49 protein-coding genes and 1 pseudogene (2 of these 50 running past the window's edge) are annotated in these 57,671 nt (G+C 59.7%); 16 read left to right on the top strand and 34 right to left on the bottom strand.

All coding sequences use genetic code 11. From position 1 onward, the window contains the following. From pip to hutC, 14 genes are all read right to left on the bottom strand, one after another. A protein-coding gene (gene pip / locus AC07ZE_RS02380; protein WP_207260757.1) for a prolyl aminopeptidase crosses the window boundary here: on the bottom strand, positions 1–327 show its beginning. Its footprint begins 645 nt before the window's first position; 327 of the gene's 972 nt are visible here — the first part of the coding sequence; it begins with the start codon at positions 325–327; its stop codon lies beyond the left edge, outside the window. Between the two features lie 104 nt (positions 328–431). Then, the gene (locus tag AC07ZE_RS02375) at positions 432–1,349 is read right to left on the bottom strand and encodes an alpha/beta hydrolase (protein WP_207260754.1); all 918 of its coding nucleotides are present in this window, start codon (positions 1,347–1,349) and stop codon (positions 432–434) included. 146 nt (positions 1,350–1,495) lie between these two features. Further along, a complete protein-coding gene (locus AC07ZE_RS02370) occupies positions 1,496–2,443 on the bottom strand; it encodes a choline ABC transporter substrate-binding protein (protein ID WP_207267749.1) in 948 nt (315 codons plus the stop codon). Between the two features lie 267 nt (positions 2,444–2,710). Next, positions 2,711–3,514 carry an N-formylglutamate deformylase gene (hutG, locus tag AC07ZE_RS02365; protein WP_207260751.1) on the bottom strand — a complete coding sequence of 268 codons (804 nt, stop codon included), beginning with the start codon at positions 3,512–3,514 and terminating at the stop codon, positions 2,711–2,713. Positions 3,515–3,524: 10 nt separating this feature from the next. Next, on the bottom strand, positions 3,525–4,730 hold the full coding sequence (gene hutI / locus AC07ZE_RS02360; RefSeq protein ID WP_207260737.1) for an imidazolonepropionase: 1,206 nt from the start codon (positions 4,728–4,730) through the stop codon (positions 3,525–3,527). Between the two features lie 101 nt (positions 4,731–4,831). Beyond that, complete coding sequence (hutH, locus tag AC07ZE_RS02355; RefSeq protein ID WP_207260735.1) at positions 4,832–6,370, bottom strand: histidine ammonia-lyase; 1,539 nt, start codon at positions 6,368–6,370, stop codon at positions 4,832–4,834. Positions 6,371–6,484: 114 nt separating this feature from the next. After that, the gene (locus tag AC07ZE_RS02350; protein WP_207260733.1) at positions 6,485–8,008 is read right to left on the bottom strand and encodes an HAL/PAL/TAL family ammonia-lyase; all 1,524 of its coding nucleotides are present in this window, start codon (positions 8,006–8,008) and stop codon (positions 6,485–6,487) included. A gap of 140 nt (positions 8,009–8,148) precedes the next feature. Beyond that, positions 8,149–8,979 carry a quaternary amine ABC transporter ATP-binding protein gene (locus tag AC07ZE_RS02345; RefSeq protein ID WP_207260730.1) on the bottom strand — a complete coding sequence of 277 codons (831 nt, stop codon included), beginning with the start codon at positions 8,977–8,979 and terminating at the stop codon, positions 8,149–8,151. After that, positions 8,976–9,827 (bottom strand): ABC transporter permease, encoded by an 852-nt coding sequence (locus AC07ZE_RS02340; RefSeq protein WP_008058061.1) that lies wholly within the window; start codon positions 9,825–9,827, stop codon positions 8,976–8,978. The genes AC07ZE_RS02345 and AC07ZE_RS02340 overlap by 4 nt, the downstream gene beginning before the upstream one ends. 70 nt (positions 9,828–9,897) lie before the next feature. Further along, positions 9,898–10,866: an ABC transporter substrate-binding protein gene (locus AC07ZE_RS02335; RefSeq protein WP_207260727.1), complete on the bottom strand. Its 969-nt coding sequence runs from the start codon at positions 10,864–10,866 to the stop codon at positions 9,898–9,900. 68 nt (positions 10,867–10,934) lie between these two features. Further along, the gene (locus tag AC07ZE_RS02330) at positions 10,935–12,407 is read right to left on the bottom strand and encodes a purine-cytosine permease family protein (RefSeq protein WP_207260712.1); all 1,473 of its coding nucleotides are present in this window, start codon (positions 12,405–12,407) and stop codon (positions 10,935–10,937) included. A 169-nt stretch (positions 12,408–12,576) separates the two neighbouring features. Continuing rightward, positions 12,577–14,259 carry a urocanate hydratase gene (gene hutU / locus AC07ZE_RS02325; protein ID WP_207267748.1) on the bottom strand — a complete coding sequence of 561 codons (1,683 nt, stop codon included), beginning with the start codon at positions 14,257–14,259 and terminating at the stop codon, positions 12,577–12,579. Positions 14,260–14,663: 404 nt separating this feature from the next. Beyond that, entirely contained in the window at positions 14,664–15,233 is a 570-nt protein-coding gene (locus tag AC07ZE_RS02320) for a HutD/Ves family protein (RefSeq protein WP_207260710.1), read from the bottom strand. 10 nt (positions 15,234–15,243) lie between these two features. Then, positions 15,244–15,954, bottom strand: a complete 711-nt coding sequence (hutC, locus tag AC07ZE_RS02315) for a histidine utilization transcriptional repressor HutC (protein WP_170948611.1) — start codon at positions 15,952–15,954, stop codon at positions 15,244–15,246. A 146-nt stretch (positions 15,955–16,100) separates the two neighbouring features. Between hutC and AC07ZE_RS02310 the strand changes: the two genes are divergently transcribed. Beyond that, positions 16,101–17,465, top strand: coding sequence for a formimidoylglutamate deiminase (locus tag AC07ZE_RS02310; protein WP_207260707.1), 1,365 nt, complete (start codon positions 16,101–16,103; stop codon positions 17,463–17,465). Positions 17,466–17,587: 122 nt separating this feature from the next. On the opposite strand, the gene AC07ZE_RS02305 is transcribed toward AC07ZE_RS02310, so the two are convergent. Then, positions 17,588–18,157 (bottom strand): lipocalin family protein, encoded by a 570-nt coding sequence (locus tag AC07ZE_RS02305; RefSeq protein WP_207260704.1) that lies wholly within the window; start codon positions 18,155–18,157, stop codon positions 17,588–17,590. Between the two features lie 31 nt (positions 18,158–18,188). Next, the gene (locus tag AC07ZE_RS02300) at positions 18,189–18,443 is read right to left on the bottom strand and encodes a hypothetical protein (protein ID WP_207260701.1); all 255 of its coding nucleotides are present in this window, start codon (positions 18,441–18,443) and stop codon (positions 18,189–18,191) included. Positions 18,444–18,725: 282 nt separating this feature from the next. Between AC07ZE_RS02300 and AC07ZE_RS02295 the strand changes: the two are divergent. Then, positions 18,726–19,760: pseudogene (locus AC07ZE_RS02295) on the top strand (HAMP domain-containing protein); the annotation flags it as partial. Positions 19,761–19,853: 93 nt separating this feature from the next. Next, complete coding sequence (locus AC07ZE_RS02290; protein ID WP_404940879.1) at positions 19,854–20,618, top strand: methyl-accepting chemotaxis protein; 765 nt, start codon at positions 19,854–19,856, stop codon at positions 20,616–20,618. A 117-nt stretch (positions 20,619–20,735) separates the two neighbouring features. Here the strand turns inward: AC07ZE_RS02290 and AC07ZE_RS02285 are convergent, their stop codons facing one another. The 5 genes from AC07ZE_RS02285 to AC07ZE_RS02265 all read right to left on the bottom strand — a co-directional run bounded on the left by AC07ZE_RS02285 (position 20,736) and on the right by AC07ZE_RS02265 (position 29,942). Then, complete coding sequence (locus AC07ZE_RS02285) at positions 20,736–21,338, bottom strand: DUF924 family protein (RefSeq protein ID WP_207260696.1); 603 nt, start codon at positions 21,336–21,338, stop codon at positions 20,736–20,738. 3 nt (positions 21,339–21,341) lie between these two features. Further along, on the bottom strand, positions 21,342–22,352 hold the full coding sequence (locus AC07ZE_RS02280; RefSeq protein ID WP_207260692.1) for a class 1 fructose-bisphosphatase: 1,011 nt from the start codon (positions 22,350–22,352) through the stop codon (positions 21,342–21,344). 273 nt (positions 22,353–22,625) lie between these two features. Beyond that, entirely contained in the window at positions 22,626–23,996 is a 1,371-nt protein-coding gene (locus AC07ZE_RS02275) for a DUF3999 domain-containing protein (RefSeq protein ID WP_207260677.1), read from the bottom strand. Continuing rightward, entirely contained in the window at positions 23,993–27,202 is a 3,210-nt protein-coding gene (locus AC07ZE_RS02270; RefSeq protein WP_207260674.1) for a DUF2339 domain-containing protein, read from the bottom strand. Before AC07ZE_RS02270 ends, AC07ZE_RS02275 begins: the two co-directional genes overlap by 4 nt. 289 nt (positions 27,203–27,491) lie before the next feature. Next, complete coding sequence (locus AC07ZE_RS02265; RefSeq protein WP_207260671.1) at positions 27,492–29,942, bottom strand: glycogen/starch/alpha-glucan phosphorylase; 2,451 nt, start codon at positions 29,940–29,942, stop codon at positions 27,492–27,494. Positions 29,943–30,198: 256 nt separating this feature from the next. On the opposite strand from AC07ZE_RS02265, the gene AC07ZE_RS02260 reads away from it, so the two are divergent. After that, positions 30,199–30,636 carry a YkgJ family cysteine cluster protein gene (locus AC07ZE_RS02260; protein ID WP_207260668.1) on the top strand — a complete coding sequence of 146 codons (438 nt, stop codon included), beginning with the start codon at positions 30,199–30,201 and terminating at the stop codon, positions 30,634–30,636. Between the two features lie 144 nt (positions 30,637–30,780). Here AC07ZE_RS02260 and typA read toward each other — a convergent pair whose 3' ends face one another. Both typA and thiI read right to left on the bottom strand, forming a co-directional pair. After that, a complete protein-coding gene (gene typA, locus AC07ZE_RS02255; RefSeq protein WP_096513849.1) occupies positions 30,781–32,601 on the bottom strand; it encodes a translational GTPase TypA in 1,821 nt (606 codons plus the stop codon). Between the two features lie 139 nt (positions 32,602–32,740). Beyond that, positions 32,741–34,195, bottom strand: coding sequence for a tRNA uracil 4-sulfurtransferase ThiI (gene thiI / locus AC07ZE_RS02250; protein WP_095192291.1), 1,455 nt, complete (start codon positions 34,193–34,195; stop codon positions 32,741–32,743). A gap of 328 nt (positions 34,196–34,523) precedes the next feature. On the opposite strand from thiI, the gene glnA reads away from it, so the two are divergent. The 4 genes from glnA to ntrC all read left to right on the top strand — a co-directional run bounded on the left by glnA (position 34,524) and on the right by ntrC (position 39,606). Beyond that, positions 34,524–35,930 (top strand): type I glutamate--ammonia ligase, encoded by a 1,407-nt coding sequence (gene glnA / locus AC07ZE_RS02245; protein WP_095192293.1) that lies wholly within the window; start codon positions 34,524–34,526, stop codon positions 35,928–35,930. A 283-nt stretch (positions 35,931–36,213) separates the two neighbouring features. After that, complete coding sequence (locus AC07ZE_RS02240) at positions 36,214–36,723, top strand: DUF4124 domain-containing protein (RefSeq protein WP_207260665.1); 510 nt, start codon at positions 36,214–36,216, stop codon at positions 36,721–36,723. Between the two features lie 364 nt (positions 36,724–37,087). Beyond that, positions 37,088–38,173: a nitrogen regulation protein NR(II) gene (gene glnL, locus AC07ZE_RS02235; RefSeq protein WP_207260662.1), complete on the top strand. Its 1,086-nt coding sequence runs from the start codon at positions 37,088–37,090 to the stop codon at positions 38,171–38,173. Next, positions 38,170–39,606, top strand: coding sequence for a nitrogen regulation protein NR(I) (gene ntrC / locus AC07ZE_RS02230; RefSeq protein ID WP_056852210.1), 1,437 nt, complete (start codon positions 38,170–38,172; stop codon positions 39,604–39,606). The genes glnL and ntrC overlap by 4 nt, the downstream gene beginning before the upstream one ends. A 550-nt stretch (positions 39,607–40,156) precedes the next feature. On the opposite strand, the gene AC07ZE_RS02225 is transcribed toward ntrC, so the two are convergent. Further along, positions 40,157–40,597 (bottom strand): hypothetical protein, encoded by a 441-nt coding sequence (locus AC07ZE_RS02225; protein ID WP_137804064.1) that lies wholly within the window; start codon positions 40,595–40,597, stop codon positions 40,157–40,159. Here AC07ZE_RS02225 and trmL point away from each other — a divergent pair. Continuing rightward, entirely contained in the window at positions 40,596–41,051 is a 456-nt protein-coding gene (trmL, locus tag AC07ZE_RS02220) for a tRNA (uridine(34)/cytosine(34)/5-carboxymethylaminomethyluridine(34)-2'-O)-methyltransferase TrmL (protein ID WP_207260659.1), read from the top strand. The two genes, AC07ZE_RS02225 and trmL, sit on opposite strands and share 2 nt — an antisense overlap. A gap of 131 nt (positions 41,052–41,182) precedes the next feature. Here the strand turns inward: trmL and secB are convergent, their stop codons facing one another. Genes secB through AC07ZE_RS02205 form a run of 3 tightly spaced genes read right to left on the bottom strand, consistent with a single transcriptional unit; the run spans position 41,183 to position 42,381 of the window. Continuing rightward, positions 41,183–41,668: a protein-export chaperone SecB gene (gene secB, locus AC07ZE_RS02215; RefSeq protein WP_207260644.1), complete on the bottom strand. Its 486-nt coding sequence runs from the start codon at positions 41,666–41,668 to the stop codon at positions 41,183–41,185. Positions 41,669–41,711: 43 nt separating this feature from the next. Continuing rightward, on the bottom strand, positions 41,712–41,966 hold the full coding sequence (gene grxC / locus AC07ZE_RS02210) for a glutaredoxin 3 (protein ID WP_137804061.1): 255 nt from the start codon (positions 41,964–41,966) through the stop codon (positions 41,712–41,714). Between the two features lies 1 nt (position 41,967). Beyond that, positions 41,968–42,381: a rhodanese-like domain-containing protein gene (locus tag AC07ZE_RS02205; RefSeq protein ID WP_095192299.1), complete on the bottom strand. Its 414-nt coding sequence runs from the start codon at positions 42,379–42,381 to the stop codon at positions 41,968–41,970. A gap of 153 nt (positions 42,382–42,534) precedes the next feature. Between AC07ZE_RS02205 and gpmI the strand changes: the two genes are divergently transcribed. From gpmI to AC07ZE_RS02180, 5 genes are all read left to right on the top strand, one after another. Continuing rightward, positions 42,535–44,064, top strand: a complete 1,530-nt coding sequence (gene gpmI, locus AC07ZE_RS02200; protein ID WP_095192300.1) for a 2,3-bisphosphoglycerate-independent phosphoglycerate mutase — start codon at positions 42,535–42,537, stop codon at positions 44,062–44,064. A gap of 229 nt (positions 44,065–44,293) precedes the next feature. Further along, the gene (locus AC07ZE_RS02195) at positions 44,294–45,586 is read left to right on the top strand and encodes a murein hydrolase activator EnvC family protein (protein WP_207260642.1); all 1,293 of its coding nucleotides are present in this window, start codon (positions 44,294–44,296) and stop codon (positions 45,584–45,586) included. A 31-nt stretch (positions 45,587–45,617) separates the two neighbouring features. Next, positions 45,618–46,937, top strand: coding sequence for a S41 family peptidase (locus AC07ZE_RS02190; RefSeq protein ID WP_207260639.1), 1,320 nt, complete (start codon positions 45,618–45,620; stop codon positions 46,935–46,937). 2 nt (positions 46,938–46,939) lie between these two features. After that, complete coding sequence (locus AC07ZE_RS02185; protein ID WP_207260636.1) at positions 46,940–47,716, top strand: divergent polysaccharide deacetylase family protein; 777 nt, start codon at positions 46,940–46,942, stop codon at positions 47,714–47,716. A gap of 113 nt (positions 47,717–47,829) precedes the next feature. Next, positions 47,830–49,170, top strand: coding sequence for a Vps62-related protein (locus AC07ZE_RS02180; RefSeq protein WP_207260634.1), 1,341 nt, complete (start codon positions 47,830–47,832; stop codon positions 49,168–49,170). Here AC07ZE_RS02180 and AC07ZE_RS02175 read toward each other — a convergent pair. From AC07ZE_RS02175 to AC07ZE_RS02145, 7 genes are all read right to left on the bottom strand, one after another. Next, a complete protein-coding gene (locus AC07ZE_RS02175) occupies positions 49,151–49,906 on the bottom strand; it encodes a substrate-binding periplasmic protein (protein ID WP_095192305.1) in 756 nt (251 codons plus the stop codon). The two genes, AC07ZE_RS02180 and AC07ZE_RS02175, sit on opposite strands and share 20 nt — an antisense overlap. A gap of 169 nt (positions 49,907–50,075) precedes the next feature. Beyond that, positions 50,076–50,846 (bottom strand): imidazole glycerol phosphate synthase subunit HisF, encoded by a 771-nt coding sequence (hisF, locus tag AC07ZE_RS02170; RefSeq protein WP_007897430.1) that lies wholly within the window; start codon positions 50,844–50,846, stop codon positions 50,076–50,078. A 9-nt stretch (positions 50,847–50,855) separates the two neighbouring features. Next, on the bottom strand, positions 50,856–51,593 hold the full coding sequence (hisA, locus tag AC07ZE_RS02165) for a 1-(5-phosphoribosyl)-5-[(5-phosphoribosylamino)methylideneamino]imidazole-4-carboxamide isomerase (protein WP_207260631.1): 738 nt from the start codon (positions 51,591–51,593) through the stop codon (positions 50,856–50,858). Between the two features lie 42 nt (positions 51,594–51,635). After that, positions 51,636–51,896 (bottom strand): DUF2164 domain-containing protein, encoded by a 261-nt coding sequence (locus AC07ZE_RS02160; protein ID WP_207260628.1) that lies wholly within the window; start codon positions 51,894–51,896, stop codon positions 51,636–51,638. Next, positions 51,897–52,535, bottom strand: coding sequence for an imidazole glycerol phosphate synthase subunit HisH (hisH, locus tag AC07ZE_RS02155; protein WP_207260625.1), 639 nt, complete (start codon positions 52,533–52,535; stop codon positions 51,897–51,899). It abuts the gene before it with no gap. Continuing rightward, the gene (gene hisB / locus AC07ZE_RS02150; protein ID WP_024778052.1) at positions 52,535–53,128 is read right to left on the bottom strand and encodes an imidazoleglycerol-phosphate dehydratase HisB; all 594 of its coding nucleotides are present in this window, start codon (positions 53,126–53,128) and stop codon (positions 52,535–52,537) included. The genes hisH and hisB overlap by 1 nt, the downstream gene beginning before the upstream one ends. Positions 53,129–53,420: 292 nt before the next feature. Next, a complete protein-coding gene (locus tag AC07ZE_RS02145) occupies positions 53,421–55,082 on the bottom strand; it encodes an OFA family MFS transporter (RefSeq protein ID WP_207260622.1) in 1,662 nt (553 codons plus the stop codon). A 227-nt stretch (positions 55,083–55,309) separates the two neighbouring features. On the opposite strand from AC07ZE_RS02145, the gene AC07ZE_RS02140 reads away from it, so the two are divergent. Next, positions 55,310–55,714 carry an acetyl-CoA sensor PanZ family protein gene (locus AC07ZE_RS02140; RefSeq protein WP_207260619.1) on the top strand — a complete coding sequence of 135 codons (405 nt, stop codon included), beginning with the start codon at positions 55,310–55,312 and terminating at the stop codon, positions 55,712–55,714. A 78-nt stretch (positions 55,715–55,792) separates the two neighbouring features. After that, positions 55,793–57,671, top strand: the 5' portion of a protein-coding gene (locus AC07ZE_RS02135) for an AsmA family protein (protein WP_207260606.1). It continues 350 nt past the right edge of the window; the window shows 1,879 of its 2,229 coding nt (coding positions 1–1,879); it begins with the start codon at positions 55,793–55,795; its stop codon lies beyond the right edge, outside the window.

The following is a 57,671-nucleotide window of genomic DNA, read 5'->3' as shown; positions in this document are numbered from 1 at the left end:
ACCGCCGAACAGTACCCACTTGTCGATGCCCAAGTGCTCGCGGATTCGCTCAAGGTCGGCGACCAGATCCCAGGTGGTGTTGTTTTCCAGACTGGCGTGGGGCGTGGAGCGACCGCAACCACGCTGGTCGAACGTCACGATTCGGTAAAGGTTGGGATCGAAGTAGCAGCGGCTCGCCGCATCGCACCCGGCGCCGGGGCCGCCGTGTATGAAAACCACCGGCAATCCTTCCGGTGAACCGCTTTCGTCGACATACAGCGTGTGAGTCTCGTCGACGGCCAGATCGTGCCGGGCGTGAGGTTTGATCTGCGGGTACAAAGTCTGCATTGCGCGCTCCGTAAGGGGTCGAGGTCATCCCTGGGGGGACTTCTATTATTCTGCCGTCCGGCATCATAAACCCGAATTACGCCAATGAGCATGCCCTTGCAGAGTCAGAGTTTTGCCGCCAGAAAATCAATCAATGTTTGATACAGCGCATCGACCTCGGCCGCCTGCCCTCGCGCCCGTAGACAGCCATGAACCAGTCCACTGCCGTAGTACAGCGTCGTGGGCACGCCGGCGGCGTTGAGTCGTTCGGCATACTGCACGCCGTCATCGCGCAGCGGGTCGAACTGCGCCACGGCGATCCAGGCCGGTGGCAATCCGCTTACATCCCCGGCCAGCAGCGGCATCGCGTAAGCGCCCGGTTTTGGCGTGCCACGCAGATACAACGCCTGATAACAATCCAGGTCGCTGCTGCCGAGCAACGGGGCGTCAGCGCATTCGCTGCGTGACGGTAACCGGTGATCACCACCGAGTCCCGGATAAATCAGGACTTGCGCGCATGGCATCGGCTCGCCGGTATCACGTAGCGCCAGGCACAACGCAGCAGCAAGATTGCCGCCGGCGCTGTCACCGGCCACCAACGTGCGCTCAGGATCCAGCCGAAACGGCCCGCCACGCAACGCCCGCCAGACAGCCAGGCAGTCATCGAACGCCGCCGGAAACGGGTGCTCCGGCGCCAGGCGGTAATCGACGGCAATCACTAATACACCAAGTGTTGAGGCCAGCTCGGCGCAGATGAAATCGTGGGAGTCCAGATCCCCCACCACCCACCCGCCACCGTGCAGGTATACGACGCAGGGCACACCGCCAGCAGAGGGTGAATCCGGAGGTTGATACGAGCGAACGCAGACACCCGCCAACTCGAAATCGACCACGTACAGCCCGGCCGGCCGGGGTGGCGTGAACGCCCGGCACATCTCGCTATAGGCCTGGCGCAATCCTTCCAGACTGGTTTCGGTGCTGTTGAAGCTGACGGTTTTCTCTACGAAAGCCTGCATTTGTTCAGAAAGCGGGTAAGGAGCCATAAACCTGGTGCCCGTTTAGGGGAAATATAGGGGGCCTGACCCTGTGCGAGCGAGCCTGCTCGCGAAGGCGGTGTGTCAGACAACATCCATTTTGGCTGGCATACCCCTTCGCGAGCTGGCTCGTTCCCACAGGTTTGCGGTTGCCGTCAGTTTTTCAAACTGGCCTGAACCGTGGCCACGCCGTCCTTGCCATCAAAACTGCTGACACCGGCCAGCCAGCGCTGCAAATCCTGCGGATGCTCGCGTAGCCATTTTCTGGCGACATCCTGGGGTGTCTGGCGCTCCATGATCGGCACCATCAACTGGCTTTCCTGGGCGGCGGTGAAGGTCAGGTTTTCCAACAAGCGATAGACGTTCGGGCAACGTTCGGCGTAGTCGGGGGCGGTTACGGTAGAAACGGTCGCCGCGCCCTCGTTCGGCCCATAGACGTCTTCACTGCCGGTCAGGTACGCGATGTTCATGTTGATGTTCATCGGGTGCGGGGTCCAGCCGACAAACACCACGAATTCCTTGCGGTTCACGGCCCGTTGCACCGCGGCGAGCATGCCAGCCTCACCGGACTCGATCAATTTGAAGTCCTTGAGGCCGAAGTGATTGGTCTCGATCATGGTTTTGATCGTGGTGTTGGCGCCGCTGCCCGGTTCGATGCCGTAGATCTTCCCGCCGAGCTGATCCTTGAACTTTGCGATGTCGGCGAAGGTTTTCAGGCCGGCAGCCGCCACGTAATCAGGGACCGCGAGGGTCGCCTGGGCATCGGCCAGGCTTGGCCGGTCCATGACCTTGACCTGACTGGCGGCCAGGAACGGCGCGATGTTCTTGTCCATCGCCGGTTTCCAGTAACCGAGGAAGATGTCCAGGCGCTTGTCGCGGATACCGGCAAAGATGATTTGCTGCACGGCGCTGGTTTGCTTGCTTTCATAACCGAGGCCATTGAGCAGCACGTCGGCCATGCCGCTGGTGGCGATCACGTCGGTCCAGTTGACCACGCCCATGCGCACGGCCTTGCAGGAAGGGTCGTCAGCGGCCAGGACGCTGGCGCTCAGAAAAGCAGTGCCGCAGAGGATTGAGAGACAGCGGGTGAACAGACCTTTGATGCTTGTCATGGGGAGCATTCTCGTGCGGCAGCGGATTATTGTCGGGCCGGTGTCTTTGTGCACCGTGCCGGAAACATTACGCAGCAGACGAGCGGTAAAAGCGACCTGTGGCGACCGTGTTTTGCACGGTGGCGACTGTCAGCACGCACGAATCTGTGGCGAGACAAAATACCTGTGGGAGCGGGCTTGCTCGCGAAGGCGGTGTGTCAGTCAATACATATGTTGATTGATCTACCGTTTTCGCGAGCAAGCCCGCTCCCACAGGGGTTATGCGTTGTAGTGCTTTTTGCCCCAGGCCAACAAGCCCTGCAGCAACTCCTTGAGCACCACCCGCGTCGGCCCCGCCAGATCCGCGCGATAACGGAATGGCTCGAACTCTTCCATATACGTGCACTGGCCCAGCTCCAGTTGCACCGCATGAATGTTTTCCGCCGGATTGCCGTAATGCCGGGTGATATGCCCGCCCTTGAAGCGCCCGTTCAGCACATGACTGTAGCCCGGGTGCCCGGCGCAGATCGCTTCCAGCTGCGAAGCCAACTGCGGATCGCAACTGGCGCCGTTGAAGGTGCCGAGGTTGAAGTCAGGCAGTTTGCCGTCGAAAAGGTGCGGGATCACCGAGCGGATCGAGTGCGCGTCAAACAGCAGCGCATAGCCGAACTCGGCTTTGAGACGCGCCAGTTCCTGCTGCAAGGTGCTGTGGTAGGGCGTCCAGATCTGCTCCAGATAAGTCGCGCGCTCGGCTTTCGAAGGCTCCAGACCTTCGCGAAACAACGGCACGCCGTCAAACAGTGTCGCCGGGTACAGACCGGTGGTGGCGCCCACGTACAACGGCTTGTCGTCGGACGGCCGATTCAGGTCGATGACAAACCGCGAATACTCGGCGGCCAGGGTGCTGGCGCCCAGTTCAGCGGCGAAATCGTACAGCTGCGGGATGTGCCAGTCGGTGTCCGGCAGGCTTTTCGCCTGGGGGATCAACCCGGCTTCGACCGCCGGGGTCAGACGTACACCGGCGTGAGGCATGCTGATCAGCAGCGGCACGTGGCCTTGTTTGAAGTTCAGAACCTTATCCACAACTGCTCTCCTACACGCTCGTTTCGACGCCGTGACGCACGACGCGTTTTTCAAGATCGCCGCCCAGCCAGTACGACAGGTCGGCTGGACGCTCGATTTGCCAGGCGACGAAATCCGCCACTTTGCCGGCCTCGATCGAACCGTGGGTATCGGCCATGCCCAGTGCCGTAGCCGCATGGATCGTCGCGCCTGCGAGGGCTTCTTCCGGGGTCATGCGAAAACAGGTGCAAGCCATGTTCAGCATCAAGCGCAACGACAGCGCCGGCGAGGTACCGGGATTGAGGTCGCTGGCGATGGCGATTTTCACGCCGTGCTTGCGCAGGGCATCCATCGGCGGCAATTGGGTTTCGCGCAGGAAATAGAAGGCGCCCGGCAGCAGCACTGCCACGGTGCCAGACTCGGCCATGGCGATGGCGTCTTCTTCTGTCATGAATTCCAGATGATCAGCGGACAGTGCGTGATAACGCGCCGCCAGGCTGGAACCGTGCAAGGACGACAACTGCTCGGCGTGCAGCTTCACCCGCAAGCCCAGTTTCTGTGCAGTGATAAACACGCGCTCGACCTGCGCAGGCGAAAACGCCAGGTATTCGCAGAACGCGTCGACCGCATCCACCAGCCCTTCGGCGGCCAAGGCCGGGAGCATTTCAGAGCAGATGTGTTCGATGTAGTCGTCGGCGCGTTCTGCATACTCCGGCGGCAAGGCGTGAGCGGCCAGGCAGGTGCTGCGCACGCTGATCGGCAGTTCGGCACCGAGACGACGGGCGACTCGAAGCATCTTGCGTTCGTTGGCCAGGTCGAGGCCGTAGCCGGATTTGATTTCGACGCTGGTGACGCCGTCACGCATCAGGCTTTTCAGGCGCTTGGCGGCGCTGGCAAACAATTCGTCTTCGCTCGCGGCACGGGTGGCGCGTACGGTACTGGCGATACCACCGCCGCTTGCGGCGATTTGCGCGTAGCTGACACCTTGCAGGCGCTGCTCGAACTCACCGCTGCGATTACCGCCAAACACCGTGTGGGTGTGGCAGTCGATCAGGCCCGGCGTGACCCAGGTCCCTTTCAAATCATTGACCGCCGGGTATTCGCCGCACGGCAGTTCACTGCGCGGGCCGACCCACTCGATGTGCGCACCGGACGTCACAATGGCCGCATCCTCGATGATCGAGTAGACGCCTTGCGCCATGGTTGCGACGTGGCAGTGTTGCCAGAGGGTTTTCATCCCTTAGTCTCCACAGTAGTCAAAATCGAATCGCCAGCAGGCTGGCTCCCACAGAGGTACGCATTGCAACTGTGGGAGCCAGCCTGCTGGCGATGAGTCCATCACAGGCTAGGTAAAAGCTTGGTAGTGATCAGCTCATTCAGGCAACGCGAAGCCAACAACTCGCTGGCGGCATTGATGTCCGGCGCGAAGAAACGGTCCTTCTCATAGAACGGTACTTCCTTACGCAGAATCGCCCGAGCCTGTTCCAGTTTCGGCGAGGTCTTCAGACCGTTGCGCAGATCCAGGCCCTGAGCCGCCGCCAGCCACTCCACAGCCAGAATGCCACGGGTGTTTTCAGCCATTTCCCACAGGCGCTTGCCGGCAGCCGGAGCCATGGACACGTGGTCTTCCTGATTGGCGGACGTCGGCAGACTGTCTACCGAATGTGGGTGAGACAGCGCCTTGTTTTCGCTGGCCAGAGCGGCCGCAGTCACCTGGGCGATCATGAAACCGGAGTTCACGCCACCATTAGCCACCAGGAACGGCGGCAGTTGTGACATGTGTTTGTCCATCATCAGCGAAATGCGGCGTTCGCTCAGGGAACCGATTTCAGCAATGGCCAGCGCCATGTTGTCAGCGGCCATGGCCACCGGTTCGGCGTGGAAGTTACCGCCGGAAATCACGTCACCTTCAGCGGCGAATACCAGCGGGTTGTCGGAGACCGCGTTGGCTTCGACAGCCAGCACTTCGGCAGCCTGACGGAACTGGGTCAGACAGGCGCCCATGACTTGCGGCTGGCACCGCAGGGAGTACGGATCCTGGACCTTTTCGCAGTTCTCGTGAGAATCAGAGACTTCACTGCGCTCGCCCAGCAGATCGCGGTAAGCGGCGGCGGCATCAATCTGGCCTTTCTGGCCACGGGCGGCGTGGATACGTGCGTCGAATGGCGAACGCGAACCGAGTACCGCTTCGACAGACAGACCACCCAGGGCCAGGGCACCGGCGAACAGGTCTTCACCTTCGAACAGTCCGCGCAGGGCAAACGCGGTGGACACCTGCGTGCCGTTGAGCAATGCCAGACCTTCCTTCGCGGCCAGGGTCAATGGTTTCAGGCCAGCGACTTTCAGGGCTTCGGTGGCTTCCATCCACTCGCCCTTGTAGCGAGCCTTGCCTTCACCCAGCAGCACCAGCGACATGTGCGCCAGTGGCGCCAGGTCGCCCGAAGCACCGACCGAACCTTTAAGCGGAATGTGCGGGTAAACCTCGGCGTTGATCAAGGCGATCAGCGCGTCGATCACGACGCGGCGAATACCCGAGAAGCCACGGCTCAAGCTGTTGACCTTGAGCACCATGACCAGGCGCACCAGTGCGTCGCTGATCGGCTCGCCGACACCAGCGGCGTGGGACAGCACCAGCGAGCGCTGCAGGTTTTCCAGGTCTTCGCTGGCGATGCGAGTCGACGCCAGGAGGCCGAAACCGGTGTTGATGCCGTAAGCGGTGCGGTTTTCGGCGAGGATTTGTTCCACGCAGGCGACGCTGGCTTCGATCTGGGCCGAAGCGCTGTGGTCGAGGGTCAGTTTCACCGGCTGCTGATAAACATCACGCAGTTGGGCAAGGGTCAGTTGGCCGGGAATCAAATTAAGCGCAGTCACATTCATTCTCCTTTTGAGAGTTTTTATTAACTACCAGACGCTCCGGAAGTATCCGTTGTCCGTCGCTTCCCGCCTTTTTGAGGAGGGCTGGCGCCTTGGCACGCTGGTTTTGTATGGAAATCAGTTCAAATTCGGCAAGGCTTTTTGCAGCAAGGCCGGGTCTTTCAAAACGCTGGCGGCGGCGGCGATATCCGGCGCCAGCCAGCGATCCTGATCGTAGGCAGGAACGCGCTCACGCAGCAGGCGCCACGCCGCGTCGGTGCCTGCACCAAAACGCTGTTCCTTGAGGAACTCGAAAGCCTGGGCCGCCAGCAGGTACTCGATGGCGAGGATCTGCGTGCAATTTTCCAGCGCGCGATGCAGCTTCAGCGCGGCGTTGGTGCCCATGCTCAGGTGGTCTTCCTGCAAGCCCGAAGTCACGTAGTTATCGAGTACTGCCGGTTGCGCCAGCTGACGGTTCTCCGCGCACAGCGAAGCGGCGACGTATTGCACGATCATCATCCCGGAGTTCACCCCCGGGTTGGCCACCAGGAACGCAGGCAGACCGCTGACGTGGGGGTTGATCAAACGATCCAGGCGCCGTTCGGCGATGGAGCCGATTTCCGCCATGGCAATGGCCAGCAAATCCGCTGCCAGCGCCACCGATTGACCGTGCGGGTTAGCCTGGGACATGACGCGAAAGTTGTCGGGCGTACCCAGCAGCAACGGGTTATCGGTGCAGCCGTTGAGTTCGGTTTCGACTTGCTTGATAGCATGCTCGAGCTGATCGCGAGCGGCACCATGCACCTGCGGGATCGAGCGGATGCTCAGCGCATCCTGAGTGCGAATGCCCTTGCTCTGGGCAATCACTTCACTGCCATCCAGCAGAGCGCGCAGGTTGATTCCGACCTGTTGCATGCCCGGATGCGGCTTGAGCGCAATGATCTCGGCGTCGAATGCAGCGATCTGCCCACGCTGGGCCTCGAAGCTCATGGCACTGATCACGTCGGCCCACTGCAACAGACGCGTGGCATCGGCAATTGCCAGACAGCTGAGACCGCTCATGCACGGCGTGCCGTTGACCAGGCACAGACCGTCCTTGGCGCCGAGTTGAACCGTTTGCAGGCCTTCTTCGACCAACGCCTGTTGTGCGGACACGACTTGCCCGCGATAGCTGACGTTGCCGACACCCAGCAACGCAATGCTGATGTGGGCCATGTGGGTCAGGTAACCGACCGAACCCTGGGAGGGCACTTGCGGGGTGATGCCGCGATTGAGCAGCGCCAGCAGGGCTTCGACCACCCGGCGATGCACGCCGGATTTGCCCTGGGTGAAATTGAGGATGGCCGCACACATGATCGCGCGGGTCTGCTCGTCGGCCAACGGAGCGCCAACGCCACAGGCGTGACTGAGCAGGGTGTTGCGCGACAGCTGGCTGAGTTGTTCGTCCTTGAGCGAGACATTGCACAAGGCACCCAGGCCGGTGTTCACGCCATAGGCCCGTTCGCCGCTGGTGACGATGCGCTGGACGATTGCCTGGGCATTCTCGATCCGCGCCCAGGCCTGCGCCGACAGCTCAAGCTGTGCGCCATGGCGGGCGACCGCGACCACATCCTGCCAACGCAACGGGGCATCGGCGATAACGATTTTTTCAGCCTGGGACATCTTCAACCTCAACCGAACATTCTGAATATTGATGCAGCCCTGCCGCCGCCTTCGCGAGCAGGCTCGCTCCCACAGGGGTATGCATTCCGATGTGGGAGTGAGCCTGCTCGCGAAGAGGCCAGCTCAAACACTGCAAATCTTTAAACCACCGCCGCCCGCCGCTGCACGAAGCGGTCGACATATTCATCCGCCGGCGAATGCAGGATTTCTTTCGGTGTGCCGACCTGAATCAGGCGGCCGTCCTTGAGGATCGCGATGCGGTTGCCGATGCGCACGGCCTCGTCGAGGTCGTGGGTGATGAAAACGATGGTCTTGTGCAGGGTCTTTTGCAGTTCCAGCAATTGGTCCTGCATCTCGGCGCGGATCAGCGGGTCGAGGGCACTGAAGGCTTCGTCCATCAGGATGATGTCAGTATCTGCCGCCAAGGCGCGGGCCAGGCCCACGCGCTGACGCATGCCGCCCGAGAGCTGGTGCGGGTATTTGTTTTCGTAGCCCTTGAGACCCACGGTGTTGATCCAGTGCAGCGCGCGCTCGGTACACAACTGCTTGCTCTCGCCGCGCACTTTCAAGCCATAGGCGACGTTATCCACCACGGTTTTGTGGGGCAGCAGGCCGAAGCTCTGGAACACCATGCTGATCTTGCGCCGACGAAATTCGCGCAGGGCTTCCATGTCGTATTGCAGGATGTCCACGCCGTCGACCAGGATCGCGCCGCTGGTCGGGTCGATCAGCCGATTGAAGTGGCGCACCAGGGTCGACTTGCCGGACCCCGACAGGCCCATGATCACGAAGATCTCGCCGCTACCGATGCTCAGCGACAAGTCATTCACACCGACCACGCAACCGGTTTCGGCCAACACCTGGTCCTTGGTCTTGCCCTGGCCGACCATGGCGAGTGCATCCTTGGCGCGGTTACCGAAAATCTTGAAGACGTTTTTGACTTCGATCTTGCTCACGGTTGCGTTGCTCATTTGCTCACCTCATGCCGTGCGCGACCGTACGCCTGTGTAATGCGGTCGATCACCACTGCCAGAATCACGATCGCCAGACCGGCTTCCAGGCCACGTCCGACGTTCAGGGTCTGAATCCCCACCAACACGTCTTCACCCAGACCGCGGGCACCGATCATCGAGGCGATCACCACCATCGACAGGGCCATCATGGTGGTCTGGTTGATCCCCGCCATGATGCTCGGCAGGGCCAGCGGCAGTTGCACGCCGAACAGTTGCTGCCAGCGGTTGGCACCGAAGGCGTTGATCGCTTCCATCACTTCCCCGTCGACCTGGCGAATGCCCAGATCGGTCAGGCGGATCAGCGGGGGCGCGGCGTAGATCACAGTGGCGAAAATCGCCGGGACCTTGCCCAGGCCGAACAGCATCAGCACCGGGATCAGGTACACGAAGCTCGGCATGGTTTGCATGATGTCCAGCAACGGCATCAGCACCGAACGCAGGCGATTGCTGCGCGCCGAGAGAATGCCCAGCGGAATGCCGATGAGCACCGAGATGACCGTTGCCACCATCATCAGCGCGAGGGTTTGCATCAGCTTGTCCCAGAGGCCTACCGCGCCCACCAGGAACAGCAAACCGACGATGACCGCTGTGGTCACCACTTTGCGCGTCGCGTGCCAGGCTACGCCGGCAACGATCGCCAGCATCAGCCACCAGGGCGCAGCGCGCAGCAGCCCTTCAAGATTGACGATGGCCCACAACAGGGTGTCGGAGATGCTGCGGAACACATCGCCGTAGTTGGTGACCAGCGAATCGACCCAACCGTTGACCCAGTCGGCGATGGAAAAAGTAAAGCTTTCGGGAAACATAAAAGGCTCTCAATCAAAGGGTTGCGATCAAGCATCCGACTGCCGTCGCCAGCAGTCGGTGAGGCTCAACCTACAAGGCCGCGTCGATTTTCTTGGCTGCGTCTTCGCTCACCCACGCGTGCCAGACTTCAGGATGTTCCTTCAGGAAGATCTTGGCCAGTTTTGGCGACTCGATACGCTCTTTGCTCATGCGACCCAGGTTCTGGTTCAGCAGGTCGATTGGAACGTTGACCTTTTCCAGCACGGCCACCAGCTCCGGCGCTTGTTCGTGGAACGTTTTGGACAGGCCGACCTTGATGGTCACGGTCTTGTTCACGCCGGGTTTCTCTTCGAGCTTCACTACGTCGACCTGGCCCATCAGCGGCGTTGGCGACCAGTAGTAGAACAGGATCGGCTCGCCACGCTTGTAGCTCGACAGCACGGCGGCATCCAGCGCCGGGCCGGTGCCTGGGCGGAAGTTGGTGTAGGAGCTTTCCAGACCGTAGCTTTTCAGCATTTCGCTGTTGTCGAGCTCACAGGTCCAACCGGCCGGGCAGTTGTAGAAGCGGCCTTTGGAAGGTTCTTCGGCGTCCTTGAACACCGCCGAATACTTGGCCAGATCGGCAATGTTTTTCAGGTCCGGCGCCTTGGCTTCCAGTTTGCGCTTGGCGTCGCCTTCGATCACGTAGCGCGGCACGTACCAGCCTTCTACAGCACCGACGACTGGAGCACCGACGCCGACGACCTTGCCGGCCTTCTCGGCCTTGTTCCAGACCTCGCTGCGGCCCACCCACTCTTCGGCGAAGACCTGGATGTCATTGCTGCTCAAGGCGTTTTCCATGGTGATGGAGTTGCCCGGCAGGCTGTCAGTCTTGCAGTCGTAGCCCTTCTCCAACACGACTTGCATCACGTCGGTCAGCAGCATGGCGCTTTCCCAGTTCAGGCCGGCGAATTTCACCGGTTTGCCCGACTCGCACCAACCCGCCGCCTGAGTGGCGCCGGCGCTGGCCAGCAGGCCCAGGGAAAGCAATGTGGTCAGCAGGGTCTTGTTCGATTTCATTGTGTGACGCTCCTAATCATGAATTGGCTTACGGCAGTCAAGAGGCATCCAGCCCTGTCCACGTCCAATCAGGCCTGCGCCGCAGCGCGACCGGCCCCGCTTGTTTCTGGTTGTACAACGCTGCCCTGCTCGACCGGCAGGATCAGCTTATCGGGTACCGTGCCGTGCCATTTTTTCGCACACACGTAATACAGCGCTGCGGGAAGCACCAGACCGATGATCCAGGAAATATCCACCCCCCCCAATGCTTCCACCAGCGGTCCGGTATAGAACTTGGTGGCGATGAACGGCAGCTGCACCAGCACACCGAACACATAGACGCTGATACCGAGGGCGTTCCAACGGCCGTAGCGACCGTTCGGATCGGCCAGCGCCGGCACGTCATAGCGCTCGCGGGTAATGCAGTAGTAATCCACCAGGTTGATCGCGCTCCAGGGCGTAAAGAACGCCAGCAAGAACAGGATGAAGGACTTGAACGCACCGAGGAACGAGTGCTGGCCGAGCAACGCCATCAGGGTCGCCGCACCAACGATGACCAGCACGAACACCAGACGCTGCAAGCGCGTGACCTTCAGGTCACCACGGAAACCGCTGATGATGGTCGCAATACACATGAAGCTGCCGTAGGAGTTCAGCGTGGAAATGGTGACCTTGCCGAATGCGATACTGAAGTACAGCAGCGCAGCGGTGGCACCACTGCCGGCAAAACCAACGATGTAGGCCACTTCATGGCCGGCGTATTGGCCATTGGCCGAAGCGGCGGCAAACACACCGAGGATCATCGCCACTTGTGCGCCGATGACCGAACCCGCACCCGCGGCAAAAAAGGTTTTCACCGAGGACGTTTTGCTCGGCAGGTAGCGTGAATAGTCAGCCACATAAGGGCCGAAGGCGATCTGCCAGGACGCCGCGAGCGACACCGCCAGCAGGAAGCTGCTCCAGCTGAAGTGACGGATTTGCAGCAGCGCGTCAATATCGGTCTGGCTCATCAGACGGCTGAACAGGTAAACGAAGGCAATCACACCAATGACGCTGGCAACACGGCCAATCCAATGGATCACCCGATAACCGAGCACCGTGACCAGCACGATGACACTGGCGAAGATCAGGATACCGACGCTGTCGCTGACCCCGAATAATTGACCCAACGCCTGACCGGACAGCACGGTGCCCGTCGCGGTGAATCCGAGGTACATCAGGCAGACCAGCACGATCGGGATGGCCGCGCCATAAACGCCGAACTGTACCCGGCTGGAGATCATCTGCGGCAGGCCAAGCTTGGGTCCTTGCGCCGCATGCAACGCCATGACGCCGCCGCCGAGCACCTGACCGATCAGCAAACCGATCAACGACCAGAACACGTCACCGCCCAACACCACGGCCAGGGCCCCGGTGACAATCGCTGTGATTTGCAGGTTGGCACCCATCCACAGGGTGAACTGGCTAAACAGACGACCGTGTCTTTCCGCTTCCGGGATGTAGTCGATCGATCGCGTCTCGATCAACGGTTTGCTGCCTGCACGCTCGCTGTTAACAGCCATGGTTCAACCTCTGTGGATTGTTATTCTGGGTTTACCGATTATTTTTGGTTTGGCTCCTGTGGGAGCGAGACTGCTCGCGAAGAGGCCAGCACATTCAACATCTATGTTTGCTGACATGCCGCATTCGCGAGCAGGCTCGTTCCCACATAAAGCCCCCTGATTTCCAGAGTTATTTGCCGGTAATCATCGGCAGGTTCAGCCCTTGTTCCCTGGCGCAGTCGATCGCGATCTGGTAACCGGCATCGGCGTGACGCATGACGCCGGTCGCCGGGTCGTTGTGCAGTACGCGAGCGATACGCTCGGCCGCTTCGTCTGTACCGTCGCAGACGATCACCATGCCCGAGTGCTGGGAGAAACCCATGCCGACGCCGCCGCCGTGGTGCAGGGAAACCCAGGTCGCACCGCTCGCGGTATTGAGCAGGGCGTTGAGCAATGGCCAGTCGGACACGGCATCGGAGCCGTCCTGCATCGATTCGGTTTCGCGGTTCGGGCTGGCAACGGAACCGGAATCCAGGTGGTCGCGACCGATCACGATTGGAGCGGACAATTCGCCGCTACGCACCATCTCGTTGAATGCCAGACCGAGCTTGGCGCGCAGGCCCAGGCCAACCCAGCAGATACGCGCCGGCAGACCCTGGAAGCTGATGCGCTCGCGCGCCATGTCCAGCCAGTTGTGCAGGTGGGCGTCGTCCGGGATCAGCTCCTTGACCTTGGCGTCGGTCTTGTAGATGTCTTCAGCGTTGCCCGACAGTGCAGCCCAACGGAACGGGCCGATACCACGGCAGAACAGCGGACGGATGTAGGCCGGTACGAAGCCCGGGAAGTCGAATGCGTTTTCCACGCCTTCTTCTTGCGCCATCTGACGGATGTTGTTGCCGTAGTCGAAGGTTGGAACGCCCATTTTCTGGAAATCCAACATCGCTTTAACGTGTACGGCCATCGATTGCTTGGCGGCTTTCACAACAGCAGCCGGCTCGGTTTTGGCGCGAGCGCGATATTCGTCCCAGGTCCAGCCGGCCGGCAGGTAGCCGTTGAGCGGGTCGTGGGCGCTGGTCTGGTCAGTGACCATGTCCGGACGCACGCCGCGACGGACCATTTCCGGGAGGATTTCAGCTGCGTTGCCGCACAGCGCGATAGAAATCGCCTTGCCTTCGGCGGTGTACTTGGCGATACGCGCCAGGGCATCGTCGAGGTCTTTGGCTTGCTCGTCGACGTAGCGGGTTTTCAGGCGGAAATCGATGCTCACCTGCTGGCATTCGATGTTCAGTGAGCAAGCGCCGGCCAGTGTCGCGGCCAGAGGTTGGGCACCGCCCATGCCACCCAGGCCAGCGGTCAGGACCCACTTGCCTTTCAGGTCATCGTTGTAGTGCTGGCGACCGGCTTCGACGAAGGTTTCGTAGGTGCCCTGGACGATGCCCTGGCTGCCGATGTAGATCCAGCTGCCGGCGGTCATCTGGCCGTACATGGCCAGGCCTTTGGCGTCGAGTTCGTTGAAGTGTTCCCAACTCGCCCAGTGTGGCACCAGGTTGGAGTTGGCGATCAGTACGCGCGGGGCGTTGCTGTGGGTCTTGAACACGCCGACCGGCTTGCCGGATTGCACCAGCAGGGTCTCGTCGTCGTTCAGATTGGTCAGGCTTTCAACGATCTTGTCGTAGCATTCCCAGTTACGCGCCGCACGACCAATACCACCGTAAACCACCAGTTCTTTAGGATTCTCGGCGACTTCCGGGTCGAGGTTGTTCATCAGCATGCGCAGCGGCGCTTCGGTCAGCCAGCTTTTGGCGGTCAGCTTGTTGCCGCGCGAGGCACGGATTTCAACGTCACGACGCTTTGTTACAGAGGCGGTGGTAATTTTGTTGTCAGTCACGAAAAAGACTCCTCAGCGATCAATCCAAACCAACCCTGGCGGTGGGTAAGCCAGCCTGTGCGCGTCAAAGCGCAACAAGCGAATCAGTGGACGTTGCGGGGAGTCTCGATCGACTCATACGCATACGTCTTTACTTGTACATACAAGCATATGCAATCAGGCGGCCAACTTGTTGGATGGCCACTCAAGAAAAACCACGCGCACGGCTGGAGAGCGCCTGGATCAGGGGCTCCGGCGCGGATGAAATTTTTCGAGGGGCTTTATTGATGGAAGGCAGGGCTGTTACTTGAGCGTGTTTTTGCGCCACGCTGGGGCGTTCGGTAACAAAGTGGTGCGCTTTCGGGAACGTGTGTGTGTGTCGGAAAGCATCGTGTCACTTGAGTCTTGGATCAGCGTGCGGTGAGTTCGATCACACAACAGGCACCGTTGCTGGAGACTTCCAGCAACCCGGTGTTACCCACCAGTTGCAGACAATCATGACGACCCAGTTGCGAAGCACTGTTACCGACCTTCACCTCCAGCGCATCGCTGACGCTGAACACCAGTACGGTCCCCGCCTCACTGAAAAACCGCTGCTCACCGCTCAACCATTGCAACCGTGTGCTGTAACGCTGCGGCGCATAAATCAGGTTGAAATCGCGAATCGGTCCGCCGAGCAATGTGCAGGACACCTGGCTCTCACCGCTGAAGGCAAACGGATCGATGGGCAACAACGGCCGCGTCACCTGACCGTCAACCGACAAGGTCATGCCGTCGCCCTGCAGTACGGTGATGATTCGCTCATAACCGGCGAAGGTGGAAAATCCGCCCGATTCGCAGATGTCGGCAATCGAGAGGCGCCAACCGAAGCCGTCCAGGCCGGTGCCGGCGTCACGGGTGATTTCTTCGGTACTGCCGCCGCCGTTTTTCCACGGCATGCGCGGGTAATCGACCGCGCGTAGAACCTTCAAGTTACTCATTTACTGCTCTCTATTTATGAAAACGACCTTCCAGACGATGACGGGAACCGGGGTGGATCAAACGGGCGGCGGTCACCGGCTGGCGGCCGGACCATGTGCGCCGACGGATCAGCAGGCACGGCTCGCCCTTTTCAATCTGCAGCAACTTGCATTCGGATGGCTCGGCCAGTATCGCCTCGACCACATGCTCACCTTCGGTCAATGGCGCAACCTGATTCAGGTAGGCATAAGGCGTTTGCAGGGTGAAGTCCTGCTTTAAGTATTCCGGCGCCACCAGTGCGTTGACGAAACGGTCTTCGATTTGCACCGGGATGTCGTTTTCGAAATGCACGATCAGCGAGTGGAAGACTTTCTGCCCTTCGCGCATATCCAGGGCCAGGGCGCGCTCGGAACCCGCGGCCTCTTCTTCAAGCGTGATGACCTTGCACGTGTGGCGGTGACCACGAGAGGCGATTTCGTCGGCGATGTTGTGCACTTCAAACAGAGCGGACTGGCTTTTTGGCTCGGCGACGAACGTACCGACGCCTTGCATGCGCACCAACAGGCCATCGGCGGTCATCTCGCGCAGGGCGCGGTTGATGGTCATGCGGCTGAAGCCCAACTGGCTGACCAGCTCGCTTTCCGACGGAACGCGGTAGTGCGGTGGCCAGTTTCCACTGTCGATTTGCTGAGTGATCATTTGTTTGACGCGGGCGTACAAGGGCGCCGGACTGTCGCCCATGTTCGCGGCCAACGGAGAGACTGGAGGCGGAGTCGGCACGGTGGATCCCTGTTCGTTGAAGAAAGATTGCTAGCTTGCCGGAGTTTACCGGGCAGGCAAACGTCTGTATATGTATATACAAATAACACACGATGGGGTGCTGAACCATGTCCGCCTTCTTTGCCGAACGCGCGCTGCTGCCTAGTGGATGGGCCAACAATGTACGTCTTGAGGTCAGCGCCGATGGCGTCCTGACCCATATCCAGGCCGATTCCCATGCAGATGACGCCGAGCGGTTGAGCGGTCCGCTACTGCCGGGCATGCCGAATCTGCACTCCCACGCCTTTCAGAGGGCCATGGCCGGGCTTGCGGAAGTGGCGGGCAATCCGAACGACAGTTTCTGGACCTGGCGCGATTTGATGTATCGCCTCGTCGGAAAAATCAGTCCGGAACAACTTGGCGTTATCGCACGTCAGCTGTACATCGAAATGCTCAAGGCCGGTTATACCTCGGTCGCGGAATTCCACTATGTGCACCATGACACCAGCGGCCAACCCTATAAGGACCCTGCCGAACTGGCGTTGCGTATCAGCCAGGCGGCCAGTTCTGCCGGTATCGGCCTGACGCTGCTGCCGGTGCTCTACAGCCACTCCGGTTTCGGTGGTCAGACTCCAAACGACGGCCAGCGCCGCTTTATCAACAGCACCGAAAACTACCTGAAGCTGCAATCACGCTTGCAGCCGATCCTGGCGCAGCAACCGGCGCAATCGCTGGGATTGTGTTTCCACTCGTTGCGCGCAGTAACGCCTCAGCAGATCAGTGAAGTATTGGCGGCCAGCGACAAGCAGTGCCCAGTACACATTCACATCGCCGAACAGCAGAAGGAAGTCGACGACTGCCTGAGCTGGAGTGGCCGTCGTCCGCTGCAATGGCTGTATGAAAACATCGAGGTTGATCAGCGTTGGTGCCTGGTTCACGCCACCCACGCCAACCCGGAAGAAGTCACGCTGATGGCCAGGAGTCGCGCCATCGCCGGCCTGTGCCTGACCACCGAAGCGAATCTGGGCGACGGGATTTTCCCGGCGGTGGACTTCCTCGCACAGGGCGGACGCATGGGCATTGGCTCCGACAGCCATGTGTCACTGAGCGTGGTGGAAGAACTGCGCTGGCTGGAATATGGCCAGCGCCTGCGCGATCAGCGGCGCAACCGGTTGTATGGGGCGGAGCAGCCGATGGTTGGCCGCACGCTGTACGACGCGGCACTCGATGGCGGCGCGCAAGCGTTGGGTCAACCGATTGGCGCGCTGGAGGTTGGCAAGCGTGCAGACTGGTTGGTGCTGGATGGTAACGATCCGTACCTGGCGACAGCGAGCGGCGACGGGATTGTGAATCGGTGGCTGTTTGCCGGGGGCGATCGTCAGGTGCGGGACGTGCTGGTCAATGGTCAGTGGGTTGTGCGTGACGGGCGCCATGCTGGCGAAGAAGAGAGTAACCGGGCCTTCACCCAAGTCCTGCGCGACCTCCTGGGTTAACGCAAAACGAAATGTGGGAGCGAGCCTGCTCGCGAAGAGGTCGTCATATTCAACAGAAATGTTGACTGGCAGACCGCTTTCGCGAGCAGGCTCGCTCCCACAGTTTTGTTCTTTGGCGGCGGTTACTTCGAGGTCTTGGCCATCTGCGTATCCGACGCCCGCCAGATCAGCCGCGTGGTGTCGTAACCCTGCTGACGCGCCTTGCTCAACAACTCTTCACGCACCACACCGTTGACGGTTGGGGTGCGCGACAGCAGCCACAGGTAACGACGGCCAGGGTCGCCGACAATGGCAGTTTTGTAGTCATCGCTGACGTACAACACCCAGTATTCACCCTTCGCAACCCCCGGAATCAGCCTGGAAAACCAGGTATCGAACTCCACCCACAATTTGTCGGTCTTGCCCGGCACCTGTGGATAGGCCGTGCCCTTGACCTCTTCCCACTCCCACTGCGGCGTCAGGCAGCGATTGAGCACCGCCACATTGCCGTCAGGCTTGAGCGTGTAGTGAGCTTCGGATTGCGCGCAGTTGCGCTGGAAATACATCGGCAGACGCGCCAACTCATACCAGGTGCCCTGGTAACGCTTGAGATTGACGCTATTGACTGTCTTGGGCGCCAACGGATCCTGGCCAGAAGTGGCACAGCCGGCCAATACCAGGCCGGCAAAAAGCATGATCAACAACCGCTTCATTATTTTTCTCCCGTGGGCGCTCGGCCCCGGATTACTTCAGGCCTTGGCCGGAAAACATCAGCACTTTGTCACCGGCATATTGCACGCTGATAAAGCTGTTCTTATCGCCCCAGGTGCAACTGGACATGCCGAGCGCGCCTGAACAATCGGTGGGTTTGCCCAGCAGGGTTTCAACCTCGGCCTTGTCCATGCCGGACGAGAGCTTCGAGTAGTTTTCCTGATTGACCTTGCTGCACGCAGCCAACAACACGCAGAACGAAAGCAAGGCGATGGATCGCAGCGACATGGTGTAACTCCAGGGGCAAAGGGGATTGGCATGGCTGCCAAGCAGAACCTTAGAAGAGAAAACTCCTTTCTGGTTCCGTCACCTGCTGTGTATTTATAGGGCCGCTCGTCTGCCTTGCGCCAAATAATCAACCACTTTGCAGCGTTATCGGGCATTTCGTCGGGTTCCGTCAAAAAACGCCTAATCTTTGGCGCAGCTCAGTCGACATACAGGGCAGCGCAATGCCCACTTGCGAGGCATTTGCCCCCTTTGTCGACGAGTCTTTCCGCGGTAGCTCATTTAATGACCAGAAACATGAAGTTCAGCCACAAGATCCTGTTGGCTGCTGCCCTCGTGGTGGCCGTTGCATTCGCTTGTTTCATCCTGTTCAACGACTATCGCCAGCGTCAGACGTTGCGTAGCAGCACCGAAGCCTCGATGCAGGAGCTCGGCAGCCTGACCACCAGCAACATCCAGACTTGGCTGGATAGCCGCATTCAGTTGCTGCAATCGCTGTCCCAGCAAATCGCCGTGGACGGCAGCGCCCAGGCTAACCTCAAACGCGCCATCGACCTGCCCGCCTATACCGGCAACTTCCAGCTGAGCTACTTCGGCGGCACCGATGGCGTGATGTTCTCGATTCCGGCTGGCAACCGCGCAGCGGACTACGACCCGCGCGCCCGTGGCTGGTACAAAGCAGCCAACAGCGCACAGCAGACCATCGTTACCGAACCGTACATTGCCGCGTCCTCCGGCAAACTGGTGATCACAGTCGCCACGCCAGTGAAGCAGCAAGGCCAGATGATCGGCGTCGCCGGCGCCGACATCGACCTGTCCAGCGTCAGCGCGATCATCAACTCCCTGAACTTCGGCGGTCACGGTCATGCCTTCATCGTCGGCGCAGACGGCAAGATCCTGATCCACCCCGACAGCAAACTGGTACTCAAAAACCTGGCCGACGCTTACCCCAACGGCGCACCCAAGGTCAGCCCTGGCATGAAAGAAGTCGAGATCGACGGCAAACGGCAGTTCATCTCCTTTACCCACGTCAACGGCGTACCGTCGGCGGATTGGTATGTGGCGCTGGTTCTCGACCAGGACACCGCCTTCTCGATGCTCAGCGAATTCCGCACCTCGGCGATCATTGCCATGGTGATTGCGGTGGTGATCATCATCGCGTTGCTGGGCATGTTGATCAGCTTCCTGATGCAACCGTTGCTGATCATGGGCCGCGCCATGCATGACATCGCCGAAGGTGAAGGTGACCTGACCAAACGCCTGGCCATTCACGGTCAGGACGAATTCGGTGCACTGGGGCTGTCGTTCAATCGTTTCGTCGAACGGATTCACACTTCGATTCGTGAGGTGTCCTCGGCCACCGGCCAGGTCAACGAAGTGGCGCTGCGAGTCGTGGCTGCATCCAACTCGTCGATGTTCAACTCCGACCAGCAAGCTTCGCGCACCAGCAGCGTCGCCGCAGCGATCAACCAGCTCGGCGCCGCCGCCCAGGAAATCGCCCAGAACGCCGCCCTCGCCTCCCAGCATTCGAGCGATGCCCGTTCGCTGGCCGAAGAAGGCCAGCAGGTGGTGGATAAAACCATCTCCGCGATGCATCAGCTGTCGGCGAAGATCAGCGATTCGTGCGGCAACATCGAGACGCTCAACAGCAACACCGTCAACATCGGGCAAATTCTGGAAGTGATCACCAGCATCTCCCAACAGACCAACCTGCTGGCCCTCAATGCCGCGATCGAAGCCGCGCGTGCCGGTGAAGCCGGACGAGGTTTTGCAGTCGTTGCCGATGAAGTGCGCAACCTCGCTCACCGCACCCAGGATTCGGCGCAGCAAGTGCAGAAGATGATCGAAGAACTGCAAGTCGGCGCTCGTGAAGCGGTGGGTACCATGACCGAAAGCCAGCGCCATAGCGAAAGCAGCGTGAGCATCGCCAATCAGGCCGGCGAACGCCTGGGCAGCGTGACCCAGCGCATCGGTGAGATCGACGGCATGAACCAATCGGTGGCAACGGCGACGGAAGAACAAACGGCCGTGGTGGAATCGATCAACGTCGACATCACAGAGATCAACACGTTGAACCAGGAAGGTGTGGAAAACCTGCAGGCCACCCTGCGCGCGTGCTCCGATCTGGAACAGCAGGCGGCGCGGTTGAAGCAGTTGGTGGGTAGCTTCCGGATCTAAGGCGCTCTTACCGGCCCCTTCGCGAGCAGGCTCGCTCCCACACTGGATCTGTGTTGTTCACAAATCCCCTGTGGGAGCGAGCCTGCTCGCGAAAACGGCATCAGCCGCAATGAAGATTCAGAACCTTGAGCCGGGCTTCGAAAGAAACGCCAACTCCTCAGCTGTAGATTCTCGTCCCAACACCGCATTGCGATGCGGAAACCGTCCGAACTGCGCGATCACTTGCTGATGCTGCTCGGCGTAATCCAGGTAATCGGCAAACAACGCCCGGTCTTCTTCCGGCTGCTGCGCCACCAGATCCATATAGCGTGAGACCGCTTCGTTCTGCACCGCGAGGTTTTCGCAGTGTTCGAACACCAGGTAGACAAACACCCGCTGAATCGGTCGCAACTGCCGATCGAAATCCGCCGCAATGCCTTGCGCTACCAGTGCCTGGGCCCGAGCATCACCGGAATAAGTCTTGGGAGAGTCGCGAAAGATCATTCGCGGCAGTTGATCGAGCAATAACACCAGAGCCAGCCAACCTTCCGGGCGTTGCGCCCACTCGGTCAAACCGCCGGCCAGTGCCTGCTCGACCTGGCCCCCGAAACGCTCACGCGCTTCGAGGTCCTGGCTGTCACGCTTGCCGAACCACAATTTGCCCTTCTGTGCCGCCACTTCCTTCGATGATTCAGCGTTTCCGAACCACCATTCGAGCAACGGCTGCCAGGGCGCGGTCATGGTTTATTCCTTGTGGTAAGCCGTGACGCGTGCAACTTCTTCTTTCGAGCCGAGGAACACCGCCACACGCTGGTGCAGGCCTTCAGGCTGAATGTCGAGGATGCGCTGGTGGCCGTCGGTGGAGGCGCCGCCGGCTTGTTCGACGAGGAACGACATCGGATTGGCTTCGTACATCAGGCGCAGTTTGCCCGGCTTGGACGGCTCGCGGCTGTCACGCGGGTACATGAACAGACCGCCACGGGTCAGGATGCGGTGCACGTCCGCGACCATCGCGGCCACCCAGCGCATGTTGTAGTTCTTTTTCAGCGGACCGGCGTCACCTGCCAGCAGTTCGCTGACGTAACGTTGGACAGGCGCTTCCCAGTGACGCTGGTTGGATGCGTTGATCGCGAATTCCTGGGTGGTTTCAGGAATGGTGATGTCTTCGTGGGTCAGGACGAAGCTGCCCATTTCACGGTCCAGGGTGAAGCCTTTCACACCGTCGCCCAAGGTCAGCACCAACATGGTCTGAGGGCCGTAGATGGCGTAACCGGCGGCAACCTGCTGGGTGCCTGGCTGCAGGAAGGCCTTTTCATTCAGCGCTTCGTTCTGGCTCAGGTATTCATTCGGGCAACGCAGCACCGAGAAGATTGTGCCGACCGGGGCGTTGATATCGATGTTCGACGAACCGTCCAGTGGGTCGAATACCAGCAGGTACGCGCCTTTCGGGTATTTGCCCGGGATCTGGTAGGCGTTGTCCATTTCTTCGGACGCCATGCCGGCCAGGTGACCGCCCCATTCGTTGGCTTCAAGCAGGATTTCGTTGGACAGTACGTCGAGCTTCTTCTGCACTTCGCCTTGGACGTTTTCAGTGCCCATGCTGCCCAGAACACCGCCCAGGGCGCCTTTGGAAACGGCGTGGCTGATCTCCTTGCAAGCACGCGCCACCACTTCGATCAGGAAGCGCAGATCGGCAGGAGTGTTGTTGCTGCGGGTCTGCTCAATCAAATAGCGACTCAGGGTAACGCGGGACATGGAAGGCTCCGGAGGAATGGGGGGCTTAAAAACCCGCGCAGTTTAACGCGAGTCGGGGCGCATTTCCTCCTATCAGACGTGATCGGTCGAAGAGAGTTCATGCGCCGGGATTAGCGTAGTAGGAAATAGATCGAATGTGGGCCCAAGCGTAGCGGTCATTTCAGCGTCTTTATCGACTGATTGATCGCATTCGCGCGAAGGCTCGCATCCACATGGGAACGCATGATTCTGTGGGAGCCAGCCTGCTCGCGAATGGGTGCAAAGCACCCGCCTTCAGGGCTTGATTGGTGGCTTGCGCAGCAAACTGACAGCCATCGCCGCCAGAAAAAACACGCTGAGCAATAACACTGCCCACAGGCCAAATTTCTTCCAGTCAGTGCCGGTCGGTGCCGGTACGGCCGCAGCAGCAGGGGTGACTACGGCCCCACCATCGACCGAAGCCCGGCCCAGCGTCGCCAGTTTCGCTGCGCTGAAATCCGGAATCAGCGTCGACAACGGCAGGTTCGCCGCCTTCGCCGTCGCACTGCCCAACGCCAGCGTAAAAGGACCCGCCCCCCGCGCCAGAAACACCAGTTGCGTGGCGCGCACGGCAAATGTCAGTGTGGGCGCCTGGGCCCCCAGGCCACCACCGCGCTCGTCCACCACCAGTCTCAACTGCTGCACGGTTTGCCCCGACAACTGCAATTCGTTCTGCAGCACGTCCTGACCGTTCTGGGTCAGGCGATACAACAAGCCGCTGCTCATCGGCCGCCACGGCAGGCTGCCTTCCCGGCGACCGGACAACACCACGGGCGCCAGACTATTGGGCTGGTCCAGCACGATCTGCACGCGCTCGACGTTCAGCCCCATCGGTAATTGCCAGATGTACTCCCCGGCCTTGACACTGCTGCCGGCCAACGCTTGCGACCAGACCAACGGCAGCGGCAGGCTGCGTGGGCTGGCGCTCTGCAGCTGCGCCGACGTCAGGATCGGCGCCGCTTGCGGCGTGTTCCACAGCAATCGCAGATAGCGCGCCGATTGCCCCGGCAGTCCGACTTCATGCTGCTCGACCCGTTCGTCGGCAAAGGTCAGCCGCGCCACTTGCCCTTCGCCCCAGGACTGCCAATGCTGCAAATCATCGCTGGCCTCGATGCTGAACCTCTGGAATCCGTCACGCTCGCTGGTCCAGTCGAGGATCAACTGCTGCAAGGGCGCCTTGATACCGCTGGCGTCGAGCAACCAACCGCGCAGTACTTCCTCACCCGCCTCCAGCTGACTGGATGGCTGCACTTCGACCAACGTGCCGTTTAAGTTTGATTGCACTCGTACGCCCGGCGCCCGCTCGGTGTCGTCCGCCGAGTCGTACAGCGGGAACCATTTGACGTTGGTCAGTACACGGTTGTCGTCAACCTGGGCGGCTTCCCGGGCCAGAGCATAGGCTTGCGGCTCGCCGGCAGCGTTGAACACGCGTACATCGCTGAGGTCGGTCTGCCGTGCATTCAGCTGCACCGCCAGGGGCAATTCAAGGCGATACCACGGACCTTCACCGCTCACGGACAACGGTACCTGCGTGGCGAAATCCGCCGGTTTTTCCTGAGCACCGGCCGCCAGCGCCATGCCCATCGCAACAGCGCCCAACCAGCCCAGGTTCAGCTTTCGACTCAAGACGACACTCCTTCGGTTTGCGGTGCCGGTTTTTCAGCTTCCGGCACAGCCTCGACGCGTTTGGGCGGCAATGGGGCGAAGTAGCCCACCACCAGCAGTAATACGCCAACGCCAATGAACGACACAATCCGCGCCAGCCCGCCGCGGTTGCTTAATTCGACAAAGAACAGCTTGGCCACGACCACCCCGATCAGCACGGCGCCCACCAGCCAGACCTCACGACGGCCACGCAGATGACCGCCGATCATCAGACTCAGTGCCATCAAGGTCCAGACAATGGACAGGCCAGCCTGTACCCGCATGGATTCAAGCAGCTGATCAAGCTCGAATGGCACGCCACTCCACTGGTGCGCCGTGCGCATGACCAGTGCCGTGAAGAATACGAACAGCGAGACACCCGTGATCGCCAGAATGGCTTTGGCCGCGAACTCCCTGCCCACACCAAGCTGCGTCACAGCACTGCGGGACCAGACATACACACCGAATAACGCAAAGATCAACCCCAACTCCAGTGGATTTATCAGTGGTACGTAAGGCAATGGCTCGGCGCTGCCATTACTGAAGGCGTTCGCCAACCAGAACCAGGCAAGCATCAACAGCGCCAACGGGGCAGCGGCGTACAGGCGGTATTCGCGATTGTAAGACGACACCGGCCATGGCCAGGCCCGGGGCGCTGCCATCAGCACTAGATAGAGGCTTGGCAGAATCGCCCAGCCCAACCAGCGCCAGGCGTTGTATTGCTCGGACAAAAGCAGCAAGCCGTAACGCAATTCCAGGGCCAGCACTCCGATCAACAACCAACAGCCGAGTACATGAGCCGCACTCAAAACCCGCGCCGGCAACATCGTCCCCAGGCGTCGCAGGGAGACGAAATGCACCACGAACAACACTGACCAGACCAGCCAGCCGAAATAGGCGGCCGGGTGATAGCGCGAGTGCCAGGCCCCCAGCAACACCAGCGCGGCAGCAGGGATCAACACCGTGCAGAGCACCCCCAGCGACGACCATTTCAGACGCAGCGCCAGCACTGTCCATATCGCAACGCTTACAGCCGCGACAATCAGTATCAACGTCCCCTGCAGCGGCAACGCTGCAAAGCGCATCACATCACTGACCCACGCCAACATCCACCAGGCCGCGCCCCACACCAGCAACACTGGGGACAAACGCTGCAGACTCAAACCATCAGTCGCCATGGCCCGATTGCCGATGTGCAAACACCAGGCACCGACCAACGCAGCCAACCCCAGCATCAGCGGTGCCCAGAACCCGCCATGGGCCAAAGGCCTTAGCGTCTCACTGGACGGCGGCCAGGATATGAGGAACAGCGCGCCACCCAACAATTGCACGGCAAACGCGCTGAACAGGATCGCACGCGACTCAATGCGCAGACCGACAACTAACGTCACTAGCCCCGCCAAGGCCCAACAGATCACCGTGCCATGGCTAAAGAAAAACAGCGGCGCCAGCAGATATAGAAATCCCAGGCCCAGACAGGCCAAAACGGGCGATCCTTGGTGCTCCCAGGGTTTGGTTTGCTCCGGCGACGCTTTGTGCAACTGATAGAAACTGAACAACAGTGCGACACCCAGCATCAGCGCGCCCAACGGTGTACCGTCGAGCAGGCTGCCCTCGCCGCTGCTCAGCTCGCTGAGAAACGCCAGCGCCGAACCCAGTTGCAGCAACAAGGCAAATGCCCGGGCCAACGGCCGTTGCTGGCGCAGGCCGAGCCAGAAAATTCCCGCGCCTTCCACTGCCCATGCAGCGGTCGTCCAGCGTGCATCCAGCCCCAGCGGGATTGCCAGACTGGTGAAAATCACCCCCAACGCCAGGCAGGTTTCCCCCAACAGCATTGCACGCCCCCCCATCAGCAGACGGGCCAGCGCCATGTAAATCATGCCCATGGCCAAAGCGCTGAAGGCAGCGGCAAACTCCAGATGCTGCACCAGGGCGAACTGCAACCCGAAGCCCACCAGTGGCGGGCCGAACAGCAGCGTGCCATCAACGTAGTCGCCCTTGCGGGCCGACCAGCGCAATAGCGCTTCGCGATTCTCATCCGCAGGGGCGTCGCTCGTCCCTTGCAACTTGCGACGGGCGAACAGCAACCCGATGGCCAGGTACATCAGGAAAAACAGAATCAGAAACGGCTCAGTACTCCACAGCAAATCCGGCGTATAGGAACGCAAACCCCAGGCGAAGCCGATGCCAAAGGTGCCGACGAAGCCGATAACGTTCAGCAGGCGCCAGGCCTTGAACCAGGCGATGGCCAGGATGCCGGCATTGAGCAAGGCGAAATAGCTGAACAGCGCGACGTGACTACCGGCGCCGGTGGAGGCCAGGATCGGTGCGGCGAATCCACCCAGCGCCGCGACGGCTGCCAACCCCATGGCATTCTGGGTCAGGGCAAGAATCGCCGAGAACACCGTGATGGCGACCAGGACGCCAAACGCCGCCGAAGGATCGAGCAACGGATGCAGGCGCATCGCCGCAAACACCGTCAGGTACAACACCGCGATCCCGGCGCCTTGCAGCATCAAGGCGTAATTGTGGTTGCGCGTTCGCAGCCACCAACCCAGCCCGAGCAGCCCCAATGACGCCGCAGCAACACCGGCGTAACGCAACTCGATCGGTACCACCATGCCTTCGGTGGCGTAGCGCAGCAGAAAAGCCAGGCCGAGGAACAACAGGACCAAGCCCACCCGCAATACAGTGTTGCCGCCGAACAACCACGCCCGGGCAGCGCTGATGGCGCGTTCGATGAAATTGGGGCCGAGGGGGATCGCGGGTTGTTGCGATTCGCGGGAAACCGGTTGCGGTTTCCAGGGGTCCACGGGCAGTGGACGGTCGGGTTCGGCGACGGGATCGAGTTCGGGCGGGAGTTCCCAGACCAGTTCCGGGGTTTCGGCAGCGGTTTGCCCGACAACGGTCTCCGCGCTCTGAGTGGTTTCGCTGATTACAGATTCAACGGTCTCAGGTGCAGCGGCACCGGACACCTCCAGAAGCGCCAGCCGTTGCTCGACGCCATGCAGTGCCACCTGCGCCTGCTCCAGCTGACGGCGATGCTCATTGGCTTGCGAAGCCAACCGACTGATACGCATGGCCTGGCCAATCGCCAAACCGAGCAATGCGCCCAGCAGCGCGTCGCTGAACGACTCGTCGAGCATCCAGCCCAGCACCAGGCCAATCAGCATGAACATCCATTGCATGGTCGATATCCCTAAGCGGCCCTATGGCGGGCGAGTCCGGGAGGAATGTGTGACCTGAGTCTAGTAACCAGACGCCCGGAATCCAGTGTGAAAACAGATAGTTCCTGTTTCACAGATCCAATGTAGGAGCGGGCTTGCTCGCGAAAAGGCCATCAGCTTCAACATTAGTGTCGACTGATGCACCGCTTTCGCGAGCAAGCCCGCTCCCACAAGGATCAAGTTGGTACTTAGTATATCGATCAGGCCCGGCAGCCGCTGGGCCTTGCTCGCAATTATTGTTTATTGAAAGTCAGCCCAACGCCTTCCAGATATCCGTGGCGTACTCGCGAATCGTCCGGTCTGACGAGAACCAGCCCATCCGCGCCGTGCTCAACACCGCTGAACGCCACCACTCTTTCGAATCGTGCCAATGGGCCTCGACCCGCATCTGCGCGTTCCAGTAGGAATCGAAATCGGCGCAGACCAGGAAGCGGTCGTAGTCCACCAACGAATCGATCAGCCCGGTGTAACGCGACGGATCATCCGGCGAGAACACCCCACCGCGAATCGCCTGCAACACGTCGTTGAGCCGGTGGGAGGCGGCGATGTCCGGCACCGCACTGAACTCGTGGTTCTGCTTGCGTGCTTCAACCTGTTGGGCGCTGAGGCCGAAGATGAACATGTGCTCGGCACCGATGCGCTCGCACATTTCCACGTTGGCGCCATCCAGCGTACCAATGGTCAACGCACCGTTGAGGCCGAATTTCATGTTGCTGGTGCCTGACGCTTCGAAACCGGCCGTGGAAATCTGCTCGGACAAATCCGCCGCCGGAATGATGCTCTCCGCCAGGCTGACGTTGTAGTTGGGCAGGAACACCACCTTGAGCAAGCCACGCACCGTCGGGTCATTATTCACCACCCGAGCGATGTCGTTGGTCAGCTTGATGATCAGCTTGGCCTGGTGATAACTGGCTGCCGCTTTACCGGCGAAGATTTTCACTCGCGGCACCCAGTCGATTTCCGGCTCGGCACGGATCGCCTGGTACAACGCCACGGTGTGCATCAGGTTGAGCAACTGGCGTTTGTACTCGTGAATCCGTTTGACCTGCACGTCGAACATTGCCGCCGGGTTGACCGCCACTCCCAACCGTTCGTGAATGATGTACGCCAGGGCTTTTTTGCTATGCAGGCGCTGTTCGGCAAAAGCCTTGCGGAACGCAGTCTTCTCGGCAAACGACTCCAGATCGATCAACTGCTGTTCGGGATTGTCCAGCACCTGCGGGCCGAGGGCGTCGACCAACATGGAGGTCAGCTCCGGGTTGGACTGATACAGCCAGCGGCGGAAGGTAATGCCGTTGGTCTTGTTATTGATCCGCTCCGGGTAGAGTTTGTGCAGTTCGGAGAACACCGTTTTACGCATCAGTTGCGTATGCAACCCGGACACGCCGTTGACGCTGTGGGAGCCGAGGAACGCAAGGTTGCCCATGCGTACGCGACGGCCATTGTCTTCTTCGATCAGCGATACCGCGCGCAGCACGTCGAAATCGTGGATGCCTTTGGCGCGCAACGAGTCGATGTGCTGGGCGTTGATCAAATAAATGATCTGCATGTGCCGCGGCAACATACGCTCCATCAAACCGACCGGCCAGGTTTCCAGCGCTTCGGGCAGCAACGTGTGGTTGGTGTAGGACAGCGTATCGACCGTGATCTGCCACGCCGCGTCCCAGGCCACGTCATAGACGTCGACCAATTGACGCATCAGCTCGGCCACGGCAATCGAGGGGTGAGTGTCGTTGAGCTGGATCGCCGCGTGATCGCCCAAGGTCAGCACCGAGGTGTGCATGTTGCGATGGCGGCGCAGCAAGTCCTGCAGGGACGCGGCAACGAAAAAGTATTCCTGGCGCAGGCGCAGTTCCTGGCCGGCTTCGGTGCTGTCCGCCGGATAGAGCACGCGGGAGATACTTTCGGCCCGAGCCACTTCGGCGACCGCACCCAGGTGGTCACCCGCGTTGAAACGCTCCAGGTGCAAATCTTCCATGGCCCGGGCGCGCCACAGTCGCAAGGTATTCACGCTCGCCCCGCGCCAGCCGACCACCGGTGTGTCGTAGGCAATGGCCCGAACGGTTTCTGCAGGGTGCCAGATTTGTTTTGACTTGCCGGCGTCATCGGTCACAGTCTCGACACTGCCGCCGAAGGCGATCGGGTAAACCACCTCTGCCCGCTCGAACTCCCAGGGGTTGCCGAAATCCAGCCAGTGTTCGGTCTGCTCCTGCTGCCAACCGTCGACGATGGCCTGGCGAAACAAGCCGTGCTCATAGCGAATACCGTAGCCGTGGCCGGCGATGCCCAGGGTCGACATGCTTTCCAAGAAGCACGCAGCCAGGCGACCGAGACCACCGTTACCCAGCGCCGCGTCAGGCTCCAGCAGGCGAATGCGTTCGATGTCGACACCGAGTTCCGTCATCGCCTCGCGAGCCACGTCGAGCAGGCCGAGGTTGCTCAAACTGTCGTAAAGCAGCCGACCGATGAGAAATTCCAGGGAGAGGTAATAAACCCGCTTCTGACCTTTGCGGTAGATCTGCCGCGTGTGGTCCATCCAGTGCTCGACCATGTGATCACGCGCCGCCAGCGCAATGGCCTCGAACCAGTCATGGTCGAAGGCGTGATCCGGGTCTTTGCCCACCGCATAGGTGAGTTTGGTCAAGACGGCGTCGCGGAATGCGGCCACCTCTGCTTCGCGAACAAGTGGTTCTTGAGTCATCGATAGGACCTCGAGCGAGCTTGGAGTTGTCTGAGCCTAGACGGTCTGACAGGCGGTAGAGGCTCTGGTTCGGCAGTTTTTCCTGATAAGCGAATTGATCGGCATTACATTGTCGGTTACATCAATCAATGCAGGGGCCGTGCCGGATTAGCGGTTTGCTGGACGACGCAGAAAAAATCTGGCGAAAGGTTGTTCAAAAATCCACCAGTCCCGGTATGATCGCGCGCCCTGATGCATACACCTGGTAAAACCCTCGATGATGAAGCCCAACCTGATTGCCGCAGCCGAGATCGATCGTCTCGATACCTGGGCCAAATATTCGGCCCCGATGTGCGGCTCGTGTATCTCCAGCTGCTGCACGCTGCCGGTGGAGGTCAAGATCAAGGACCTGGTCCGTATCGGCGTGGTCGACGAATTCGAGCTGGGCGATCCGCCCAAGAACATCGCCAAGCGTCTGCAGAAGGAAGGATTGGTCGAACGCTTCAACCAGAAATCAGGCATCTTCACCCTCCAGCGCATGAGTAACAACGATTGCTACTATCTGGATCGTAAGAGCCGTCTGTGCACTATTTATGAAAAGCGCCCCGACACTTGCCGCAACCACCCGAAAATCGGCCCGCGGCCTGGCTATTGCGCGTACAAGCCCAAGGAAGTGGAGCGTGAGAAGAATTCGCGGAGTATTGAACGGTTCTGATCCGTTCTGAATTTTTTGGCGGCTGATCGGCCGCCTTCGCGAGCAGGCTCGCGAAGGCGCCAGCACAATCAACCTATATACTCCAGACAAACAAAAACGCCCCCGGCCTTTCGACCGGGGGCGTTTTCGTTCAGCCGGGGCTATTTACGCCTTGGCTTTCTTGGCAGCGCGGGTACGCTCGCTTTCGTCAAGAATTTTCTTACGCAGGCGAATCGACTTTGGAGTCACTTCGCACAACTCATCGTCCTGGATGAATTCCAGAGCCTGTTCCAGGGTGAAGCGAACAGGTGGAACCAGGGCGATGGTTTCGTCTTTACCCGAAGCACGCATGTTGTCGAGCTTCTTGCCCTTGGTAGGGTTAACGCCCAGGTCGTTGTCACGGCTGTTCAGACCAACGATCTGACCGTTGTAGATTTCCTGACCGTGTTCAACGAACAACTTGCCACGTGCCTGCAGGGTTTCCAGGGAGTAGGTCAGCGCCTTGCCGGTTTCAACCGAAACCAGAACGCCGTTCTGACGGCCGGACATGTCGCCGGACTTCATCACGTCGTAACGGTCGAAGATCGAGGTCAGGATGCCAGCACCGTTGGTCAGGGTCAGGAACTGGTTACGGAAACCGATCAGACCGCGAGCAGGGATGTTGTATTCCAGACGTACACGGCCCTTGCCATCCGGCACCATGTTGGTCAGGTCGCCCTTACGCAGGCCCATCTCTTCCATCACCTTGCCCTGGGATTCTTCCGGCAGGTCGATGGTCACGTTTTCGTACGGTTCGTGCTTCACGCCGTCAACCAGACGGATAATCACCTCCGGACGACCTACAGCCATTTCGAAGCCTTCGCGACGCATGGTTTCGATCAGTACCGAGAGGTGCAGCTCACCACGGCCGGACACCTTGAACTTGTCAGCCGAGTCGCCTTCTTCAACGCGCAGTGCAACGTTGTACAGCAGCTCTTTGTCCAGACGTTCCTTGATGTTACGGGAAGTCACGAACTTGCCTTCTTTACCGCAGAATGGCGAGTCGTTTACCTGGAAGGTCATGGAAACGGTTGGCTCGTCAACGGTCAGAGGCTTCATCGCCTCTGGAGTGTCCTGCTGGCACAGGGTGTCGGAGATGAACAACTCGTCCATACCGCTGATGCACACGATGTCGCCGGCAGCTGCTTCTTCAACGTCGACACGGTGCAGACCGTGGTGCCCCATCAGCTTCAGGATACGACCGTTACGCTTCTTGCCGTCAGCACTGATCGCCACAACCGGGGTGTTCGGCTTGACGCGACCACGAGCGATACGGCCAACGCCGATAACACCCAGGAAGCTGTTGTAGTCCAGTGCGGAAATTTGCATCTGGAACGGACCGTCACGGTCAACAGCCGGCGCCGGTACGTTGTCGACGATCGACTGGTACAGCGGGGTCATATCATCAGCCATTTCGTTGTGGTCCAGACCGGCAATACCGTTCAGGGCCGAGGCGTAGACGACTTTGAAGTCCAGCTGTTCTTCGGTGGCACCCAGGTTGTCGAACAGGTCGAAGATCTGGTCCAGAACCCAGTCCGGACGCGCGCCTGGACGGTCTACCTTGTTGATGCACACGATTGGACGCAGGCCGGCTTCGAAAGCCTTCTTGGTCACGAAACGGGTTTGCGGCATAGGGCCGTCTTGAGCGTCAACCAGCAGCAGAACGGAGTCGACCATCGACATTACGCGTTCAACTTCGCCGCCGAAGTCGGCGTGGCCCGGGGTGTCCACGATGTTGATGTGGTAGCCGTTCCAGTTGATGGCGGTGTTTTTCGCCAGAATGGTAATACCGCGCTCTTTTTCCTGGTCGTTGGAGTCCATCACGCGCTCGTCGTTGAGCTCGTTGCGCTCCAGGGTGCCGGATTGACGCAGGAGTTTGTCTACCAGGGTGGTTTTACCATGGTCAACGTGGGCAATGATGGCGATGTTGCGTAGATTTTCGATCACTTGTGTATCTCGATCAGAGGATTCGGTGTGCTGACAAGTCTTGGCAGCGATTAACAGTAGCGTCCGTGAAAGCCGTTACAGCTTGACGGTGGCATCGGGGGGCCGGTGACGCAGGCCACAGGCAAACAGCCCCGGGCACTTAGCTCGGTCGATAAACGCGCACATTGGCATGCCCCTCACTGAGCAAATGGTGGGCATGCAGGCGACTCATCACGCCTTTGTCGCAATACAGCAGGTACTGGCGAGTAGGGTCCAGTTCCTTGAAACGAGCGTTCAGTGCATAAAACGGCATCGTTTGTACCTCGATACCAGCGAGTTCCAGCGGGTCATCCTCGGCGGCATCCGGGTGACGGATGTCGATCACGATCTGACCGGCCAGCGCTTCGCTGACTTCTTCAATCTGCAAGTCCTGGCCCAATTCATCGATCACACGATCGATCGGCACCAGCTTGGCGTTCTCGAGCGCACGCTCAAGGACTGCCATGTCGAATTCTTTCTCTTCGTGCTCCACGCGGTAGCGCTTGGCGGCTGTCTTCGGGTTGACCGAAATGACCCCGCAGTACTCCGGCATGTGCCGGGCGAAATCGGCGGTGCCGATTTCATTGGCCGTGTCGATGATGTCCTGCTTGTGGCTGGCGATCAGCGGACGCAAGACCAGCTTGTCGGTCACGCAGTCGATCACGGACAGGTTCGGCAACGTCTGGCTCGACACCTGGGAGATCGCCTCACCAGTTACCAGCGCTTCGATGTGCAGTCGATCGGCAATTTGGGAGGAAGCGCGCAACATCATACGCTTCAATACTACGCCCATATGACTGTTATCGACTTTGCCGAGAATTTCTCCCAGCACTTCCTCGAACGGCACACTGACAAATAACACGCGTTGCGAGCTGCCGTACTTCTTCCAGATGAAATGCGCGACTTCCATGACGCCCAGTTCGTGGGCACGTCCGCCCAGGTTAAAGAAGCAGAAATGCGCCATGAGCCCGCGGCGCATGATCTGGTACGCCGCGACAGTGGAGTCGAAACCGCCGGACATCAACACCAGCGTCTGCTCCAGCGCGCCCAGCGGATAACCGCCGATGCCATTGTGCTGGCTGTGGATCACGAACAACCGTTGGTCGCGAACTTCAATGCGGACTTCGATTTCCGGCTTTTTCAGGTCGATCCCGGCAGCACCGCACTGACGGCGCAACTGGCTGCCGACATATTTCTCGATATCGATGGAGCTGAATGGGTGCTTGCCGGCGCGCTTGCAACGTACCGAGAAGATCTTCCCGGCCAGCGCATCACCGTAGTGCTGCTTGCATTTTTCGACGATGTCGTCGAAATCGCCCAACGGGTATTCGTCGATCTGCAGGAAGTGCGCGATGCCGGGCATGCAGCTCAGGCGCTCGCCCATCTCTTTCAGGGCCTTGGGGTCGCTGACGCGGGTTTCCAGCTCGAGGTTGTCCCATACGCCGTTCACCACCACAGCCGGGTCCAGATCGCGGAGCACGGCACGGATGTTCTTGGCCAATTGGCGGATGAAACGCATCCGTACCGGGCGGCTCTTGATGGTGATCTCGGGAAAGACTTTTACGATTAGTTTCATGAAAACAGCGCGCGCTGGGCCAGCCGAAAAAGGGGGGCGCGGATTATAGCGGAAATTGCTCAAGGTTTAACCAGTTAATGTGCAGAAGGTTTTGCGCGCACCAAAACAGGTCACTTTCCGCTTTCCACGCTACATTAAGGGGCGAGAATTTCTCCTTTAAGACGCTTTGCACCTCTATAAGCGTGAAAATGGGGCAAAAAACCCATGCTGGGGCACTGGCATGCAATTTGCTCCCTTGTGAGGCAGGTTGCCTTGGCAGAGTATTCGCGCCGGCATCACAAACATTTAAGGGCATCCACTACCCGCCCTAATCCACCCGGAGGACACTATGTCGAAGTCGGTTCAACTCATCAAAGATCATGACGTCAAGTGGATTGATCTGCGCTTCACGGACACCCGCGGCACTCAGCACCACGTGACCATGCCGGCTCGCGACGCGCTGGATGAAGACTTCTTCGAAGTCGGCAAGATGTTCGACGGTTCCTCCATCGCCGGCTGGAAAGGCATCGAAGCCTCCGACATGATCCTGATGCCGGACGACAGCACTGCCGTACTGGACCCGTTCACCGAAGAGCCGACCCTGATCCTGGTCTGCGACATCATCGAACCTTCGAGCATGCAAGGCTACGACCGCGACCCACGTGCGATCGCCAAGCGCGCCGAAGAGTACCTGAAGTCCACCGCCATCGGTGACACCGTGTACGCCGGTCCAGAGCCAGAGTTCTTCATCTTCGACCAAGTGAAGTTCAAGTCCGACATTTCCGGCTCCATGTTCAAGATCTACTCCGAACAAGGTTCGTGGATGTCCGACCAGGACGTGGAAGGCGGCAACAAAGGTCACCGTCCAGGCGTCAAAGGTGGCTACTTCCCGGTTCCGCCGTTCGACCACGACCACGAAATCCGCACCTCCATGTGCAACGCACTGGAAGAAATGGGCCTGACCGTCGAAGTTCACCACCACGAAGTGGCAACTGCCGGCCAGAACGAAATCGGCGTCAAGTTCAACACCCTGGTGAAGAAAGCCGACGAAACCCAAACCCTGAAGTACGTCGTGCACAACGTTGCCGATGCCTACGGCCGCACCGCTACCTTCATGCCTAAGCCCCTGTACGGCGACAACGGCTCGGGTATGCACGTTCACATGTCGATCTGGAAAGACGGCAAGAACACCTTCGCAGGCGAAGGCTATGCCGGCCTGTCCGATACCGCCCTGTACTTCATCGGCGGCATCATCAAGCACGGTAAGGCCCTGAACGGCTTCACCAACCCGGCTACCAACTCCTACAAGCGTCTGGTTCCAGGCTTCGAAGCACCGGTAATGCTGGCCTACTCGGCTCGTAACCGTTCCGCTTCGATCCGCATTCCTTACGTGTCGAGCCCGAAAGCCCGCCGTATCGAAGCGCGCTTCCCGGATCCGGCTGCCAACCCATACCTGTGCTTCGCAGCACTGATGATGGCTGGCCTGGACGGTATCCAGAACAAGATCCACCCTGGCGATGCCGCTGACAAAAACCTGTACGACCTGCCGCCTGAAGAGGCCAAAGAGATCCCACAAGTTTGCGGCAGCCTGAAAGAAGCCCTGGAAGAGCTGGACAAAGGTCGTGCGTTCCTGACCAAAGGCGGCGTGTTCTCCGACGACTTCATCGACGCTTACATCGCTCTGAAAAGCGAAGAAGAAATCAAGGTACGTACCTTCGTACACCCACTGGAATACGACCTGTACTACAGCTGCTAATCCAGTGACGCCTGCGCAAGCGGCGTAAAAAAAGAGGCCTTCTTCGGAAGGCCTTTTTTATGCCCGCGATTTAACGATCACTGAGGATCCTCTGTGGGCGCGGGCCTGCTGGCGAAGAGGGCTGCACATTCAAACCAGTTGTCGCCTGCAAGTCCGCCTTCGCGAGCAGGCTCGCTCCCACAGGGGGACAGCTGGCAAATCCATATCCAATTGTTAACAAGCTAGGCCAACCACTCCTCCTGTCCTATGCTGCACCCCATCGCTTTCGTTTCCGGTCGATTTTATGGGTCGTGGTTTTCTCTTCATCCTGCTACTGATCGCCCTGCCCGCCTCAGCGCAGATCTACAAGTACACAGATGCCGGCGGCAATACCGCCTACAGCAATCAACCGCCGGATGGCGTGAAGGCTCAGCCGGTCAAGTTGCCAGCGCTCAACAGTGTTGGAACCCAGCCAACCGGCAGCCCCTCACCCGCCGCTGAAGCCCGCGAACAACCTCAGAGCGCCTACGAGGTACTCGAACTCACAGGCCTGCCCACCACCGAAGCCCTGCGCGCGAATAACGGCACGTTTACCGTCAATGTGCTGATCAAACCACACCTGGAAGGCCCGCATCTGTTCCGGCTTCTGCTGGACGGCAAGCCTTATGGCCAACCAGGCAATGTACCGGCCCTGCAACTGGTGAACATCGACCGTGGCCTGCACAGCCTCGCGGTGCAAGTGATTGACGGCGTAACCGTGATCCAGCAAAGCCCCACCGTGACTTTTACCGTGCAACGGGTACACAAGCGCTGAAGCCCTGACTGCTGATTGCCTGCCTGTTCGCACTGCCTGCACCAGCGCAGAGGTCTTCACGTCCATGACTACGGCCATTGGCCGGAATGTCCGCTCGTCGATAAACCCGCCGAAGAAAAAAGCCGGCTCCTGCCAATCTTTTACCTTCACCCCGCATTGCGCACTATATTGGTGCGAACGGTTGCACCGCAGTCGAAATCCAACCCATTTTGGTTCGAAAGTACCCGCCAAGTTCGGTCGAACGCCACGCAATCGAGCGTCAAACGCCCGTTTCAGGCGTTGAACGCTTCTTTTCGGAGCCTTGGTTTGGTTTTTGCAGTTTCCTTGTATCAGCTCTTAATTCATGCGCCAAAAGAGGTCCTGAATGACCATCAGCGACGCACTGCATCGTTTGCTACTCGACAACCTGACGACCGCCACCATCCTGCTCGACGCCGAGTTGCGACTCGAGTACATGAACCCGGCGGCGGAAATGCTTCTGGCCATCAGCGGCCAGCGAAGCCATGGTCAATTCATCAGCGAGCTGTTCACCGAATCCACCGAGGCACTGAATTCGTTGCGTCAGGCGGTCCAGCAGGCACATCCGTTCACCAAGCGTGAAGCAATGCTCACCGCGCTCACCGGCCAGACCCTGACAGTGGATTACGCGGTCACGCCGATCCTGAGCAATGGCGACACGCTGCTGCTGCTTGAAGTACATCCCCGCGACCGCCTGCTGCGCATCACCAAGGAAGAAGCGCAGCTGTCGAAGCAGGAAACCAGCAAGATGCTGGTGCGCGGTCTCGCCCACGAAATCAAGAATCCGCTGGGCGGTATTCGTGGCGCGGCGCAGTTACTCGCCCGTGAACTGCCGGAAGAAAGCCTGCGCGACTACACCAACGTCATCATCGAAGAAGCCGACCGCCTGCGTAATCTGGTAGATCGTATGCTCGGCTCCAACAAGCTGCCTTCGCTGGCCATGTGCAACGTCCACGAAGTGCTGGAGCGCGTCTGCCATCTGGTCGAGGCCGAAAGCCAGGGCTGCATCACTTTGGTGCGCGATTACGACCCAAGCATTCCCGATGTATTGATCGATCGCGAGCAGATGATCCAGGCCGTGCTGAACATCGTGCGCAATGCGATGCAGGCCATCAGCAGCCAGAACGAGTTGCGCCTGGGCCGCATCAGCCTGCGCACCCGCGCCATGCGTCAATTCACGATAGGCCATGTGCGTCACCGCCTGGTGACCAAGATCGAAATCATCGACAACGGACCGGGCATTCCTGCGGATCTCCAGGAAACCATCTTTTTCCCCATGGTCAGCGGTCGTCCGGACGGTACCGGGCTCGGCCTGGCCATTACCCAGAACATCATCAGCCAGCACCAGGGCCTGATCGAATGTGACAGCCACCCCGGCCACACCACTTTCTCGATCTTTCTGCCACTGGAACAAGGAGCCACATCGACATGAGCCGTAGTGAAACCGTGTGGATCGTCGATGACGACCGTTCTATCCGTTGGGTCCTGGAAAAGGCCTTGCAGCAGGAAGGCATGACCACGCAAAGCTTCGACAGCGCCGATGGCGTAATGAGTCGTCTGGCGCGCCAGCAGCCGGACGTGATCATCTCCGACATCCGCATGCCCGGCGCCAGCGGCCTGGATCTCCTGGCGCGGATTCGCGAACAACACCCCCGGCTGCCAGTGATCATCATGACGGCGCACTCCGATCTGGACAGCGCTGTCGCGTCCTACCAGGGTGGCGCGTTCGAATACCTGCCCAAGCCTTTCGACGTCGACGAAGCGGTTTCCCTGGTCAAACGTGCCAACCAGCACGCCCAGGAACAGCAAGGCCTGGAAGTCGCTCCGACCCTGACCCGCACCCCGGAGATCATCGGCGAAGCACCGGCGATGCAAGAAGTGTTTCGCGCCATCGGGCGCTTGAGCCACTCCAACATTACCGTGCTGATCAACGGCGAATCGGGAACCGGTAAAGAACTGGTGGCCCACGCCCTGCACCGCCACAGTCCACGCGCGGCTTCGCCATTTATCGCGCTGAATATGGCGGCAATCCCGAAAGACCTGATGGAGTCCGAGCTGTTCGGGCACGAAAAAGGCGCGTTCACCGGTGCCGCCAATCTGCGTCGCGGGCGCTTTGAACAGGCGGATGGCGGCACGTTGTTCCTCGACGAAATCGGCGACATGCCGGCCGACACCCAGACCCGCCTGCTGCGGGTACTGGCCGACGGTGAGTTCTATCGGGTTGGCGGACACGTACCGGTCAAAGTCGATGTACGGATCATCGCCGCGACCCACCAGAATCTGGAAACCCTGGTTCACGCCGGGAAATTCCGTGAGGATTTGTTCCACCGTCTCAACGTGATCCGCATCCACATTCCTCGCCTGTCGGACCGTCGTGAAGACATCCCGACCCTGGCCAAGCACTTCCTCAGCCGCGCCGCGCAAGAACTGGCCGTCGAGCCGAAACTGCTGAAGAGCGAAACCGAGGAATACCTGAAAAACCTGCCATGGCCCGGCAACGTGCGTCAGCTGGAGAATACCTGTCGCTGGATCACCGTGATGGCTTCCGGTCGCGAAGTGCACATTGGTGATCTGCCGCCGGAGCTGCTGAGCCTGCCGCAGGATTCGGCACCGGTGACTAACTGGGAGCAGGCGCTGCGACAGTGGGCCGACCAGGCCTTGGCCCGTGGTCAGTCGAGCTTGCTGGACAGCGCCGTGCCGGCCTTCGAGCGGATCATGATCGAAACCGCGCTCAAGCACACTGCAGGCCGTCGTCGCGACGCTGCGGTTTTGCTGGGCTGGGGACGTAATACTCTGACACGCAAGATCAAGGAATTGGGAATGAAGGTTGATGGTGGGGACGATGATGAGGGGGATGAAGGTTAAATAGCCTGGGCTCTTCACTGACCGTCACACCCCATTCGCGAGCAGGCTCGCTCCCTCAGTGGATTTGCAGTGCGCACCTTCGAGTGAGTACTGCCGAACCTTGTGGGAGCGAGCCTGCTCGCGAAGCTTTTGGGGCCACTGTGCACCGCCCGAATGCACCGTGAACCGCAATCGCGCACGGTAACCGATCCGAAATCCCGCCTCCGTTCGCAATCGAACCCCTATCGAAAAAACACGAAAGCCCCGAATTACGGGGCTTTCAGCGTTTACACGCGCCTTTCTGTTTCAGCTTGTTAAAACCTGGCACGCCCCCTGCAATAGTCTCATCAGTGATTCAGTTCACTACCCAGTTTCGGGGACCTTGGTACAGGCAGGCCGGGGATTCCCCTCTTTACACCGGGCTCACACCGCATAAGCGACGAGCCCTGCCGTTTTGGGGTCCTTGGTACAGGCAGGCCGGGGATTCCCTCTTTACACCGGGTTCACGACGCCATGCGCGAACCCTGCCCTTTTGGGGACCTTGGTACAGGCAGGCCGGGGATTCCCTCTTTTATTGCTCTCGGAGATGGATCTCCAGCCGCCAGCGGTCATCGACTTCGCTGCCGGTCCACTCCCCTTGCAGGGGCCGGGCCGCCACCGCCGTCAACAACAACCCCCCGTCACTCGAACGCACCCGCCAGTTCACGCTTTTGTCGTTGAGCTTGAGCTGGCCTTGCTGCGCCTTGCCTTGCGCTTCGAACAACAACGCGACGCTGCCGTCGACGATCTCGCCGTGAGTCTTGGGTTCGTTGTTGAACCACACCACCAACCCGTCATTCGTCACCTCGACCTGCTGCAATTCGCTGGGGTCGGGTGTGGTCAGGCGACCGATCATCAGCCCCACCATCACCCCGACAATGGCCAGCGAAGCCATCACCCGCGGGAATAGTTTCGAACGAGGGTCGGGTTGCGGCGTAGAATGCCGCTCATCTTTACCTTCGGAGCCGTGCATGTTTCACGTCATCCTTTTTCAACCAGAAATTCCGCCGAATACCGGCAACGTTATCAGGCTGTGCGCCAACAGTGGCTGCCACCTGCATTTGATCGAACCGCTGGGCTTCGAGATGGACGACAAGCGCCTGCGCCGCGCCGGCCTCGATTATCACGAGTATGCCACCCTGCAACGCCACGCGGACTTGGCCAGCTGCCTGGAAAGCCTGGGTAACCCACGAGTGTTCGCCTTCACCACCAAGGGCTCGCGACCGTTCCACGACGCCAGCTTTGTGGAGGGCGATGCGTTCCTGTTCGGCCCGGAAAGCCGGGGTCTGCCGGCCGAAGTGCTGGACGCCCTGCCCGGCGAACAACGCTTGCGCCTGCCAATGCGTGAAGGCTGCCGCAGCCTGAACCTGTCCAATACCGTGGCGGTAGCCGTTTACGAAGCATGGCGGCAGAACGGCTTCAAATAACACCGCATAATAAATGTGGGAGCGGGCTTGCTCGCTAATGTGGTGTGTCAGTCGATTTCAATCTTGACTGATACACCACATTAGCGAGCAAGCCCGCTCCCACATTGGACTCGCTTCGACACTCAGACCGCTTACTGAACGGTAGGTGTCTCGCCCGCTGCCTGCATGCGTTGCAGTTCTTGTGCGTACAGCGCGTCGAAGTTCACTGGCGCCAGCATCAGAGCCGGGAACGAGCCACGGGTCACCAGGCTGTCCAGCGCTTCACGGGCATACGGGAACAGGATGTTCGGGCAGAACGCACCCAGGGTGTGGCTCATCGAAGCGTCGTCCAGGTTCTTGATCAGGAAGATCCCGGCCTGTTGCACTTCGGCGATGAACGCCACTTCTTCACCATTCTTCACGGTGACTGACAGAGTCAGAACGACTTCGTGAAAATCGTTTTCCAACGCCTTTTGACGGGTGTTCAGATCCAGACCGACGCTCGGCTCCCACTGCTGGCGAAAGATCGCCGGGCTTTTCGGGGCTTCGAAGGACAAGTCACGTACGTAGATGCGCTGCAAGGAGAATTGCGGTGCGGTTTCTTCTTCGCTAGCTGCAGTGTTCTGTTGGTCAGTCATCTCAGATCCTTTCTGATCTTGGGTCTTTTATTGGGTACGGTGTTCAGGCCTTGAGCATCGCGTCGAGCTTGCCGGCGCGCTCCAGGGCAAACAAATCATCACAACCACCGACATGGGTGCTGCCGATCCAGATCTGCGGCACGGACGTACGTCCGGCTTTCTGAGCCATGGCGGCGCGCACCTGTGGTTTGCCATCGACCTTGATCTCTTCGAAGGCCACGCCTTTGTTCTCGAGCAGGTATTTGGCTCGCGAGCAATAAGGGCAGTAATCGCTGGAGTAGACGACGACGTGGCTCATATCACTTCACCAATGGCAGATTGTCGGCTTTCCAGCTGGAAACACCACCGGACAGCTTGGCGGCGGTGAAGCCGGCCTTAACCAGTTCGCGAGCGTGGGTGCCGGCGGTCTGGCCCATGGCGTCGACCAGGATGATGGTCTTGGCCTTGTGTTTTTCCAGTTCACCAACGCGGGCAGCCAGCTTGTCGTGAGGAATGTTCAGCGCGCCAACAATGTGACCGGCGGCGAAGTCCTTGCTCGGACGGATGTCGATCACCACGCCTGCGTCTTTGTTGACCAGGCCCGTCAGTTCGCCAGTGCTCAGGCTGCGGCCGCCGCCTTGCAACTGATAGGCAATCAGCAGTGCCAGCAGTACGACGAAGATACCGACGAGAATGTAGTGGTTGGTGGCAAATTGAATCAGGTTAGCAACCATCGAAGGAGGTTCCAGGGCGTTAAAATGTCGGCCAGTATACACAGCCCCCATGGTGGGCCAAACCCCGTCTGGCGGTGACGCGGCCGGAACTTCGCTTTAAACTGCGACTCCCTTTTTCCATCGCCTCTTTTAACTTAAGCCAGAGTGGATTCCATGACTACCACGCCCAAACCTTTGGTCCTGATGATTCTCGACGGCTTCGGTCACAGTGAAAGCCCTGAATCCAACGCGATTTTTGCAGCGAAGAAGCCCGTACTGGACCGTCTATGGGCCACTGTACCCAACGGCCTGATCTCGGGCAGCGGCATGGACGTCGGCTTGCCGGATGGCCAGATGGGTAACTCCGAAGTCGGCCACATGAACCTCGGCGCCGGGCGCGTTGTGTACCAGGACTTCACTCGCGTCACAAAATCGATTCGCGACGGCGAGTTCTTCGAAAACCCGACCATCTGCGCCGCGGTGGATAAAGCCGTTGCCGCCGGCAAGGCCGTGCATTTCATGGGCCTGCTGTCCGATGGCGGCGTGCACAGCCACCAGGATCACCTGGTGGCCATGGCCGAGCTGGCCGCCAAACGCGGCGCTGAAAAAATCTACCTGCACGCCTTCCTCGACGGCCGCGACACGCCACCGAAAAGCGCGCAATCGTCGATCGAACTGCTCGACGCCACCTTCCAGGCGCTGGGCAAAGGCCGCATCGCCAGCCTTATCGGTCGTTACTATGCGATGGACCGTGACAACCGCTGGGATCGCGTGTCCCAGGCCTACAACCTGATCGTCGATGGCGCTGGCGAATTCAACGCCGCCACCGCGCAGCAAGGCCTGCAAGCCGCCTACGAGCGGGGCGAGAGCGACGAGTTCGTCAAAGCCACTTCTATCGGCGAGCCGGTGAAAGTCGAAGACGGTGACGCCGTGGTGTTCATGAACTTCCGCGCCGACCGTGCCCGCGAGCTGACCCGCGTTTTCGTCGAAGACGATTTCAAGGAATTCGAGCGCAGCCGTCAGCCAAAACTGGCCGGTTTCGTGATGCTGACCCAATACGCCGCCAGCATCCCAGCGCCATCGGCCTTCGCTGCCGGCAGCCTGGAAAACGTGCTGGGCGACTACCTGGCAAAAAACGGCAAGACCCAGCTGCGCATCGCTGAAACCGAGAAGTACGCTCACGTGACCTTCTTCTTCTCCGGCGGTCGCGAAGAACCCTTCCCGGGCGAAGAACGCATTCTGATTCCATCGCCTAAAGTCGCCACTTACGACTTGCAGCCGGAAATGAGTGCGCCGGAAGTCACCGACCGTATCGTCGATGCCATCGAAAACCAGCGTTACGACGTGATAGTAGTCAACTACGCCAATGGCGACATGGTTGGCCATAGCGGTGTATTCGAAGCAGCGGTGAAAGCCGTGGAGTGCCTGGATCAGTGCGTCGGCCGCATTGTCGATGCCCTGGAAAAAGTCGGCGGCGAAGCACTGATCACCGCCGACCACGGTAACGTCGAGCAGATGTCCGACGAAACCACCGGTCAGGCGCACACCGCGCACACCACCGAGCCCGTGCCGTTCATTTATGTCGGCAAGCGCGACCTCAAGGTTCGCGAAGGCGGCGTGCTGGCGGACGTGGCACCGACCATGCTGAAGCTGCTGGGCCTGGAAAAACCGGCGGAAATGACCGGTACATCGATTCTGGTATAAACCGGACTTACCAACGCCGCAATACCCTGTGGGAGCGAGTCTGCTCGCGAATACGGACTGTCAGTCGACATCAACGTTGCCTGACACACCGCTTTGGCGAGCAGGCTCGCTCCCACATTGGTCTTCAGTGTTTTTCGGGCCAGTTATCACACAACCCCAATTGGGCGTTTTTTTTGCAGCGTGGGGCGGGCATACTAGGCTGTCCCTTTCCCTGGTGTCGCCCGCCTCTATGCTTCGCGTCCTGATAGCCCTTGCTCTGACTTGCCTGCTCCAACCGGCCTTCGCTGACGAGCGCGCGCAAACCCAACAACAGTTGGACGCCACGCGTCAGGACATTGCCGAGCTGAAAAAGCTGCTGGGCAAGCTGCAGGAAGAAAAATCCGGCGTGCAGAAGGACCTCAAGGGCACCGAGACCGAGATGGGCAAGCTCGAGAAGCAGGTCGATGCCCTGCAAAAAGAGCTGAAGAAGAGCGAAACCGAGCTGCAGCGACTCGATGCGGAGAAAAAAAAACTCCAGAGCGCACGTACTGAACAGCAAAGACTGATCGCGATCCAGGCCCGGGCGGCTTACCAGAACGGCCGTCAGGAATACTTGAAACTGCTGCTCAATCAGCAGAATCCTGAAAAATTCGCCCGTACCCTCACCTATTACGACTACCTGAGCCAGGCCCGCCTGGAGCAGCTGAAGAATTTCAATGAAACCCTGCGCCAACTGGCCAACGTCGAGCAGGACATCGCCAAGCAGCAGGCCCAGTTGCTGGTGCAGAAAAGCAGCCTCGACAGCCAGCGCGATGAACTCGACAAAGTCCGCCAGGAACGCCAGCAAGTCCTGGCCAAGCTCAATGACGACGTGAAAGCCCGCGACCAGAAACTGGCAGCCCGCGAGCAGGATCAGGCAGACCTGTCTAAAGTCCTTAAAACCATTGAAGAAACCCTGGCCCGCCAGGCTCGTGAGGCAGAAGAGGCGCGGCAGAAAGCGCTGATCGCCCAGCAGGAAGCCGAAAAAAAGCGTTTACGTGAGGCTCAGGCTCAAGCAGAGGCCACTGACGCCCCACGCAAACCCATCAAATCGACACCCGGCGCTCTGGTTTCAAGTTCAGGCGAAACCTTCGGCGGACCTTTTGCTTCAAGCCGCGGCAAACTTCCATGGCCTGTCGACGGTCGACTGCTTGCACGCTTCGGTGAAAGCCGTGGCGACGATGCCCGGACCAAGTGGGACGGGGTGATGATCGGCGCATCGGCTGGCAGCGCGGTGCATGCGGTACACGGTGGTCGCGTGGTGTTCGCCGACTGGTTACGTGGCGCCGGCCTGCTGGTGATTCTGGATCACGGCAACGGTTTCTTGAGTCTTTACGGTCACAACCAGACACTGCTCAAATCGGCGGGTGACGTGGTAAAAGCCGGCGAGTCCATCTCCACTGTCGGTAACAGTGGTGGGCAGGACACGCCAGCATTGTATTTTGCGATTCGTCAGCAGGGTCACCCGAGTGATCCGGCGCAATGGTGTCGCGCGCAAGGATAAGCGTGCCATCCAATTCAGGAGTTCGTTCGACATGCTGCATTTGTCCCGCCTTACCTCGCTGGCCCTGACGATCGCCCTGGTGATCGGCGCGCCCCTGGCGTTTGCCGCTCAACCGGCCCCGGCGATCGCGCCTGCGGGCACTGCCGCGACCACCAAGGCGCCATTGCCGCTGGAAGAGTTGCGCACCTTCGCCGAGGTCATGGATCGGATCAAGGCCGCGTATGTCGAACCGGTGGATGACAAGACCCTGCTGGAAAACGCGATCAAGGGCATGCTCAGCAACCTTGATCCGCACTCCGCCTACCTGGGACCGGAAGACTTCGCCGAGTTGCAGGAAAGCACCAGCGGTGAGTTCGGCGGCCTGGGCATCGAAGTCGGCGCCGAGGACGGTTTCATCAAGGTGGTATCGCCAATCGATGACACCCCGGCCTCCAAGGCCGGCATCCAGGCAGGCGACTTCATCGTCAAGATCAACGGCCAGCCAACCCGCGGCCAGAGCATGACCGAAGCCGTGGACAAGATGCGCGGCAAGATCGGCCAGAAGATTACCCTGACCCTGGTACGTGACGGCGGCACACCGTTCGACGTGACCCTGGCCCGCGCGATCATTCAAGTGAAGAGCGTGAAGAGCCAGCTGCTGGAGTCCGGCTACGGCTACATCCGCATTACCCAGTTCCAGGTCAAGACCGGCGAAGAGGTCTCAAAGGCCCTGGCCAAACTGCGCAAGGACAACGGCAAGAAGCTCAACGGCATCATCCTCGACCTGCGCAACAACCCGGGCGGCGTGCTGCAGGCGGCAGTGGAAGTGGTCGATCACTTCATCACCAAAGGTCTGATCGTCTACACCAAGGGGAGGATCGCCAACTCCGAGCTGCGTTTCTCGGCCACCGGCAAGGACGAAAGCGAAGCCGTACCATTGGTTGCCCTGATCAACGGCGGCAGCGCCTCGGCTTCGGAAATCGTCGCCGGCGCCCTGCAGGATCAAAAACGCGCGGTCGTCATGGGCACCACCAGTTTCGGCAAGGGTTCTGTGCAAACCGTGCTGCCGCTGAACAACGAGCGCGCGCTGAAAATCACTACAGCGCTGTACTACACACCGAACGGTCGCTCGATCCAGGCCCAGGGCATCGTCCCGGACATCGAAGTACGCAAGGCCAAAATCACCAGCGAGCAGGACAGCGACTACTTCAAGGAAGCCGATCTGCAAGGTCACCTGGGCAATGGCAACGGCGGTGCCGACAGACCGACCGGCACCGGCGGCAAGGCCAAGGCGATGCCGCAGGATGACGATTACCAACTGGCCCAGGCCCTGAGCCTGCTCAAAGGGCTGAGCATCACGTCCGGCCGCTGAGGATGTGCCTGCGCGTCATCCTCGTCCTATTGTGCTGCCTGGCGGGCACTGCTCACGCAGATCCCGCCGGGTCGACGCCTCACAAGGCCTACCTGAGTCTGATCATTGATGACCTGGGGCAGAACCTGCCCCGGGATCGCCGCGTCCTGGCCCTACCCGGCCCGGTGACCACGGCGATCATGCCCGATACACCCCACGCCACCGAATTTGCCCGCGAAGCCCATCGCGCCGGCAAAATCGTCATCCTGCACATGCCCATGGACCCGGCCACCGGCCCCTTCGCCTGGCACCCCGAACTGCCCACCGAAGAGCTCGAAAAACGCCTGAATGCCGCCTTCACAATGGTGCCTTACACCGCCGGCATCAATAACCACATGGGCAGTCGCATGACCGCGCAACCCGCCGCCATGGCGTGGTTGATGGGCGAGCTTCAGCGTAGGCACAAGTTTTTCGTCGACAGTCGCACCAGCGCACAGACCGTGGCAGCGCAACAGGCACAGAAGATCGATCTGGCGAGCGTTTCACGGGATGTATTTCTTGATGACGAACCCACCGAAGCAGCGATCCATATCCAGCTGCAAACGGCGATCAGCCTGGCGCGCAAACAGGGGTCAGCAGTGATGATCGGCCATCCTTATCCACAAACCCTGGCAGTGCTGGAGCGGGAACTGCCGAAACTCAAGGCGCAGGGGATTGAGTGGATCGATATCCGGCAGATGATCAGCGTGCGCGGCAATCGCGCCATGAGTGCCCATGGAAAGGACGGAGTTTATCGGTAACAACCCGCCACCCACCTATAAATAGTTACCACCCGCCACCTCTCCCAATTCCAGATATTGAGACCTGCAACAGGTCGCGACTCTGAGTCGCTTTTCAATTATCAGGAATGACCATGAACACCGAGAACAATGTCGCAACAGCTGCAAGGCAAATGGAACCGATAGAATTCGGTAATCTGTTGATCAACTTTACGACTGAATTTAATCGAATCTGGGACAGTAGGGGCTCCGGTTCGAAACCTGCAAGTTTTTGGCGCCCGACCCCCGCTCCTGACTTGCTACCGGGGTATTTTCCACTCGGCGATATCGCTATTCCCGGATACGGCAATATCAACGGGAACACGATTGTGGCTGTCGTCTGCGAAGGTGTTCCGAAGGACGGAGACACGTCGATAGGCAAAGCGCTCTGCCCGCCTGATGATTTTGAACGGGTCTGGAGAGATTCAGGCTCAGGAGCCGCCGCGGACTGCACCATATGGCGCCCTGTTCCTCCCGCCGGCTATGTGGCACTGGGACTGGTGTGTTCCAATGGCCGCGATAAACCATTGTCCAATACCGTTCGCTGCGTCCGGGCGGATCTGGTGGTCGCCTCACACATCAGCAACAGGATCTGGAGCGATAGTGGCAGCGGTGCCAGTCAGGACTTCAGCGCCTGGGCCATTGCGCCGCCAAGTGCGGCAGCGGGAGAGATTTACCTTTCTCCCGGCACCTTTGTCGGAGCCAACAGCCATACCAGACCAGCGACAGATGACGCCGCTTATTCATTGCGTGCGCGTATCCCATTGCAGGTTGATGCCGCTCCCGAGGCCCCAAGCCTCTCCAGCTTCGAACCGCCTGCACCTGAAGAAATGGCCAAGATCACTCACACGGCCCGACTTCCCTGGTTCGCGGTCAAAGATCCGCAGCTGACCCCCCTTGAGCAATTCCACGCATCAGCGTTCTACCGCCTGGAAAGGTCGGACCGGTATGTGCTCGTCGGACATGGCCATAACACTTCAATTGCCAACCGGAACTACAGATGGACAGCGCCACGACTCCAAACGATTGAGTCCCTGGAAGCGTTCACGAATGTCACCACTATCAGGGTTGTAACCGAATGGCCGCTCTACGTTTCAAACCCAGAGCATCTGTTTCAGTTGATGAACGCTTCGATCAGATTCTCGGCGAGGTTGAGCAATGATTTCACCCACACTCAAGCATCGCCCAACGGCTGGCTAAACTCCGCCGCCGTGGAGGTCATTAGCCGCGTCGAGAAAAACAAATCCGTGGTGGCTTATCTGATGCAAAGTGACTACAGGCTACTGCGTGAAGACGGTACTCAGGTGGCGTCCGACATCCGTTACACCGATACCGACAGCCTTCACTTCAGCGAATACCCACCTGAAAAAAACAGCGAAGTCCTCAGCCCCAATCCGATGACAGAACCACCTGTAGCTACAGATACCGCGCCATGATGTCGTCCACCACGCCTTCCTTGCGCAGTTGATCCAGTGCAGCTTGCAGTTTGGCAACGGTTTCGTCCGGCACGTCCTTGTTCAGTGCCAGATAAAGCTCGGCGCTATTGAAGCGCAACACCGTTTTGAGCCCGGTCACGCCGTCCTGTCGAGCCAGGTAACGGCCGGCCGGGTCGCCTGTGGCCCACAGGTCGATCTGGCCGTTGACCAGTTTCTTCGCGTTGTCCTGATCGCGCAGCACAACGATTGGATTGAGTCCCTGCTTGGCCAGGGTCTCGGCGATCGCATCACCCTTGTAGGCGCCGATCTTGTATTTGCGCGCATCATTCAGGGTTTCGAGGGTGATCTTGCTGTCAGCCTTGGCCAGCATGATCCAGTCGTCCGGGCCGATCGGGCCGACCCATTTGAACAACTTTTCACGATCAGGTAGCCGCGCCATGACGAACACGCCGTATCCGGGCTTTTCCAGGGTGAGTTTGTAGATTCGCTCCCAAGGGAAACGCAGCGTCAGGCTGTAGGTAATGTCGGCGCGCTTGAAAATCTCACGGACGATGTCCGTGGCAATGCCACTGATGTTTTCGTCTTGCGCGAAGTTCTTGCCGTTCTTCGCCATGTTGTACGGCGGGAAGTTTTCCGTCAGCAACACCATGTCGGTGTCGGGATTGTCTGCAGCCTGCCCTCCACTGACAAACAACAGGGAAGCGCTGGCAAGGACGAGAAGAAGGCGTTTAAGCATGTCTGGCTACCGAAATCCATGGCGTACCCAAGAGTGCCTTGAGCCCGCCATGATGTCCACTGGCCTGTATTGGAATGTATAGGCTCTTAACGAAAACTCGCCGAGCGACGATCAGACGAACCTGTTTTTAACGCAGCATGATCGTCGCGCAGGCAGTTTTCGTAAGAACCTAGCGCATCACGATGCCGCGATGAGCCATATAGGCCTTGGCTTCCTGCACGGTGTATTCGCCGAAATGGAAAATACTCGCCGCCAACACTGCACTGGCGTGGCCTTCGAGAATGCCATCGGCCAAATGCTGCAAGTTGCCGACGCCGCCGGAAGCGATCACCGGAATGCCCAGTGCATCGCTGATGGCACGGGTTACACCGAGGTCGAAGCCGTTTTTCATGCCGTCCTGATCCATGCTGGTCAGGAGGATTTCACCGGCGCCCAGGCCTTCCATTTTCTTCGCCCACTCGACGGCGTCGAGGCCGGTCGGTTTGCGGCCGCCGTGAGTGAAAATTTCCCAGCGCGGGGTTTCGCCAGGGCCGGAAACCTTCTTCGCATCGATGGCAACGACGATGCACTGCGAACCGAAATGCTGCGCCGCTTCACCGACGAACTCCGGGTTGAACACCGCCGCGGTGTTGATCGAGACCTTGTCCGCACCTGCATTGAGCAGGTTGCGAATATCTTGCACGGTGCGCACGCCACCGCCGACGGTCAGCGGGATGAACACCTGGCTGGCCATGCGCTCGACGGTATGCAGCGTGGTGTCGCGACCATCGACGCTGGCGGTGATGTCGAGGAAAGTAATCTCGTCAGCACCCTGCTCGTCATAACGACGGGCGATTTCCACCGGGTCACCGGCGTCACGGATGTTCTCGAACTTGACACCCTTGACCACCCGGCCGTTATCCACGTCCAGGCAAGGGATGATGCGTTTGGCCAGCGCCATGGTCAGTCCTCAGCCTTTGTACGAATCGCAGAAAGCTTGTGCTTCAGCGACATCGAGAGTGCCTTCGTAGATCGCCCGACCGGTGATCGCACCGATGATGCCTGGCGCTCTGGCGTCGAGCAGCGTCTTGATGTCACCGAGGTTGTGGATGCCGCCGGAGGCGATCACCGGGATCTTGGTGGCAGCGGCCAACGCAGCGGTGAACGGCACGTTGCAGCCCTGCATCATGCCGTCTTTGGCGATGTCGGTATAAACGATAGCGGACACGCCGTCGGCTTCGAACTGCTTGGCCAGGTCGATCACCTGAACGGTGCTGATTTCAGCCCAACCGTCAGTGGCGACGAAACCGTCCTTGGCATCCAGGCCAACGATCACCTTGCCCGGGAACGCACGGCAGGCTTCGGCAACGAAGGCCGGATCTTTCACGGCTTTGGTGCCGATGATCACGTAGCTCACGCCCGCTTTCACGTAGTGTTCGATGGTTTCCAGCGAACGGATGCCGCCGCCGATCTGGATCGGCAGGTTCGGGTAGCGTTTGGCAATGGCGGTGACCACTTCGCCGTTGACCGGCTGGCCTTCGAACGCGCCATTCAGGTCGACCAGATGCAGACGACGGCAACCGCCCTCCACCCACTTGGCAGCCATGCTCACCGGGTCATCGGAGAACACCGTGGAATCTTCCATGCGGCCCTGGCGCAGACGAACACAGGCACCGTCTTTAAGATCGATAGCGGGAATAATCAGCATCTGGCAAACCTTCAAAATTGAATGTTCAGCTTGGCTCGGAAATCAGTTTTTCTCGAGCGCCCACAGGTCGCTTTCGATGCTTTCGAACCTCTCTTTGAGGTGCGCCTGCACATCGAAAATCGCCCTGTTGTAATAGTGCGGAGCAATTTCGCGGGTAAACAGCTCAAGAATTTCCGCCGCCTCGAATGAACCCAGGTCCAGTTCGAAGCGATCTTCCATGAACCGCTGAATCTTGTGATTGGCCTCACGCTCCTGTTCGGGCGTGAGGGTCAGGATCGGCGGTCTGGACTTCTTGACGGCCATTTACCAGCGACCGTCCCACGCAGCGAAGTTCTGCAAGAGTTGCAAGCCATGGGTATGGCTTTTCTCCGGGTGGAACTGCACGGCGAAACGCGAGCCGTCGGCCAGCGCTGCGGCGAAATCGACACCGTAATGACCGCCACCCACCACTTGGCGCGCATTAGCGGCAGCGATGTAGTAGCTGTGCACGAAATAGAAACGCGCCAGGTCCGGAATGTCGTGCCACAGCGGGTGACTCACCTTCTGCTGCACTTCGTTCCAGCCCATGTGCGGGACCTTCAGGTGTTCGCCGTCTTCGTGCAGGTCCTTGCCGAAGAATTTCACCGCGCCGGGAAACAGGCCGATGCAGTCGACGCCGTCGTTCTCTTCACTGGTGTCGAGCAAGGCTTGCATGCCGACACAGATGCCGAGGAACGGACGGTCCTGGCTGACTTCACGCACCAGCGAGTCGAAGCCGAGGCGACGAATCTCCGCCATGCAGTCGCGAATTGCGCCGACCCCGGGAAAAACCACCCGGTCGGCTTCGCGAATCACGCTGGCATCGCTGGTGATCAGCACCTTGCCGGCACCGACGTGCTCGAGGGCCTTGGCCACCGAGTGCAGGTTGCCCATGCCGTAATCGATAACCGCGACTGTCTGCATTACAGAACGCCCTTGGTCGACGGCATCTGACCGGCCATGCGGTCATCGAGCTCTACGGCCATGCGCAGCGCGCGGCCGAAAGCCTTGAACACGGTTTCGATCTGGTGATGGGTGTTGTGGCCACGCAGGTTGTCGATGTGCAGGGTGACGTTGGCGTGGTTGACGAAGCCCTGGAAGAACTCCTGGAACAGGTCAACGTCGAAACCGCCGACGGTGGCACGGGTATAGGGAACGTGCATCTGCAGGCCAGGACGGCCGGAGAAGTCGATCACTACACGCGACAGCGCTTCATCGAGCGGCACATAGGCGTGGCCGTAGCGACGGATGCCTTTCTTGTCGCCGATGGCTTGGGTGAATGCCTGACCCAGGGTGATACCGACGTCTTCCACCGTGTGGTGGTCATCGATATGCAGGTCGCCTTTGCTGACGATATCCAGGTCGATCAGCCCGTGACGGGCGATCTGGTCGAGCATGTGCTCAAGAAAAGGCACACCGATATCAAATCGGGCCTTTCCGGTGCCATCCAGGTTGATCGAGGCTTTGATCTGGGTTTCCAGAGTGTCGCGCTCGACTGACGCCTTACGTTCGGCCATCACCAGCTCCGCAAAATCATTGGGCGAAAAAGGCAACCATTATAGGGGCGCGGGCGCCAAACAGAAACACGAGAGGTGATATCGCTGACGGATAGAATCCCCGGCCGTCGGGGATAGACATGTCCATACAAGCCATTGGCATGGATCACAAAACAAATGTGGGAGCGAGCCTGCTCGCGAAAGGGGCTGCACATTCAACATCTCTGTCGACTGTCAGACCGCATTCGCGAGCAGGCTCGCTCCCACAGGGTTTGGTGTTGGCCTGAAGATACCAGGCCAGACCCTCAGCTTCTTAGTGGAACAGAACCGCCGTTTTCTGCAGGGTCACCCAGACACCCCACGCCAACGGAAGACCGACCACCAGCCAGGCTGCCACTGCCAGCGGCTTGGTGCCCGCGGCCGCTTTCCACTCCAGTGAGGTGCTGCTGTCAGCGCCTTTGTCGTGGCCCAGCGCCTGTTCGGCGGCCAGCTCGGCATCGGTCATGAAGTACTTGTCGGCCACCGGGCGCACCAGCAGGTTGCAGATGAAACCCAGCACCAGCAGGCCCGCCAGGATGTACAAGGTGATGTCGTAAGCCGCGGCACGCTCAACGCCGATGCTCAACTGATACTCACGCAGGTAGTTCACCAGCACCGGACCCAAGACGCCCGCCGCCGCCCACGCCGTCAACAGACGACCGTGGATCGCGCCGACCATTTGCGTACCGAACAGATCCGCCAGGTAAGCCGGAACGGTGGCAAAACCACCGCCATACATCGACAGAATGACGCAGAACGCCGCCACGAACAGCGCAACGCTGCCCAGGTGACCGAGGTTCGGAATCAGCGCATACAGGGCAAAGCCCAGGGCGAAGAACACGAAATAGGTGTTTTTACGGCCCAGGTAATCCGAGAACGATGCCCAGAAGAACCGGCCACCAATGTTGAACAGGCTCAGCAAACCAGTGAAGCCGGCAGCAATGGCGGCGATCGAGGCCAGTTGCGAAGCGTCCAGTTGACCAAACGCCAGATCGTTACCCAGCAACTTGCCACCGAAGACTTCCTGCAACAGCGGCGAAGCCATGCCGAGGATGCCGATACCGGCCGACACGTTCAGGCACAGCACCAGCCATACCAGGCGGAATTGCGGCGTTTTCCACGCAACGCTCACGTGCACATGACGGTTGGTGATCATCGTATTGGAGGCTTTTTTCGCCGGAGCGGTCCAGCCTTCAGGCTTCCAGCCGGTTGGCGGAACGCGGTAGGACAAGGCACCACCGATCATGAACACAAAATAGATCGCAGCCATTGCCACGAAGCTCTGCCACACGCCAACGCCTTCCGGCGAACCGAAGTGGCTCATCAAAGCCGTCGCCAGGGGTGCACCGACCATCGCACCACCGCCGAAGCCCATGATCGCCATGCCGGTCGCCATGCCGCGCTTGTCCGGGAACCACTTGATCAGGGTCGACACCGGCGAGATATAACCCAGGCCCAGGCCGATACCGCCGATGACCCCGGAGCCGATCCACATCAGCCAGATCTGGTGGGTATAGATCCCCAGCGCAGAAATCAGCAGACCACCACACCAGCACAGTGCCGATACGACACCAGCCTTACGCGGCCCGGCATGTTCCAGCCAGCCGCCCCAGATGGCTGCAGAGCAACCCAGGAAGATGAAGAACAGCGTGTAGATCCAGCCGAGCATCGAGATCGGCCAGTCGCATTGCGAAGAAAAGACTTGAGCGATGAAGCTCATGTCCGGCGCGCAAGCTACCGCTTTGGTGATGCCCAAGGCCTTGGACAGTGGCAGCCAGAACACCGAGAAGCCGTAGGCCATGCCGATGCAAAGGTGGATGGCCAGAGCGGCCGGTGGCACCAGCCAACGGTTGAACCCGGGCTTGGCGATGATGCGTTCCTTGGAAAGGAACGAGGGCTGGTCGGCATAGCCGTCCGCCGCGATACTCGTGGTCATTGTGTATCCCCCAATTATTAGTATGGTTCGCCAGCCACTCTTCACCCCCAGCCTTGTTGCACGCAGGCATGACTGTCTTTTTCAGGGCAAAGCTCCATTTTGGTGCGACATCAGGTCGCAGAAGGACCGACGAACGGGCGAAGGTTACCATTTGCACGTGACAGAAAAACCAAACTGATATCACCTTTTTCAATGTTGTCTGTTCTCGTACCTCAGAAGGATTGTCCATGCCCATCGTTGTCGAGTCGTTGAACGAAGCCACCAGCCAGGATCAGCAGGATCTGCAGAAAATCTACCGTGACGCTCCACAGTGGCTGTTTGCGCCATTTACAGGGGATACACAGCTGATCGAGGTCTGCCTGCGGGAAGGCTCGATGATCGCGGGGCGCTTCAACGATCGACTGTTGGGTGCGGCACGCCTGCAACGGCACCCGGACGTCTGGCATTTGTCTCAATTGTGTGTACGAAAAGTCACCCGACGCCGTGGCGTCGCGGAGCGACTGGTGCGTGAAGCACAGGCCATGGCCGCGCAATCCGGCGCCACTCTGCGCCTGCTGGCACCTGCCGGGCACTTGGAAGCCCAGGCATTGGCAGCCAAGTTGAACGTGCCGCTCGATGCCACGCCGGAGTGATCGATGACCGGTCAAACGTTTCGGGGCGCTATACTCCTCGGCTAAATTTCGAATTCGACTAACTACAAGGACTCGCCCATGAAAGCGTTCGGCAAAATCCTGGGTCTGGTACTTCTCGGGTTGCTGCTGATCATTGTGGCGCTGGGCTTTGCCCTGACCCACCTCTTCGATCCCAACGACTACAAGGAAGAGATCCGCCAGATTGCCCGCGACAAGGCCCACATCGAGCTGACGCTCAATGGCGATATCGGCTGGAGCCTGTTCCCGTGGCTGGGTCTGGAACTGCACGACGCCGCTGTGGCGACCCTGGCCAAACCCGCCGAACCCTTCGCTGATTTGCAGATGCTCGGCCTGTCGGTCCGCGTGCTGCCTCTGCTGCGCCGTGAAGTGCAGATGAGCGATGTGCGCGTCGAAGGTTTGAACCTGCGCCTGAGCCGCGACAAGGACGGCCACGGCAACTGGGAAGACATCGGCAAGGTCCCGGCCACTTCGAACACCGCTGGCACACCTCCCGCCACTACCAGCGAGCCTGAACCGCAAACCACCGCTCAAGCAGAGAAACCAGCTCAACCCGTTCGCCTGGACATCGACAGCCTGACGGTCAACAACGCCCGCGTCGAATACAGCGACGAGAAAACCGGCCGCCAATTCAGCGCGGAAAGCATCCAGCTGAGTACGGGTCCGGTGCACGACTCAACCAACATTCCGGTCAAGCTCACCGCATTCCTGGGTACCAACCAACCGGTCCTGCGGGTCCGCACCGAGCTCAACGGCGAGCTGCGTTTCGAGCGCGCTTTGCAGCGCTACAAGTTCGAAGACATGAAACTGTCCGGTGAAGTCGCCGGCGATCCGTTGCAAGGCAAGACCATGACGTTCGCCGCCCAGGGCCAGTTGCTGCTGGACAAGGCAGCCAACGTCGCTGAATGGACCGGCATCAAGATTTCCGCCAACCAACTGCGCGCGCTGGGTGAACTGAAGGTCAATGACCTGGACAAGACGCCGCAGGTCAGCGGCGGCCTGTCGATTGCCCAGTTCGATCTGGCAAAGTTCGTCGACAGCATCGGCCAGAAACTCCCGGCGATGGCCGAAGGCAGCCTGAGCAAAGTCGAACTGGTGAGCCGCCTGGCAGGCACGCCCACCAGCGTCGTACTGGATGACATCAACCTGAAAGTCGACGACAGCACTTTCAGCGGGCGCATCGCCGTCGAGGACTTCGCCAAACAATCGCTACGCGCCACCCTCAAGGCCGACACCTTTAACGTCGACCGTTACTTGCCGCCAAAATCGGCCGAGGCCAGCAGCGTGAAACAGGTGCGCCAGGCCGAAGTCGCCAGCACCGAAGCCGATGCCATGGCGGGCGCCGGCAGCACCCCGCTGCCGCCGGCACCGACCAAAGAGGCGTGGAGCAATGAACGCCTGTTGCCGGTGGAACGCCTGAGCAAACTGGATGTGGACGCCGACCTGACTTTCGGCCAGCTGACCCTGGAAAAACTGCCGATCCACAACGCTGTACTCAAGGCCAACGGCCAGGGTGGACTGCTGACACTGGCGAACCTGCGCGGGGACTTGTACGAAGGCAACTTCGAAGCCAAAGGCACGCTCGATGTGCGCCAGCAAACTCCCGTATTGAATTTGCAGACGCAAATCAGCCGGGTGCCGGCGGAAAAAATCCTCGAAAGCCAGGGCAAAAATCCACCGGTCAAAGGCTTGGTCACATTCAACAGCAATGTGACCGGGAGCGGTAACAGTCAGAAAGCACTGATCGAAACCCTCAATGGCAACGCCAGTTTTGTCATCAACGATGGCGTGCTGCTCAACGCCAACCTCGAACAGCAGCTGTGCAAAGGCATCGCCACGCTCAACCGCAAATCCCTCAATGGCGAGCCTCGGGGCAAGGACACGCCCTTCCAGGAACTCAAGGGCAGCCTGAACTTGCGTAACGGCGTGGCCAGCAACC

The sequence above is a fragment of the Pseudomonas sp. GW101-3H06 genome, assembly GCF_059424605.1.
The sequence above is the reverse complement of the archived record's forward strand: the minus strand, read 5'-3'. Positions and strand labels throughout refer to the sequence as shown.

Bases quoted from the DNA above. Each gene is read 5' to 3' on its own strand.
- AC07ZE_RS02375 (WP_207260754.1), bottom strand. From the start codon at position 1,349: ATGGCTCCTTACCCGCTTTCTGAACAAATGCAGGCTTTCGTAGAGAAA.
- hutI (WP_207260737.1), bottom strand. From the start codon at position 4,730: ATGAAAACCCTCTGGCAACACTGCCACGTCGCAACCATGGCGCAAGGC.
- hutH (WP_207260735.1), bottom strand. From the start codon at position 6,370: ATGAATGTGACTGCGCTTAATTTGATTCCCGGCCAACTGACCCTTGCC.
- AC07ZE_RS02350 (WP_207260733.1), bottom strand. From the start codon at position 8,008: ATGTCCCAGGCTGAAAAAATCGTTATCGCCGATGCCCCGTTGCGTTGG.
- AC07ZE_RS02345 (WP_207260730.1), bottom strand. From the start codon at position 8,979: ATGAGCAACGCAACCGTGAGCAAGATCGAAGTCAAAAACGTCTTCAAG.
- AC07ZE_RS02340 (WP_008058061.1), bottom strand. From the start codon at position 9,827: ATGTTTCCCGAAAGCTTTACTTTTTCCATCGCCGACTGGGTCAACGGT.
- AC07ZE_RS02335 (WP_207260727.1), bottom strand. From the start codon at position 10,866: ATGAAATCGAACAAGACCCTGCTGACCACATTGCTTTCCCTGGGCCTG.
- AC07ZE_RS02330 (WP_207260712.1), bottom strand. From the start codon at position 12,407: ATGGCTGTTAACAGCGAGCGTGCAGGCAGCAAACCGTTGATCGAGACG.
- AC07ZE_RS02320 (WP_207260710.1), bottom strand. From the start codon at position 15,233: ATGAGTAACTTGAAGGTTCTACGCGCGGTCGATTACCCGCGCATGCCG.
- hutC (WP_170948611.1), bottom strand. From the start codon at position 15,954: ATGGGCGACAGTCCGGCGCCCTTGTACGCCCGCGTCAAACAAATGATC.
- AC07ZE_RS02310 (WP_207260707.1), top strand. From the start codon at position 16,101: ATGTCCGCCTTCTTTGCCGAACGCGCGCTGCTGCCTAGTGGATGGGCC.
- AC07ZE_RS02305 (WP_207260704.1), bottom strand. From the start codon at position 18,157: ATGAAGCGGTTGTTGATCATGCTTTTTGCCGGCCTGGTATTGGCCGGC.
- AC07ZE_RS02300 (WP_207260701.1), bottom strand. From the start codon at position 18,443: ATGTCGCTGCGATCCATCGCCTTGCTTTCGTTCTGCGTGTTGTTGGCT.
- AC07ZE_RS02290 (WP_404940879.1), top strand. From the start codon at position 19,854: ATGTTCAACTCCGACCAGCAAGCTTCGCGCACCAGCAGCGTCGCCGCA.
- AC07ZE_RS02285 (WP_207260696.1), bottom strand. From the start codon at position 21,338: ATGACCGCGCCCTGGCAGCCGTTGCTCGAATGGTGGTTCGGAAACGCT.
- AC07ZE_RS02280 (WP_207260692.1), bottom strand. From the start codon at position 22,352: ATGTCCCGCGTTACCCTGAGTCGCTATTTGATTGAGCAGACCCGCAGC.
- AC07ZE_RS02270 (WP_207260674.1), bottom strand. From the start codon at position 27,202: ATGCAATGGATGTTCATGCTGATTGGCCTGGTGCTGGGCTGGATGCTC.
- AC07ZE_RS02265 (WP_207260671.1), bottom strand. From the start codon at position 29,942: ATGACTCAAGAACCACTTGTTCGCGAAGCAGAGGTGGCCGCATTCCGC.
- AC07ZE_RS02260 (WP_207260668.1), top strand. From the start codon at position 30,199: ATGATGAAGCCCAACCTGATTGCCGCAGCCGAGATCGATCGTCTCGAT.
- thiI (WP_095192291.1), bottom strand. From the start codon at position 34,195: ATGAAACTAATCGTAAAAGTCTTTCCCGAGATCACCATCAAGAGCCGC.
- glnA (WP_095192293.1), top strand. From the start codon at position 34,524: ATGTCGAAGTCGGTTCAACTCATCAAAGATCATGACGTCAAGTGGATT.
- AC07ZE_RS02240 (WP_207260665.1), top strand. From the start codon at position 36,214: ATGGGTCGTGGTTTTCTCTTCATCCTGCTACTGATCGCCCTGCCCGCC.
- glnL (WP_207260662.1), top strand. From the start codon at position 37,088: ATGACCATCAGCGACGCACTGCATCGTTTGCTACTCGACAACCTGACG.
- ntrC (WP_056852210.1), top strand. From the start codon at position 38,170: ATGAGCCGTAGTGAAACCGTGTGGATCGTCGATGACGACCGTTCTATC.
- trmL (WP_207260659.1), top strand. From the start codon at position 40,596: ATGTTTCACGTCATCCTTTTTCAACCAGAAATTCCGCCGAATACCGGC.
- AC07ZE_RS02225 (WP_137804064.1), bottom strand. From the start codon at position 40,597: ATGCACGGCTCCGAAGGTAAAGATGAGCGGCATTCTACGCCGCAACCC.
- secB (WP_207260644.1), bottom strand. From the start codon at position 41,668: ATGACTGACCAACAGAACACTGCAGCTAGCGAAGAAGAAACCGCACCG.
- grxC (WP_137804061.1), bottom strand. From the start codon at position 41,966: ATGAGCCACGTCGTCGTCTACTCCAGCGATTACTGCCCTTATTGCTCG.
- AC07ZE_RS02205 (WP_095192299.1), bottom strand. From the start codon at position 42,381: ATGGTTGCTAACCTGATTCAATTTGCCACCAACCACTACATTCTCGTC.
- gpmI (WP_095192300.1), top strand. From the start codon at position 42,535: ATGACTACCACGCCCAAACCTTTGGTCCTGATGATTCTCGACGGCTTC.
- AC07ZE_RS02195 (WP_207260642.1), top strand. From the start codon at position 44,294: ATGCTTCGCGTCCTGATAGCCCTTGCTCTGACTTGCCTGCTCCAACCG.
- AC07ZE_RS02190 (WP_207260639.1), top strand. From the start codon at position 45,618: ATGCTGCATTTGTCCCGCCTTACCTCGCTGGCCCTGACGATCGCCCTG.
- AC07ZE_RS02185 (WP_207260636.1), top strand. From the start codon at position 46,940: ATGTGCCTGCGCGTCATCCTCGTCCTATTGTGCTGCCTGGCGGGCACT.
- AC07ZE_RS02180 (WP_207260634.1), top strand. From the start codon at position 47,830: ATGAACACCGAGAACAATGTCGCAACAGCTGCAAGGCAAATGGAACCG.
- AC07ZE_RS02175 (WP_095192305.1), bottom strand. From the start codon at position 49,906: ATGCTTAAACGCCTTCTTCTCGTCCTTGCCAGCGCTTCCCTGTTGTTT.
- hisF (WP_007897430.1), bottom strand. From the start codon at position 50,846: ATGGCGCTGGCCAAACGCATCATCCCTTGCCTGGACGTGGATAACGGC.
- hisA (WP_207260631.1), bottom strand. From the start codon at position 51,593: ATGCTGATTATTCCCGCTATCGATCTTAAAGACGGTGCCTGTGTTCGT.
- AC07ZE_RS02160 (WP_207260628.1), bottom strand. From the start codon at position 51,896: ATGGCCGTCAAGAAGTCCAGACCGCCGATCCTGACCCTCACGCCCGAA.
- hisH (WP_207260625.1), bottom strand. From the start codon at position 52,535: ATGCAGACAGTCGCGGTTATCGATTACGGCATGGGCAACCTGCACTCG.
- hisB (WP_024778052.1), bottom strand. From the start codon at position 53,128: ATGGCCGAACGTAAGGCGTCAGTCGAGCGCGACACTCTGGAAACCCAG.
- AC07ZE_RS02145 (WP_207260622.1), bottom strand. From the start codon at position 55,082: ATGACCACGAGTATCGCGGCGGACGGCTATGCCGACCAGCCCTCGTTC.
- AC07ZE_RS02140 (WP_207260619.1), top strand. From the start codon at position 55,310: ATGCCCATCGTTGTCGAGTCGTTGAACGAAGCCACCAGCCAGGATCAG.